This is a genomic window from Bradyrhizobium centrolobii (assembly GCF_001641635.1).
GTDB lineage: Bacteria > Pseudomonadota > Alphaproteobacteria > Rhizobiales > Xanthobacteraceae > Bradyrhizobium > Bradyrhizobium centrolobii.
In genome coordinates this window covers 57,672-114,050 of sequence record NZ_LUUB01000034.1, presented here as the reverse complement: position 1 = coordinate 114,050, position 56,379 = coordinate 57,672, and the positions used below count along the sequence as shown (strand labels likewise).

At 61.3% G+C, this 56,379-nt stretch carries 52 protein-coding genes, 1 tRNA gene and 2 pseudogenes (2 of these 55 running past the window's edge); 29 read left to right on the top strand and 26 right to left on the bottom strand.

The window, feature by feature from the left end; translation table 11 throughout:
• On the top strand, positions 1-520 hold the 3' portion of the coding sequence (locus AYJ54_RS07360; protein WP_063697901.1) for a MotE family protein. Its footprint begins 239 nt before the window's first position; 520 of the gene's 759 nt are visible here — the last part of the coding sequence; its start codon lies off the left edge, out of view; its stop codon occupies positions 518-520.
• 13 nt (positions 521-533) lie between these two features.
• Here AYJ54_RS07360 and AYJ54_RS50575 read toward each other — a convergent pair whose 3' ends face one another.
• Complete coding sequence (locus AYJ54_RS50575; protein WP_161491820.1) at positions 534-707, bottom strand: hypothetical protein; 174 nt, start codon at positions 705-707, stop codon at positions 534-536.
• Positions 708-1,103: 396 nt separating this feature from the next.
• Here AYJ54_RS50575 and AYJ54_RS07355 point away from each other — a divergent pair, with 396 nt between their 5' ends.
• Positions 1,104-1,301, top strand: coding sequence for a hypothetical protein (locus AYJ54_RS07355; protein ID WP_063697899.1), 198 nt, complete (start codon positions 1,104-1,106; stop codon positions 1,299-1,301).
• 28 nt (positions 1,302-1,329) lie between these two features.
• Here AYJ54_RS07355 and AYJ54_RS50570 read toward each other — a convergent pair whose 3' ends face one another.
• Complete coding sequence (locus AYJ54_RS50570) at positions 1,330-4,338, bottom strand: VCBS domain-containing protein (protein ID WP_245328928.1); 3,009 nt, start codon at positions 4,336-4,338, stop codon at positions 1,330-1,332.
• A 732-nt stretch (positions 4,339-5,070) separates the two neighbouring features.
• Between AYJ54_RS50570 and AYJ54_RS07345 the strand changes: the two genes are divergently transcribed.
• The 4 genes from AYJ54_RS07345 to AYJ54_RS07325 all read left to right on the top strand — a co-directional run bounded on the left by AYJ54_RS07345 (position 5,071) and on the right by AYJ54_RS07325 (position 11,315).
• The gene (locus AYJ54_RS07345; protein ID WP_245328927.1) at positions 5,071-5,763 is read left to right on the top strand and encodes a FecR family protein; all 693 of its coding nucleotides are present in this window, start codon (positions 5,071-5,073) and stop codon (positions 5,761-5,763) included.
• Positions 5,764-5,810: 47 nt separating this feature from the next.
• Complete coding sequence (locus tag AYJ54_RS07340) at positions 5,811-6,674, top strand: tetratricopeptide repeat protein (RefSeq protein WP_063697891.1); 864 nt, start codon at positions 5,811-5,813, stop codon at positions 6,672-6,674.
• A gap of 577 nt (positions 6,675-7,251) precedes the next feature.
• A complete protein-coding gene (locus tag AYJ54_RS07330) occupies positions 7,252-10,998 on the top strand; it encodes a tetratricopeptide repeat protein (protein ID WP_063697885.1) in 3,747 nt (1,248 codons plus the stop codon).
• Positions 10,999-11,078: 80 nt separating this feature from the next.
• The gene (locus AYJ54_RS07325) at positions 11,079-11,315 is read left to right on the top strand and encodes a hypothetical protein (protein WP_063697882.1); all 237 of its coding nucleotides are present in this window, start codon (positions 11,079-11,081) and stop codon (positions 11,313-11,315) included.
• A 213-nt stretch (positions 11,316-11,528) separates the two neighbouring features.
• On the opposite strand, the gene fliP is transcribed toward AYJ54_RS07325, so the two are convergent.
• Together fliP and AYJ54_RS07315 are read right to left on the bottom strand one after the other, a co-directional pair.
• A complete protein-coding gene (gene fliP / locus AYJ54_RS07320) occupies positions 11,529-12,281 on the bottom strand; it encodes a flagellar type III secretion system pore protein FliP (RefSeq protein WP_136623514.1) in 753 nt (250 codons plus the stop codon).
• Positions 12,278-13,243, bottom strand: a complete 966-nt coding sequence (locus tag AYJ54_RS07315) for a flagellar biosynthetic protein FliO (RefSeq protein WP_063697877.1) — start codon at positions 13,241-13,243, stop codon at positions 12,278-12,280. Before AYJ54_RS07315 ends, fliP begins: the two co-directional genes overlap by 4 nt.
• A 351-nt stretch (positions 13,244-13,594) precedes the next feature.
• On the opposite strand from AYJ54_RS07315, the gene flgB reads away from it, so the two are divergent.
• The 9 genes from flgB to atzF all read left to right on the top strand — a co-directional run bounded on the left by flgB (position 13,595) and on the right by atzF (position 23,001).
• The gene (flgB, locus tag AYJ54_RS07310) at positions 13,595-13,999 is read left to right on the top strand and encodes a flagellar basal body rod protein FlgB (protein WP_063697990.1); all 405 of its coding nucleotides are present in this window, start codon (positions 13,595-13,597) and stop codon (positions 13,997-13,999) included.
• Between the two features lie 18 nt (positions 14,000-14,017).
• The gene (gene flgC / locus AYJ54_RS07305) at positions 14,018-14,443 is read left to right on the top strand and encodes a flagellar basal body rod protein FlgC (RefSeq protein ID WP_063697875.1); all 426 of its coding nucleotides are present in this window, start codon (positions 14,018-14,020) and stop codon (positions 14,441-14,443) included.
• 16 nt (positions 14,444-14,459) lie between these two features.
• Positions 14,460-14,768 (top strand): flagellar hook-basal body complex protein FliE, encoded by a 309-nt coding sequence (gene fliE / locus AYJ54_RS07300; protein WP_063697873.1) that lies wholly within the window; start codon positions 14,460-14,462, stop codon positions 14,766-14,768.
• Between the two features lie 162 nt (positions 14,769-14,930).
• Positions 14,931-15,194, top strand: a complete 264-nt coding sequence (fliQ, locus tag AYJ54_RS07295; RefSeq protein ID WP_063697870.1) for a flagellar biosynthesis protein FliQ — start codon at positions 14,931-14,933, stop codon at positions 15,192-15,194.
• A 180-nt stretch (positions 15,195-15,374) separates the two neighbouring features.
• The gene (gene fliR, locus AYJ54_RS07290; RefSeq protein ID WP_063697988.1) at positions 15,375-16,145 is read left to right on the top strand and encodes a flagellar biosynthetic protein FliR; all 771 of its coding nucleotides are present in this window, start codon (positions 15,375-15,377) and stop codon (positions 16,143-16,145) included.
• Positions 16,146-16,152: 7 nt separating this feature from the next.
• The gene (gene flhB, locus AYJ54_RS07285; RefSeq protein WP_063697867.1) at positions 16,153-17,232 is read left to right on the top strand and encodes a flagellar biosynthesis protein FlhB; all 1,080 of its coding nucleotides are present in this window, start codon (positions 16,153-16,155) and stop codon (positions 17,230-17,232) included.
• Between the two features lie 155 nt (positions 17,233-17,387).
• Positions 17,388-19,967 (top strand): cell cycle histidine kinase CckA, encoded by a 2,580-nt coding sequence (gene cckA / locus AYJ54_RS07280; RefSeq protein ID WP_063697986.1) that lies wholly within the window; start codon positions 17,388-17,390, stop codon positions 19,965-19,967.
• Between the two features lie 494 nt (positions 19,968-20,461).
• On the top strand, positions 20,462-21,451 hold the full coding sequence (locus AYJ54_RS07275) for a Tim44 domain-containing protein (RefSeq protein ID WP_063697866.1): 990 nt from the start codon (positions 20,462-20,464) through the stop codon (positions 21,449-21,451).
• Between the two features lie 167 nt (positions 21,452-21,618).
• On the top strand, positions 21,619-23,001 hold the full coding sequence (atzF, locus tag AYJ54_RS07270; protein ID WP_063697865.1) for an allophanate hydrolase: 1,383 nt from the start codon (positions 21,619-21,621) through the stop codon (positions 22,999-23,001).
• Between the two features lie 10 nt (positions 23,002-23,011).
• Here the strand turns inward: atzF and AYJ54_RS07265 are convergent, their stop codons facing one another.
• From AYJ54_RS07265 to AYJ54_RS07250, 4 genes are all read right to left on the bottom strand, one after another.
• Positions 23,012-23,737 carry a Crp/Fnr family transcriptional regulator gene (locus AYJ54_RS07265; RefSeq protein ID WP_063697864.1) on the bottom strand — a complete coding sequence of 242 codons (726 nt, stop codon included), beginning with the start codon at positions 23,735-23,737 and terminating at the stop codon, positions 23,012-23,014.
• Positions 23,738-23,827: 90 nt separating this feature from the next.
• Positions 23,828-24,667: an ABC transporter ATP-binding protein gene (locus AYJ54_RS07260; RefSeq protein WP_063697985.1), complete on the bottom strand. Its 840-nt coding sequence runs from the start codon at positions 24,665-24,667 to the stop codon at positions 23,828-23,830.
• Between the two features lie 20 nt (positions 24,668-24,687).
• Positions 24,688-25,392 carry an ABC transporter permease gene (locus AYJ54_RS07255; RefSeq protein WP_245328926.1) on the bottom strand — a complete coding sequence of 235 codons (705 nt, stop codon included), beginning with the start codon at positions 25,390-25,392 and terminating at the stop codon, positions 24,688-24,690.
• A 134-nt stretch (positions 25,393-25,526) separates the two neighbouring features.
• A complete protein-coding gene (locus tag AYJ54_RS07250; RefSeq protein WP_063697860.1) occupies positions 25,527-26,528 on the bottom strand; it encodes an NrtA/SsuA/CpmA family ABC transporter substrate-binding protein in 1,002 nt (333 codons plus the stop codon).
• Positions 26,529-26,805: 277 nt separating this feature from the next.
• Between AYJ54_RS07250 and AYJ54_RS07245 the strand changes: the two genes are divergently transcribed.
• A complete protein-coding gene (locus AYJ54_RS07245; RefSeq protein ID WP_063697858.1) occupies positions 26,806-27,513 on the top strand; it encodes a glutathione S-transferase in 708 nt (235 codons plus the stop codon).
• A 1-nt stretch (position 27,514) separates the two neighbouring features.
• On the opposite strand, the gene AYJ54_RS07240 is transcribed toward AYJ54_RS07245, so the two are convergent.
• From AYJ54_RS07240 to AYJ54_RS07235, 3 genes are all read right to left on the bottom strand, one after another.
• Positions 27,515-28,189: a methyltransferase family protein gene (locus AYJ54_RS07240; RefSeq protein WP_063697856.1), complete on the bottom strand. Its 675-nt coding sequence runs from the start codon at positions 28,187-28,189 to the stop codon at positions 27,515-27,517.
• Positions 28,190-28,306: 117 nt separating this feature from the next.
• Positions 28,307-28,480: a hypothetical protein gene (locus tag AYJ54_RS51200; protein ID WP_201724146.1), complete on the bottom strand. Its 174-nt coding sequence runs from the start codon at positions 28,478-28,480 to the stop codon at positions 28,307-28,309.
• Positions 28,481-28,764: 284 nt separating this feature from the next.
• Positions 28,765-29,244, bottom strand: coding sequence for a hypothetical protein (locus AYJ54_RS07235; RefSeq protein WP_063697854.1), 480 nt, complete (start codon positions 29,242-29,244; stop codon positions 28,765-28,767).
• A gap of 247 nt (positions 29,245-29,491) precedes the next feature.
• Between AYJ54_RS07235 and AYJ54_RS07230 the strand changes: the two genes are divergently transcribed.
• Positions 29,492-31,147 carry a fumarate hydratase gene (locus tag AYJ54_RS07230; protein ID WP_063697852.1) on the top strand — a complete coding sequence of 552 codons (1,656 nt, stop codon included), beginning with the start codon at positions 29,492-29,494 and terminating at the stop codon, positions 31,145-31,147.
• Between the two features lie 176 nt (positions 31,148-31,323).
• Here AYJ54_RS07230 and AYJ54_RS07225 read toward each other — a convergent pair whose 3' ends face one another.
• The 5 genes from AYJ54_RS07225 to AYJ54_RS07205 all read right to left on the bottom strand — a co-directional run bounded on the left by AYJ54_RS07225 (position 31,324) and on the right by AYJ54_RS07205 (position 34,908).
• The gene (locus AYJ54_RS07225) at positions 31,324-31,620 is read right to left on the bottom strand and encodes a hypothetical protein (RefSeq protein WP_063697850.1); all 297 of its coding nucleotides are present in this window, start codon (positions 31,618-31,620) and stop codon (positions 31,324-31,326) included.
• 96 nt (positions 31,621-31,716) lie between these two features.
• The gene (locus tag AYJ54_RS07220; protein ID WP_063697848.1) at positions 31,717-32,271 is read right to left on the bottom strand and encodes an inner membrane-spanning protein YciB; all 555 of its coding nucleotides are present in this window, start codon (positions 32,269-32,271) and stop codon (positions 31,717-31,719) included.
• Positions 32,272-32,283: 12 nt separating this feature from the next.
• On the bottom strand, positions 32,284-32,859 hold the full coding sequence (locus tag AYJ54_RS07215) for a hypothetical protein (RefSeq protein ID WP_063697845.1): 576 nt from the start codon (positions 32,857-32,859) through the stop codon (positions 32,284-32,286).
• 76 nt (positions 32,860-32,935) lie between these two features.
• A complete protein-coding gene (locus tag AYJ54_RS07210) occupies positions 32,936-33,418 on the bottom strand; it encodes an MAPEG family protein (RefSeq protein WP_063697843.1) in 483 nt (160 codons plus the stop codon).
• Between the two features lie 92 nt (positions 33,419-33,510).
• The gene (locus AYJ54_RS07205; protein WP_063697840.1) at positions 33,511-34,908 is read right to left on the bottom strand and encodes a carotenoid oxygenase family protein; all 1,398 of its coding nucleotides are present in this window, start codon (positions 34,906-34,908) and stop codon (positions 33,511-33,513) included.
• 107 nt (positions 34,909-35,015) lie between these two features.
• On the opposite strand from AYJ54_RS07205, the gene AYJ54_RS07200 reads away from it, so the two are divergent.
• Positions 35,016-35,744, top strand: coding sequence for a TetR/AcrR family transcriptional regulator (locus AYJ54_RS07200; protein WP_063697837.1), 729 nt, complete (start codon positions 35,016-35,018; stop codon positions 35,742-35,744).
• On the opposite strand, the pseudogene AYJ54_RS07195 reads toward AYJ54_RS07200, so the two are convergent.
• Positions 35,741-36,345 (bottom strand): annotated as a pseudogene (locus tag AYJ54_RS07195) (hypothetical protein). The gene AYJ54_RS07200 and the pseudogene AYJ54_RS07195 sit on opposite strands and share 4 nt — an antisense overlap.
• A 153-nt stretch (positions 36,346-36,498) precedes the next feature.
• Between AYJ54_RS07195 and AYJ54_RS07190 the strand changes: the two are divergent.
• Positions 36,499-37,056, top strand: coding sequence for an SET domain-containing protein (locus AYJ54_RS07190; RefSeq protein ID WP_063697834.1), 558 nt, complete (start codon positions 36,499-36,501; stop codon positions 37,054-37,056).
• Between the two features lie 142 nt (positions 37,057-37,198).
• Here AYJ54_RS07190 and AYJ54_RS07185 read toward each other — a convergent pair whose 3' ends face one another.
• Both AYJ54_RS07185 and AYJ54_RS52095 read right to left on the bottom strand, forming a co-directional pair.
• Positions 37,199-37,606, bottom strand: coding sequence for a hypothetical protein (locus AYJ54_RS07185; RefSeq protein ID WP_063697831.1), 408 nt, complete (start codon positions 37,604-37,606; stop codon positions 37,199-37,201).
• Positions 37,558-37,782: pseudogene (locus AYJ54_RS52095) on the bottom strand (hypothetical protein); the annotation flags it as partial. The gene AYJ54_RS07185 and the pseudogene AYJ54_RS52095, both read right to left, overlap by 49 nt.
• Before the next feature lie 232 nt (positions 37,783-38,014).
• On the opposite strand from AYJ54_RS52095, the gene AYJ54_RS53910 reads away from it, so the two are divergent.
• The gene (locus tag AYJ54_RS53910) at positions 38,015-38,413 is read left to right on the top strand and encodes an Arm DNA-binding domain-containing protein (RefSeq protein ID WP_430641407.1); all 399 of its coding nucleotides are present in this window, start codon (positions 38,015-38,017) and stop codon (positions 38,411-38,413) included.
• 376 nt (positions 38,414-38,789) lie between these two features.
• Here the strand turns inward: AYJ54_RS53910 and AYJ54_RS07180 are convergent, their stop codons facing one another.
• A complete protein-coding gene (locus AYJ54_RS07180) occupies positions 38,790-39,086 on the bottom strand; it encodes an H-NS histone family protein (RefSeq protein ID WP_063697828.1) in 297 nt (98 codons plus the stop codon).
• Between the two features lie 380 nt (positions 39,087-39,466).
• Between AYJ54_RS07180 and AYJ54_RS07175 the strand changes: the two genes are divergently transcribed.
• Positions 39,467-39,691, top strand: coding sequence for a hypothetical protein (locus tag AYJ54_RS07175; RefSeq protein ID WP_082905533.1), 225 nt, complete (start codon positions 39,467-39,469; stop codon positions 39,689-39,691).
• Positions 39,692-39,901: 210 nt separating this feature from the next.
• Here the strand turns inward: AYJ54_RS07175 and AYJ54_RS07170 are convergent, their stop codons facing one another.
• Together AYJ54_RS07170 and AYJ54_RS07165 are read right to left on the bottom strand one after the other, a co-directional pair.
• A complete protein-coding gene (locus tag AYJ54_RS07170) occupies positions 39,902-41,044 on the bottom strand; it encodes an acyltransferase family protein (RefSeq protein ID WP_063697822.1) in 1,143 nt (380 codons plus the stop codon).
• 670 nt (positions 41,045-41,714) lie between these two features.
• Positions 41,715-42,740: a cupin-like domain-containing protein gene (locus tag AYJ54_RS07165; RefSeq protein ID WP_063697820.1), complete on the bottom strand. Its 1,026-nt coding sequence runs from the start codon at positions 42,738-42,740 to the stop codon at positions 41,715-41,717.
• 1,073 nt (positions 42,741-43,813) lie between these two features.
• On the opposite strand from AYJ54_RS07165, the gene AYJ54_RS52085 reads away from it, so the two are divergent.
• From AYJ54_RS52085 to AYJ54_RS07135, 7 genes are all read left to right on the top strand, one after another.
• Positions 43,814-44,062 (top strand): hypothetical protein, encoded by a 249-nt coding sequence (locus AYJ54_RS52085; protein ID WP_063697814.1) that lies wholly within the window; start codon positions 43,814-43,816, stop codon positions 44,060-44,062.
• A 436-nt stretch (positions 44,063-44,498) separates the two neighbouring features.
• The gene (locus AYJ54_RS51195) at positions 44,499-44,651 is read left to right on the top strand and encodes a hypothetical protein (RefSeq protein WP_201724145.1); all 153 of its coding nucleotides are present in this window, start codon (positions 44,499-44,501) and stop codon (positions 44,649-44,651) included.
• Between the two features lie 335 nt (positions 44,652-44,986).
• Positions 44,987-45,205, top strand: a complete 219-nt coding sequence (locus tag AYJ54_RS07150; protein WP_063697983.1) for a hypothetical protein — start codon at positions 44,987-44,989, stop codon at positions 45,203-45,205.
• An 80-nt stretch (positions 45,206-45,285) separates the two neighbouring features.
• Positions 45,286-45,462, top strand: coding sequence for a hypothetical protein (locus AYJ54_RS50565; RefSeq protein ID WP_161491818.1), 177 nt, complete (start codon positions 45,286-45,288; stop codon positions 45,460-45,462).
• 209 nt (positions 45,463-45,671) lie between these two features.
• Complete coding sequence (locus AYJ54_RS07140; protein ID WP_063697809.1) at positions 45,672-46,259, top strand: LabA-like NYN domain-containing protein; 588 nt, start codon at positions 45,672-45,674, stop codon at positions 46,257-46,259.
• A gap of 1,077 nt (positions 46,260-47,336) precedes the next feature.
• Positions 47,337-47,558 (top strand): hypothetical protein, encoded by a 222-nt coding sequence (locus AYJ54_RS46870; RefSeq protein WP_082905528.1) that lies wholly within the window; start codon positions 47,337-47,339, stop codon positions 47,556-47,558.
• Between the two features lie 130 nt (positions 47,559-47,688).
• Positions 47,689-47,931 (top strand): PilZ domain-containing protein, encoded by a 243-nt coding sequence (locus AYJ54_RS07135; RefSeq protein ID WP_063697807.1) that lies wholly within the window; start codon positions 47,689-47,691, stop codon positions 47,929-47,931.
• A 320-nt stretch (positions 47,932-48,251) separates the two neighbouring features.
• Here the strand turns inward: AYJ54_RS07135 and AYJ54_RS07130 are convergent.
• Positions 48,252-48,327: transfer RNA gene (locus AYJ54_RS07130), tRNA-Thr, on the bottom strand.
• 1,202 nt (positions 48,328-49,529) lie between these two features.
• On the opposite strand from AYJ54_RS07130, the gene AYJ54_RS07125 reads away from it, so the two are divergent.
• Positions 49,530-50,948, top strand: coding sequence for a glycosyltransferase family 4 protein (locus tag AYJ54_RS07125; RefSeq protein WP_063697805.1), 1,419 nt, complete (start codon positions 49,530-49,532; stop codon positions 50,946-50,948).
• A 287-nt stretch (positions 50,949-51,235) separates the two neighbouring features.
• Here AYJ54_RS07125 and AYJ54_RS07120 read toward each other — a convergent pair whose 3' ends face one another.
• The 3 genes from AYJ54_RS07120 to AYJ54_RS07110 form a co-directional block, all read right to left on the bottom strand.
• A complete protein-coding gene (locus AYJ54_RS07120; RefSeq protein WP_063697803.1) occupies positions 51,236-52,162 on the bottom strand; it encodes an alpha/beta fold hydrolase in 927 nt (308 codons plus the stop codon).
• Positions 52,150-52,812, bottom strand: coding sequence for a serine aminopeptidase domain-containing protein (locus AYJ54_RS07115; protein ID WP_063697801.1), 663 nt, complete (start codon positions 52,810-52,812; stop codon positions 52,150-52,152). Before AYJ54_RS07115 ends, AYJ54_RS07120 begins: the two co-directional genes overlap by 13 nt.
• 123 nt (positions 52,813-52,935) lie before the next feature.
• On the bottom strand, positions 52,936-56,379 hold the 3' portion of the coding sequence (locus AYJ54_RS07110; protein WP_063697799.1) for a non-ribosomal peptide synthetase. 2,871 nt of this gene lie beyond the right edge of the window; 3,444 of the gene's 6,315 nt are visible here — the last part of the coding sequence; the start codon falls outside the window, past its right edge; its stop codon occupies positions 52,936-52,938.

Below are 56,379 nucleotides of genomic sequence, written 5' to 3'. Positions count from 1 at the left end.
CGAGACCAAGCCGGAGGGCACGGTGATCAAGCCGGAGGAGGCCCAGCCGCAGGTCTCGGCGTCGGAGCGGGCGATCCTCGAGCGGCTCCAGGCGCGCCGCCAGGAGATCGAGGCCCGCCAGCGGGAAATCGATATCCGCGAGAGCCTGCTGAAATCGGCCGAGAAGCGCATCGAGAATAAGGTCGAGGAGATGAAGGCGGTGGAATCCCGCATCTCCACCACACAGGCCGAGCAGAAGGCCGCCGAAGCCCAGCGCATGAAGGGCCTCGTCACCATGTATGAGGGCATGAAGCCCAAGGACGCCGCGCGGGTGTTTGACCGGCTCGAGATGGGTGTGCTGATCGAGATCGCCTCGCAAATCGCCCCGCGAAAGATGTCCGACATCATGGGCCTGATGTCGCCCGAGGCCGCCGAGCGGCTGACGGTCGAGATGGCGCGCCGTGCCGGCGGCGGCGATCAATCCGCTTCCGCGTCAGATCTTCCCAAGATCGACGGCAAGCCGACGCAAAAGCCGAACTGACCGGTTGCTGTCTCTACCTCGCAGGCCGCGGATGGCCGCTGTGTGCGGCAAGCCTGGCGGTCGTCAAGTCTAGCCACGCCTTGCCGGGAACAGCCGTATCCAATCGTCGGCTGACGGCCGCCGCCTTCGTGACGCGGGTCACGAGGTTGAGCGTGCTGTGGCAATCCGCGCATTCATAGAGCTTCATGGCATATCCTCGAGCAACTGGAACGACGGCCACCAGTGCTCTCGCTCTGCTGCACACAGTGCAATAGGCTTCTCCGCGCATCGATCGACCCCCAAGCTGACCAATCCGAATTTGCGTCGCGGCGACATTATCATCCCAGTCTGAGTCGCTCATTGTCCGCAATGGCTCGAGGGTTGTGCGGGAGCGCGCGGCAACCGACCAAACCTGCTGATCAAGTCTCGGGCGCAGTGCAATCTAAACGTGTGCTCAAAATTCACGTTGCGGCTGCAGTGGACGCGAGCTTCATCCTGTAAGCCTGCGATGAGTTGACGCGTGCAAATGTGACCTGAAATACACTTGCCTTGAACGGATGGTCGTAATCTATGCTATTCGCAATCAGCGGCGCGGGAGGGAGCAATGAACTACTGCTCGTCCGTAGCGGAACGCGCAATCGAGGCCGTCAATCGTCTGCTTATCGCGGCAATGACGTCGGCCTGGACATCCACGTTGAACCATCAGCACGTCGTGACCTTCTCGGAGGAAATCGATGACGCCCGCGAGGTGTGTTCGCGGGAGAATTCCGCCGCGGCGGATTGCGTCCGCAGCCAGAACTAGGGGATCCCGCGCCATTCGGGGCGCATCGTCACACGATCAGATCGTGCGGTACGTGCGAATGTCGTGCCTCGCCGGCGAAGGCCTCGACGACCTCGTGCCAGTGCACTGACGGCTCGGTCGAATGCGTGGTCGCCGACCTGTCGGGTCCTGCGGCGTCCGCACCAAATCGCGTCCAGGCCGGTGTGTGCGTCGGTTCCGGGGCGATGAAATCCGAACCGTGAGAGTCGGAATGCCTGAAGTAGAATCCCTCCTCAGGATGAGCCGAAGCAACATCACGAAGGCCGGCCTCGTCTGTCGGGCCCGCATGGTGATGTCCGAACACGTGATCTTCGTGATGCGACGGCTCGACAGGAGCCGTCGCGGAATGGAGATCCGGGTCGGCCTCAGGCGAAGCGCCCGAACCGCCACCTTTCCCGGAAACCACGCTTTCCCCAGCAGGCGGGATCTCATTACCGCTGCCTAACGGCGATGCCCGGCTGAATACAAATTTTTCCTCCGGGAATGTTGCATGATGAACCTGGTTGACGGGCGGGTCTGTGATTGCCGGAGAGGAGGCCACCACGTGTCCGTCGCTGGATTCGTTCAAATGCGTTTTCGTATCGTCGGAACGAACGAACCGAGCATGCTCGACCGGGACAATTCGTTCGCAATTGGCATCGAGCGTGCAGCCGCTGGCTTTCGTAATTTGCCCGGTTCCGTGCTCATCGATCACCACGGCCCGATCGTGGGCGATCTCGCCTGACGAGACCTCGGTTGTTGTCGTTGTGCCAGAGTTCGCATCGGTGCCCGCGCTCGGTTCCAGATTGGCCGGTTCGGCTCCCATTGCGTGGCCCGACGTCTCCGGCGCGACCGTGAAATCGGACAGCTGAATGGTGGAGAAGCCATCTCGATGGATTTCCACGAGACTGGAATCGCCGATGCTCAGGGTTTGATCCGTCGGATTGACGTAGAGAATGGTTTGGTTTGCCGAGCTGTCGTAGAGCCAGGCGATCGTATGTGCGGGTACCGTCGTGCTGCTGTCGTCGAGCGCCAGAACGACGAATGCGAGTGCACCGAGAGCGGTCAGATCGATCCGATCAGACTCCGGCTTGAAGCTGGAGATGACCGCCGGCCGCGCAGCTCGGGAGTCCGATACCGAGGCAAAGACGAAATTGTCGTCTTGATGGCTGCCTGCAAGAATATCGTGTCCGTATCCGCCGATCTTGCCATGATCCGGACTTTCGCCGGAGACAGCGATAACGTCAGTGCTCTTGTCGGAGGTCTCCTGCAGCGGTGCGCCTCTGCCGAGATCGCTGATCGCACCGTCGCGCGTGCTCGCGTCGGCCGTCTGGCTGGTGGCAGGATCTCCCGTGGCCGTACTGTTGTCAGGGACCGGGGAGGCGTGGGGCGGGTCGACGGTATCGTGCGCTGGCGCTGCCCTGTGACCGAAATCGTCGTGATCGTCGGCGCCGTGGATTGTGATCGTTATCGTCTGTTCCGTGCCATCGATCGTGGTCACCGTGAAGGTGTCGGTCAACGTGTCACAGGAACGAAGCGACTGCACGGCACAGTTTGCAGTGTCGAGCGCGTAGGTCCAGACGCCTGCAGCTGTCATCGTGAAACAGCCGTAGCCGTGATCGCTTACCCTTGGCGAGATCACCGGCGTGAAGGTGTTGGGCGGATTGTCGACGTCGGTGTCGGTCAGCCTGCCGCTCGCCGTCGGCTTGCCGTGGTGCTCGCAGTCCGGCTCGGTCACCGAGCCGGTGGTGCAACCGCTGATGATGGCCGGATCGTTCGTGCCATGAATGGTGATTGTCACCAGCTGCGCGGTTCCGTCGATGGTGGTCACTGTGAAAGTGTCGGTCAGCGTGTCGCCGACATTCAATGCCTGCACGACGCAATTGTGGTTGTCGAGCGTGTAGGTCCAGACACCGCTGGCCGTCATCGTGAAGCAGCCGTAGCCGTGATCGCTCGCCCTTGGTGAGGTCACCGGCGTGAACCTGTTCGGAATATTGTCGACATCCGTATCGGTAAGCTGGCCGGTCGCGGTTGACGGCGCGCAGTTCTCGCGCCCGTCTTCCGTCACCGTGCCGGTTGTTGCGCCGGAAATGATGGCAGCATCGTTGGCGCCATTGATCGTGATGGTGATCACCTGTGGGGTGCCATCGATGCTGGTCACCGTAAAGGTGTCGGTCAGCTTGTCGCCGACGTTCAAAGCCTGCACCGCGCTGTTGGATTGATCGAGCGTGTAAGTCCAGGTGCCATCCGCGGTCATCGTGAAGGTGCCGTAGCCGCGGGCACTCTGCGTCGGCGAATTGACGGCCGTGAAGGTGTTGGCGGGATCGTCGACGTCGGCAGCCGAGAGATGACCGGTCGCGACGGGAACGCCGGGTATTGCATTGGCGATGCCGCCGGCTTCAATCGATGAGCCGGTGGTCGTTCCGGAGATGATCGCCGTGTCCTCGGCTCCGTCGATGGCGATCGTGAAGATCTGGCCGGCCGAGAGCGACCCGTCTGTCACTGTAATCGAAAAATTCTGTGTGGTCGGCGTCTTCAGCGCGTTGATCGCGACATTGTCGGGAACGAAGGTATAGGCGCCAGTCGCGCTGTTCAGATAGAGCGTGCCATAAGAGCCGGTCTGCGATACGTCGTAAGTCACGCCATTCAGGACAGTATTGCCCGCAGTTCCGCCGCTAATGGAAAAAGTCAGCACAGCGTTGAGGCTGGAGCTGCTGGCGCTGAACGTTCCGCTTGTCGCGGCAAAGTTATCAAACACGGCAGTGTCGAGTTCGAGCGGTCCCGCCTGAGCGTTCAGGGTTGGCGGCGTTCGTACGATTATGAACTCGGGCACCTTGATGACGATCGGATCCACGGCCGCTTTTGGCGCCGCGGGTGGGTCAGGTGGTATGAAATTGATCGGCTGCAGCGGCAGCGATTCGACGAACGGAGGGGTGCCGGACCCGTGCGTGCCGTATCCCTTCGCGAGATTGGCGAGCACCTCCTGCTGGGCCGTCCGCAGTTCCTCCATGCGGCTCGTGCTGTTGTCGAGCTGATTCACCGCAACCGAGGAGCCGGTCTTGTGCAGAACGACCGTGTGTCCGGGATCCTCGACAATGATGTGCCGCGGGACAGGCTCCTTGGTCGTGAGCTCGAATGCGCCGTGCGCGAAATCCTTGTATGTAATCCTGTCATCATCGAGGAACGTTGCGTTAGGGTCTGCGGCCTTGGCCTCTTTGATCCCCGAGAACAGCAATGCCGTGAGCGACAGCGTCCAGAAGCCGCCGGCGGAGGCCCGATAACGAACGTCAGCAGTGGGTTCATCGAGAGAGCCGCTTCTCGCCAGCTTCGCTCGGGGATTCCGGACCGCAGCGGCGTCGCACTCATCCCCGTGTCCTGCAGTTGACGTGACGGCCATTGTTCCACCTCGACTGCCAGGCGGTCGGGCTGGGGCGTTGCCGTATCTTTGCTGGCTTGTCGCGTTACGCGATCAGGAGCAAATTTGCGTCGGCAACCTCGGCCAGTTCCGCCGAAGGTCCTGGTTTCCAGGAGTTCCGCTCGAGCGGGTCACGGCAGAATTGCTGTCGTTTCGCCGGCCGGCACGGCTGTTCCAGCGAAAAAACTGTTTGAAATTGCGGGGCTCGGATAGTGGCTCTTTCGGGCCTAGTTATCCCCCATTCGGAGTAGGCCGAGGTACCCAGTTTGGGGGAGGTGGTTTGCGGCGCCTGGTCTGCCATTATGTGCGGCGGCTTTATGTGCGGCGGCTTTCGCCGAAGATGTCGGAGCCGTTCCGGTGCTCAAGGACAATATCTTCAAAAGAGGAAGAGCCATGGGCGGGCATGGGACGAGCATTCTGGTGGCAGGTGTCGTTGCTGCGCTGGCCTGTTCTTCACCCCACCCAACCCGAGCGCAGAGCGATTCTCCGGGGCATGCGGTTCTGGACTCGTCATCAAAGCCGATTGGAAAGGTCGTCACAGCCTCTGGCTCGGTCGCCATCGAGCATGCGGGAGCCGTCATTGTCCAGGCGAACGTCCAGCAAGAGCCTGCCCAGACCAAGATCGGCGACCTCGTCTATTTGGGCGATGTGGTCCGAACCGGCGCCGACGGACGGGTCGGCATCAACTTTGTGGATGGAACCTCGTTTAACTTATCGAGCGATGCTCGCATGAAGTTGGACGAATTCGTCTACGATCCAAATGGGACGGCCAATTCGACGGTCATCAACCTGACCAGGGGGACGTTCGTTTTCGTTGCCGGCAGCGTTGCGAAAACCGGCGACATGAAGATCGAAACTCCGGTGGCCACGATGGGCATTCGAGGCACCACGCCTCACGTCGAAATTTCAGATGACGGCACCACCAGGTTTTCTACCCTCATCGAGGAGGGAAAGAACAAATATACGAAAAAGTCCGGAGCAGCCCCATCGCCGCAACCCGAGCAGAAGGCCGAGCGCAGGCTCAACCTGAACATCTGCCGAGGGTGCTAGGATTGGCATTCTAGCCCGCGCAAACTCGGAAGATCGGGGAGCCTGACATGGAACCAAGATTGTCCGTTACCAGAGGCGTATTGTCTGTTGTTGTCCTGCTGTTGGCTGGATTGCCGGTCGCGGCCGAGAATTCCAATGTGAGGGGCAGCTACCTCAGCAGTATCGAACTGTGCAACGGGACGAATGCCACGCCGCTTGATGCGCGGGTCAGTGCCTGCACGGCCTTCATAGAGTCGCATCAAGGTACGACGACAGCCTTGGCTATCGCCTATAACAATCGTGGCAATGCCTACACCGCAAAGGGCGACTACGACAGAGCCATCCGCGATTTCGATCAGTCGATCGAGCTCAATCCGACATACACAAAGGCCTACAACAACCGTGGTGTGGCTCATTTGAGGAAGGGCGAATATGAACCGGCGATCAAGGCCTTTGATGATGCGATCAGGCTTGACCCCGGTTACGGAGGTGCCTTCGTCAATCGCGCAGCAGCCTATTTGAAGAAAAACGAGTACCAGCGCGCGGCGCACGACTATGACGAGGCCATTCGCCTCCAGCCCGACTCGCAAGCCGCATGGAGCGGACGATGTTGGACCCGGGCGGTTCTCGGTGCCTGGCAGGCAGCGCTGGAGGACTGCGACAGAGTGCTTCAATCGGGTTCGACCAGCGCCGCCGTGTACGACTCGCGCGGGCTGATCCACCTGAAGATGGGAGAGTTCGGTGCGGCGATCGACGACTACAATTCTGCCTTGCGAGCCGCTCCTGAACTGGCGAGTGCGCTTTTTGGACGCGGGCTTGCCAAGCTGAAGCAAGGTGACCGGATTGGCGGCGACTCCGACATTTCATCGGCAAAGACAATTCAGCGTAATATTGGCGACGAGTTTGTGCGGTATGGCCTCGGTTACGACTGAGTTCGCAACTTGGCTCCCGCTTCCGCTCGTCAATTGTCGTGAACGAGTGGTTTGAGGTGGCATCGACGATCCACGCGATGCCGATCCTGCAAGTTGCTTTCTGGTTCGGGGAACCGAACGCAAGCTTTTGATGTGAGGCGGCCTGGTGAGGCTGAGCGAATGGGAGGTGAAGATGGATGCAAGGTTCGCGCTCATCCGGGTTCACGACGAGAGTATTCGCCGCTATCAGCGCTTGCTGAACACGCGGCTAACGGATCTCGAACGTGAGTACATCGAGAGTCGAATCTCGGAAGCACGATCGACCTTGCAGTCAATTCTCGAAGCGCGAGGTGAGACGCGCTTCCGAAAGATTGCGGACCACGGGGCGGGGACGACAGAGTGTTAACAACTCCTTAACGCTTGCTCCTCAGATTCGGTGCGCGAACGCTTCACCTCGCACCGGGCCTCTCGACGCGATGCGCCAGGCCAAGTCTTCAATACAGCATTAACAAGTCCTTAATTGGCAAAACCTACAGTCGACGGCACGGGCCGGCGCCAGTGCCGGCATGGGCCGTCGAAATCGGAAGAAATGCCGCCAATGGCGCGAGAGGCTGCCGCTGGATTGTTGTCGCGAGCCCGCGCCCTGGCGCGTGGGCTGCCGCATCATGTCGGCAAGGCATCCGTATTGGCGGCCTGCCTTCTGATCGGCCTCAGTGCTGCCCGTGCTGCCGACCCGATCCGGGGCGAGGCGACCTTTTCGGCCGCGGGCGGCTTTGCCCGTCTCGTCGTCAAGCTCGGCGAAGATGTTCCCTCCGAGGTGACGACCGCCGGCTCCATCCTCATCATCCGCTTCGACCGGCCCGTCGACATTCCCGTCGACCGTGTCCCGGAAGGCGCGCCGGATTACGTCAACTCCGCCCGCCGCGATCCCGACGGCGGGGCGATCCGGCTGTCACTGGCGCGACGCGTTACCGTCAACACAATGAATGCCGGCGAGCGCACCTTCATCGATCTGTTGCCGGAGGGCTGGAAAGGGCCGCCGCCGCCCCTGCCGATGGACGTGGTCAAGGAACTGGCCGAGCGCGCGCGGGTTGCCGAGCGCGCGCTGCGCGCCCAGCGCGCCGCGGCCGAGACCAAGAAGCGTCCGCCGATCCGCGTACGCGCCTCGGTGCAGCCGACCTTTGTCCGCTTCGTGTTCGAGATGCCCGACGGCGTCGGGGTTTCCTCGGTGCTCAACGAGCAGAAGCTCACGCTCGCCTTCAACGCCAATCTGAATTTCGACTTAGCCGATGCGGTCGTCGCCGCACCACCGAACGTTGCCTCGATCAGGCAGAAGGCTGACATCGACCAGACCACTGTCGACATCGCGCTGATCGGCGATGCCGACGTGCACTCGTTCCGCGACGAGAAGAACTATGTCATCGACGTCGCCTTCCAGCCGGACAAGGGCAAGGCCGCCGCGACGCCCGACGCGATGATTGCGCAGGCAAAGCCTGCCGCTGCGCGTGGAGCGCATCCCGCGGCCGAGAAGCCGAAGGAGACCCATCGCGAGATCACGCCGCCGACCTCCGAGGCGATCGCCCGCGAGGCCAAGATCGAGATCAAGCCCGAAGCCGCAGCCGCTGCGCCGCCTGCCGAGACGCCGAAGCCCGCGCCTGCGCCAGTGGCGGCCGTGACGGAAGCGCCTAAGCCCATGCCGGCAACCGAAGTAGCCGCACCGGTCGTTCCTCCCCAGCCGGTGGCGCCTGCCGCCGTCGAGACGCCCAAGGAGCCGATGAAGGAGGCTGCGAAGGAGCCGATCAAGGACACGCCGAACGAGCCAGCCAAGGAGACTGCCAAGGAAACCGCCAAGGAAACCGCCACGGCAGCTCCGGTCGAGGCGCCGGCCGCGCCGCAGCCCGCCGTGGCCAGCGTCGAGGTGCGCCGCGACAGCGACGGTCTTCGCGTGACGTTCCCGCTTCAGGTCTCTTCTCCCGCGGCAGCGTTCCGCCGCGGCGACACCGTCTGGCTGGTGTTCGACTCGTCGAAGCCGATCGACATCGAGGCGATCCGCGCCAAGGGCGGCGCGATGATCGGCGAGGTCGGCCGCATTCCGCTCGATAAAGGGCAGGCGGTTCGCATTCGTCTCACCCGTCCGCTGGTCTACTCGCTGACGAGCGAGGAGGTCGGCAAGGAGACGAACTGGCTCCTGACACTCGCCGACAAAATCCAGGCGACGCCGCTGCCACTGATGATCTCGCGCAACATCACCGATCCGGCGCTCGCCAACATCGCGATCCCCTTCGCCAGTCCTGGCCTTCTGCACAAGCTCACCGATCCCGATGCCGGCGACACGCTCTACGTCGTAACCGCGCAGCGGCCGATCCGCGGCTTCATCAAGCGTCAGGATCTCGTCGATCTCTCGCTGCTGGAGTCCGCGCACGGCATCGCCGTCCGGCCGAATTCCGACGAGGTTGGCGTCGAGGTCGGGTCCGACAAGGTCATTCTCGGCAAGAAGGGCGGTCTGACGCTGTCGCCGGTCGACATCTCGGCCGAGCGGGCCCCGACCGCGGTGCGGCCGATCTTCAGTCCCGAAGGCTGGCGAAAGGGCCAGTCGGAGAACTTCATGTCGCGCCAGAGCGAGCTCGTCACGGCAATCTCGGCCGTCGAGCCGGCGCAGCGCTCGTTGCCGCGGCTCGATCTTGCGCAGTTCTACATGTCGCGCGGCATGTATCACGAAGCGAAGGCCATCACCGACGTCATGCTCGCCGATCCCCTGAACAAGGAGGAGAGCGGCGCACTGATCATGCATGCGATCGCAAGCATCCTGATCGGCCGTCCGGCGCAGGGCCTGACGGATCTCGCCAATCCCGTGATCGGCAACAGCCACGATTCACAGCTCTGGAAGGCGCTCGCCTTCGCGCGCCAGGGCAAATGGGCGGATGCGCGCGAGAAGTTCAAGAATGTCGAGTTCGCGATCGCGTCGCTGCCGCTGGACATCCAGCGCATCGTGACGATGGACGCGATGCGCGCCGCGCTCGAGGTGAAGGACTATGCCGGCGCCTCCAAGCGCCGCAGCGAGATCGAGGTGGTCGGCGTTCCGCCTGAGGCCGCGCCCGGCTTTGCCGTGCTGCGCGGCCGGCTCGCCGAGGCGCTCGGCCACGACAAGGACGCGCTCGACGACTACAAATTCGCGGTAGCCTCGAACGACAGGCAGGCGGCGGCCGAGGCCAGGCAGCTCGAGATAGCGCTCCGGCAGAAGCGCGACGAGATCACCAGGGAAGACGCGCTGCGCGAGCTTGAGATCCTGGCGATGACCTGGCGGGGCGACGCCATCGAGGTGAAGACGCTCCAGATGCTGGCGCAGATGTATGCCGACATGGGACGCTACCGGGACGCTCTTGCCGCGGCGCGGACCGCGACCAGGCTTCAGCCCAACGCCGAGGCCTCGCGCCAGGCGCAGGACCTCGCGTCCGAACTGTTCACGCAAATATTCCTCGGCCCGAAGGGTGACGAGTTGCCACCGATCGAGGCGCTCGGGATGTTCTACGAGTTCCGCGAGCTGACGCCGATCGGCCGGCGCGGCGACGAACTGATCCGCCGCCTTGCGGATCGTCTTGCCTCGATCGACCTGCTCGATCAGGCCGCCGAGCTCCTGCAATACCAGGTCGATCACCGTCTCGAAGGCGCGGCCCGCGCGCAGGTCGCAGCGCGCCTTGCCATGGTCTATCTTGCCAACCGCAAGCCGGACATGGCGATCTCGGCGCTGCGTGCCAGCCGCATCAGCGATCTCTCCGGCGAGCTGCGCCAGCAGCGCCTGCTGTTGGAAGCGCGCGCGCAGAGCGACGTCGGCCGCCACGATCTCGCGCTCGATATCGTCTCCAACGTCACCGGGCGCGAGGTGATTCGGCTCCGTTCGGACATCTTCTGGGCCGCGCGGCGCTGGCGCGAGTCCGCAGAGCAGATCGAGCTCTACTACGGTGAGCGCTATCGCGACTTCAAGCCGCTCAATGCGGTCGAGAAGAGCGACGTGATCCGCGCTGCGGTCGGCTACGCGCTCGCCGACGACTCGATTGGACTGGCGCGCTTCCGCGAGAAATATGCGCCCTTGATGAGCGAGAGCGCCGACCGGCTCGCCTTCGACATTGCGAGCAAGCCGGCCGCGGCCTCCAGCGCCGAATTCGCCGAGATCGCCAAGCTCGCCGCCGGCGTCGACACGCTCGACGGCTTCCTGCGCGAGATGAAGCTGCGCTTCCCCGACGCCACTGCGCGCGCACCGGCCGCGCCGCAGGCCAGGGACGAGACCGAGCACACCGGCTCGCTGCCGACGATCCCGGTCGTGCGGCAGATCAAGATGACGCGGTAGGATCCGTGCTACCTTCGGCCTCTCGACAGTTGCCCGTTGAAGCGGCAACCTGCGTGTCTTCATGCCGGGAGAGAGTTGATATGAGCAAGCCTGCCAAGACCGAAGCCGAACTCATCGCGATGGCGCGGGCCGAATTGAAGGTCCATGCCGATTGCCCCGACGGCATGACCATCTCGATCATTCGCGACGGCGACAGCTGGGAGTTCCGCGCGGCCGCAGATCAGGCCACCGTCGACAAGCCCGGCTATCCCGAGTGCGTGGCGATGCTGGTGCAGGTCGGAGATCACCTCAGCAAGCAATATGACGTGAAGGGGTAGGCGGTCGTCGCCCGAGCCGCCGCCATGCTCTCCGTCATTGCGAGCGCAGCGAAGCATCTTTCCGCGGAGACGGTCTGGATTGCTTCGTCGCAGGGGCTCATCGCAATGACGGGCAGAGGACTAATGTTCCATGCCTGGTCCACGCGCGCGGCGGCATTCTGGATTGCTGCGCGCTCGCAACAACGACGGGGATAGGGCGTGCCTTCCCGCCCGTCACCCCCCATAGCTTTGCACCAGACTTCCTGCCACCAGCGACCAGCCGTCGACTAGCACGAAGAAGATCAGCTTGAACGGCAGCGAGATCGTAGCCGGCGGCAGCATCATCATGCCCATCGACATCAGCACGGAAGCGACGACGAGGTCGATGATCAGGAAGGGGAGGAATAGCAGGAAGCCGATCTCGAAGGCGCGCTTCAGTTCGGAGATCATGAAGGCAGGGACGAGAATGCGGAGTGCGAGCTCGTCGGGGGTGGCCGGCGGCGGCTCGCCCGAGAGATCCAGGAACAGCTTCAAATCCTTTTCGCGCACGTTCTTTTGCATGAAGCCGCGCAAGGGGACGGAGGCGCGCTGGAGCGCATCCTCGACGCCGATCTGGTTGGCGACAAGCGGGCGGATGCCTTCGTCATAGGATTTTTGTAAGACGGGTCCCATCACAAAGAAGGTGAGGAACATCGCGAGTGCGATGATCACCGTATTGGGCGGCGCGGTCGCCGTGCCCATCGCGGTGCGCAGCAGCGACAAGACGACCACGATGCGCGTAAACGAGGTCATCATGATCAGGATCGACGGTGCGATCGACAGCACCGTGAGCAGCGCGATGAGCTGGATCGCGCGCTCGGTGACGCCGCCACCCTGACCGCCGAGATTGATGCTGATGTCCTGCGCATGCGCAGGCATCGCGAGCGATGCCGCGCCGATCAGGACAGAAAGAAAAAGAACTCTACGCGGGAGGGCCGGCAGCCTCACGAAGACGGCTTCGGACGGCCAAGCAGGGAGGCCATCTCGTCTTCGAGGTTTTCAAAGCTGGTCTTTTCCGGGGCCGGCTTGGCGGGCGGGGCCGGTGGCGCCGGAGGCTCGTTACGCGCCGCGCGCTGAGGAGCCGGCTCGGGCGCAACGGGAGGCGCGACCGTCTCGCCGGCCGGGCGGCGCAGGGCGGCTTCGAGTCGCTGGGCCATTTCGGCGAGATTCTGCTCGGCGCTCGACGGGGCCGGGGCGGGCGCCGGCGGCGGAACAGGCGGAGCTTGCGGCACAGGCGGAGGGGGCGGCGGCGCGGCCGCGCGCTCGGCGCGCACCGGTGGCACTTTCACCGGCTCGCTCTGGCGCGGCGGGCGCGGCATGATCGATTCGCCGCGGGCGACGCGCGGCGGCGGAACGGGTTCGGGCCGCAGCTCGCGCTCGGGGCGCGGCGCGATCTGCTCGGGCGTAAAGCCGGCCAGCGGGTCACTGCGGCGCTCGGCCAGAACGGGGGCGGGCCGGCGCACTTCGTCGGCGAAGGAGGGACGCGCGGGCCGTGGCGGCGGCTCGGGCATCTGCGGCTCGGGATGATCCAGCAGTTCGGGCCGCGGCGCTTCGTCGGCCCAGCCGCTGGTGTCCGGCATCGGGGCGAGGCGCGGCGGCTCACCGGCGTTGGGACGCTGCGGAAGCTGGTCGCGGCCGGGAACTGCGCGCACGATATTCGGCTCCACGACGATGTCGGTGGGGCCGCCGATCATCAGGAGATGCTCGATATTGTCACGCCGGACCAGCACCAGGCGCCGGCGACCGTCGACCGCGGCCGCATCGATCACCGCAAGCCGGGGCATGCGACCGCGCTGGGTGTTGGCGCCGAGCCGGCTGGTGGCGAATCGGCGAACCAGCCACGCAGCGACGCCGATCAACGCCAGAACGACGATGAACGCGACGATGAAGGTTATCGGGCTACCTTGCATACTTGTCCCCGGCAAATGGCGCTTTCACGTGCCACCCATGGTCAGATCCACCGACCACCGGCGTCCGATGCCCCAAAACTGTGATCTCTTAACATCCCACGGCAAGCTTTGCCGTCCCCAACTCTTAATAACCCATGAATCGCCCGATCCAAAACGACTTCTTGGGCTGCACGCGGGCCGCCAAGCGGTTGGGTTAATGCGGCTTTTGGGAGGCGTAGAAACACGGGGGCAAGATGCATGTCCCGGCCGGGAACATCGTGGCACGGCCGCTTTAACCACCCGTTAACCATACACGCGGCAAATTCTGCCTAGCTTCGGACACAGATCCGAATGGCGGAAGGAGCCGCAACGATGTCCATCAACGACCTCCCGGTGCTCTCGGCGCTTCGCACCAAGATGCAGTGGCACCAGGAACGCCAGCGCGTCCTGTCCGAGAACGTCTCCAATTCCGACACGCCCAATTTCCGGCCCCGCGACCTGGTCGAGCCGAAGTTCGACAAGACCGGTGCCGCCACCGGCTCGATGGGGCCCCTGGCGCTCGCCCGCACCAGCCCTTCCCACATGACGCCATCCGGCGCGCAGTCCTCCTTCGACCAGAACAAGAATGCGGGCTTCGAGACCCGTCCCGCGGGCAACACCGTCAACCTCGAGGAGGAGATGATGAAGGCCGCGAGCAACCAGATGGACTACGCGGCGGCGACCTCGCTCTATTCGAAGAGCCTGCATCTGCTCAAGACCGCGATCGGCAAAGGTTAGGACTAGCGGAGGCAGGTCATGGCCAATGACAGCAGCGACTTTGCCCGTTCGATGGCGATTGCGACCTCCGGCCTGCGCGCGCAGGCCGGACGCATGCGGGTGATCTCGGAAAACATCGCCAACGCGGATTCGACCGCGCAGAGCGCCGGCGGTGATCCCTACCGGCGCAAGGTGCCGACCTTCTCCTCCGCGCTCGACCGCACGCTCGACGCGCAGGTCGTCACCCTCGGCAAGATCCGACCCGACCAGTCCAGCTTCCGCGTCAAATACGAGCCGAACAATCCGGCGGCAGATGCGAGCGGCAACGTCAAATATCCCAACGTGAACTCGGTGGTCGAGATGACCGACATGCGCGACGCGCAGCGGTCCTACGAGGCCAATCTCAACATCATCAGTGCGACGCGCCGGATGATCCAGCGCACGCTCGACATCCTCAAGACCTGAGCAGGGATATTTAGCCATGGCTTCACCGACAATCGCCGCCAACGCCTATGCCAACCTTGCCCGCGTGCTGGAGAACAGCGGCGCGGGCAAGGGCAGCGAAGCGAGCGGACAATCCTTCGCCGCGCTGCTCAAGGACGCCGTCGGCAGCGTTATGGAATCAGGTCGCAAATCGGATGCGCAGACCGTGGCGATGGCCGCCGGCAAGGCCAACGTGATGGACGTCGTCACGGCGGTCGCAGACACCGACGTTGCGGTGTCCACGCTGGTCTCGGTCCGCGACCGCGTGATCGCTGCGTATGAAGACATCATGAAGATGCCGATCTGATTTCGGCGCTCGCCCCAATCGTCATTGCGAGCGCAGCGAAGCAATCCAGAACCTTTCCGCGGCGGCAGTCTGGATTGCTTCGCTGCGCTCGCAATGACGAGGAAACGGCGTTCCTCCTTGGTCGCGACGACGGGGAGGCAAGGAATGAAGAGGAAGTTTGCAATGACTGGACCTGAGACCCTCGACGTCGCGCGCGACGCCATCTGGACGATCGTGATCGTGTCATCGCCGTTGATGGTGGTCGGCCTCGTGGTGGGCGTCGTGGTGTCGCTATTCCAGGCGCTGACGCAGATCCAGGAACAGACGCTGATCTACGTGCCGAAGATTTTGGCTATCTTCGCCACGATGCTATTGGCGCTACCTTTCATGGCCGACGCACTCCATGCCCACATGCTGCGGATCTCGTCGCGAATCATCGGCGGCTGAGGCAAGATGCGTCGCGCGGTGGATTTGACATTCGCCCCGGGGCTCCCGGGGGGTGCGATGGCGAATGTCAAATCCAACAGCCGCGCGACTATTGATCTTTGCGAATGCCCCTTTGGCTCCAACATTCGCAAAAATGCCTGCCGCGACGGCATGCGAATGTTGGAGCCGGGGCATTCGGCTATGCGCATCGACATCTCGCTGCTGCCGGCGCTCGCCGCGGCCTTCATGCTCGCCTTCGCCCGGGTCGGCGCGATGGTGATGCTGCTGCCGGGCCTGGGTGAGACCAACATCCCGACGCGGGTGAAGCTGTCGATTGCGCTGTTGCTCACGCTGATCATCCTGCCCCTGCATCGCAACGCCTACCATGTCGACATGGGCTCGATTGCGTCGCTGCTCGTGCTGATGCTGCATGAGATCGTGATCGGCATCGTCTTGGGCGCGACCGCGCGCGTGACGCTCGCGGCGCTGCAAGTCGCAGGCTCGGTGATCGCACAGCAGATGGGACTCGGCTTCGTCACCTCGGTCGATCCGACGCAGGGGCAGCAGGGCGTCCTGGTTGGCAATTTCCTGACCATGCTGGGCGTGACGCTGCTGTTCGCCACTGACAGCCATCACCTGGTGATTGCGGCGTTGAACGACAGCTACGCGATCTTCTCGCCGGGCGAGACGGTGTCGAGCGGCGACGTCGCCTCGCTCGCGACGCGCGCCTTCGCCGCCGCGTTCCGGCTGGGCTTGCAACTCTCCGGGCCATTCCTGGTGTTCGGACTCGTCTTCAACATCGGTCTTGGCGTGCTGGCGCGGCTGATGCCGCAGATGCAGGTCTACTTCGTCGGCGTGCCGCTGTCGATTTTCGCTGGCTTCCTGGTGCTCGGCGTGGTGATCGCGGCGATGATGGGCACATTTCTCGACTACTTCATCGGTGTCATGCACCAGATGATGCCGCTCAGGTGAGGGATCGATGGCGGAAGACAACGATCCCGAGAGTCAAACAGAAGACCCGACGCAAAAACGTCTCGACGAGGCGCTCGAACGCGGCGACGTCGCCAAAAGCCAGGAAATCAACACCTGGTTCGTGATCGCGGGCGGCACGCTCGTGGTCTCGTCCTTCTCGGGTTCGATCGGCGGCGGCCTGGTGACGCCGATGCGCAACCTGCTCGCCAATTCCTGGATGATCAAGACCGACGGCAGGAGCCTGCTCGCGCTGATGCAGCAGCTCGAATTGGTGGTGCTCGCGGCGGTCGGCGTGCCCTTGCTGATGTTGGCGCTGGCGGCGATTGCTGGCAACATGCTTCAGCATCGCCTGGTCTGGTCGGCTGAGTCCCTGAAACCCAAGTTCAGCAAGCTCTCACCCGCCGCCGGCTTCAAGCGCATCTTCGGCAAGCAGGCCGCGGCCAACTTTCTGAAAGGTCTCGGCAAGCTGATCGCACTCGGCGCGGTCATGACCATGATCCTGTGGCCCGAGCGGCACCGGATGGAGGCGATGGTCAAGCTCGATCCGTCCGCCATGCTGGGCGCCACCACCAGCATGACCATCCACCTTCTGGGCGCGGTGGTCGCTGCGCTCGCGATCGTCGCCATCGCGGACTACTTCTTCCAGTATCGAAGCTGGTTCCAGCGGCAGAAAATGTCGCTCCAGGAGATCAAGGAAGAGTTCAAGCAGTCCGAAGGCGACCCGCACATCAAGGGCAAGATCAGGCAGCTCCGGCAGCAGCGCGCCAAGAAGCGCATGATGGCGGCGGTTCCAAAGGCCTCAGTGATTATCACCAACCCGACCCACTATTCGGTGGCGCTGTCCTACGAGCGCGGCATGTCAGCGCCGATCTGCGTCGCCAAGGGTGTCGACAATCTCGCCTTCAAGATCAGGGAGATCGCGCGCGAACACGACATCCCGATCGTCGAGAACGTACCGCTGGCGCGCTCGCTCTACGCGACCGTCGAAATCGATCAGGAAATCCCGGTCGAGTACTACCATGCGGTTGCCGAAGTCATCGGCTACGTCGTCCGGCTGAAGCGCGGGTTTGGCGCCGGACGGGGATAAAAAGCCCCGAAAAGTACCGGAAATGGCTGTAATCTGGGAATCAGCGTACGTTTCGCCGTTGCCGCCCTTGCGCCCGCGGGTCCGATTCAGGCAGGGAGGACCCCGCGTGCCCCGTGGCGCGTTCGTTTTCTGCCGACAGGCTGCGCCCGCTTGAGATGACCGCCGAGACCGACCACGACCTGACACGCGAACCCGTTGCGGCGCACGAGCCGGCGCCACGCTCGGGCAGCATCGCGCTCGTGCTGCTGGTGGCCGCCGGCCTCGTCGCGGTTGCCGTCGGCCTGATGACGCTCGGGCGCGTGCAGGCGCAGCCCTATATCCTTGGCATCCTCGCGGTGCTGGCGATGGTCGGCCTGTTTAGCCTGTTCGCCTTTGCAGCCGGCATCATCCGCTTCGCCGATCGCAATTTCGACGACCCCGTGATCGCTCGCATCTCCGATCATGCCTTTGACGGGCTCGCGGTCACAGATCCGCGCGGCCATGTGGTTTATTCCAACGCCGCCTATCTGACGCTGACCGGCGCCTCCGGTCCGCAGGATGTCCGCCCCGTCGAGCGTGTCTTCATCGGCAACCCCGACGTTTCCGAAGCGGTGTTCCGCCTGCTGAAAGCCGCGCGTGAAGGAAAACGGCAGCAGGAGGAGGTGCGCATCTCCGGCCATGACGGCAGCCAGGGCCGCTGGCTGCGCATGCGCGTGCGCCCGCTCGGCGCCGGAAAACGCGAGGCGAAATACGCGGTGTGGTCGATCGCCGACATCACCCGCGACCGCGAGCGCCAGGAGGACGTGTTCCAGGAGCTCCAGCACGCCATCGAATATCTCGACCATGCGCCGTGCGGCTTCTTCTCGGTCAACCTGGCCGGCGAGCTGGCTTACGTCAACGCAACGCTGGCGAACTGGCTCGATTACGATCTCGCCGAGATCGGCTCCGGCGGATTGAAGCTCACCGACATCGTCTCCGGCGACGGCGCTTCGCTCCTCACCTCGATCGTGGCGGTGCCGGGCGAGGTGAAGACGGAAGTCTTCGACATCGACCTGCGCATGCGCACCGGCAGGACCATGCCGGTCCGGCTCTACCACAAGCTCGCATTCGGCGCCGATGGTGCGCCCGGGCCCTCGCGCACCCTCGTCATCAGCCGCGCCCGCGACGAGCGCAGCGATCCCGATCGTGCCGCCGAAGTGCGCTTCATGCGCTTCTTCGATCATACGCCGATGGCGATCGCGACTGTCGACCGCGGCGGCAATGTCGTGCGCGCGAACGCGCGCTACGCCAAGCTCGGGCAGGCCCTCGGGCTCGACAGCGCCAGCAAGTCGATCTTCCGCGCTGTCAATTCGCGCGACCGACATCTGCTGATCGCGGCCATCAACCAGGCCGCCGAAGGCCAGGCCGACATCGCGCCGGTCGAGGTGGCGCTGGAAGGGTCGAAGGAGCGTTGGGGACAGTTCTTCGTCACGCCGGTCGATGCGGCCGAGAACGACGCTGAAGCTGCGATCGTCCACATGCTCGAGACCACCGAGCGGCGTGCGCTGGAGAACCAGATCAACCAGTCGCAGAAGATGGAAACGGTCGGCCAGCTCGCCGGCGGCATCGCCCACGACTTCAACAACGTGCTCTCTGCCATCATGATGGCGAACGACTTCCTGCTGAACGCGCACAAGCCGACCGATCCGTCGTTTCAGGACATCATGCAGATCAAGCAGAACGCGACGCGCGCCGCGACCCTGGTGCGGCAGCTGCTCGCGTTCTCGCGGCGGCAGACGCTGCGCCCGCAGGTGCTCGATCTCGGCGATGCGCTCTCTGACCTCACCATGCTGCTGCGCCGGCTGATCGGCGAGAAGGTGAAGCTCGATCTGATCCATGGGCGCGACCTCTGGCCGGTCAAGGTCGACGTCTCCCAGTTCGAGCAGGTCATCGTCAATCTCGCGGTGAACGCGCGCGACGCCATGCCCGACGGTGGCAAGCTGATCATCCGCACGGCCAACGTCACCGCGGAGGACGCGGGCAAGCTCGCCTACAAGGGCATGCCGGCGGCGGAGTATGTGCGGATCGAGGTCGCCGATACCGGCACCGGCATCCCCGCCGACATCCGCGACAAGATATTCGAGCCGTTCTTCTCCACGAAGGAAGTCGGCAAGGGCACCGGCCTCGGGCTCTCCACCGTCTACGGCATCGTCAAGCAGACCGGTGGCTTCATCTATGTCGATTCCGAGCCGGGGCAGGGCACCTCGTTCCACATCTTCCTGCCGCGCCACCATGCCGAGCCCGAGGCGCAGGTCGAGCCGCCGGCGGCGACGAATGGCGCGCCGAGCGTTGCCTCGAAGGAAGCTGCGCCTGCGGAGGCCAAGCAGCGCACCGATCTCACCGGGCAGGGCACCATCCTGCTGGTCGAGGACGAAGAGGGCCTGCGCGCCCTGAACGCGCGCGGCCTGCGCTCGCGCGGCTACACCGTGGTCGAGGCCGAGAACGGCGTCGAGGCAATGGAGATGCTCGAGGAGCAGGGCGGCGCAATCGACCTCGTCGTCTCCGACGTCGTGATGCCGGAGATGGACGGCCCGACACTGCTCAAGGCAATGCGCGAGAAGAACCCCGCCATCAAGTTCATCTTCGTCTCCGGCTATGCCGAGGACGCCTTCGAGAAGAGCCTGCCCGAGGGCCAGCAGTTCGACTTCCTGCCAAAGCCGTTCACGCTCAGCCAGCTTGTAGCGGCGGTGAAGGAGACGATGACGAAGTCGGGGTGAGGGCGTGTCTCGTGAGGGAGGATACCGACGCTGGGCAATCTCCGCCGTCGTCCTGGCGAAAGCCAGGACCCATTACACCGAAAGGCTGTCGTGGCGGAAGGTGTTGGCCAAACCAGTGCAAGACAACCACGCCCTGGGGTAATGGGTCCTGGATCAGCGCTCGCTCCGCTCGCTTGTCCAGGACGACGTTTGGGAAGCGGCCTGCCCCGAATGCCGTCATTGCGAAGAGCGGAGCGACGAAGCAATCCAGACTGTCTCCGCGGAAAGGCTCTGGATTGCTTCGCTGCGCTCGCAGCGACGTGTCGAGAGAGCGGAGCCCTTATCTCAAGTTGAAAACGCGCCGGTAACCTTTGACCACGGTTCCACCGCGCGCCCCTCCAAACCCCCGGCAAATATGGGCTTTTGCCACATCCCCGCGACTGAGGGCCGCAGTCGGGGCTTCCGAAACCGGCTTCACTTTTGTAGAAGGCTGCCCATCTTAGGGGCACGTCCCCATGCCGGGGATTTGGGAAACGCACATGAATTTCTCGCAACGTAGCCGCAGTTTCGTGAAGACGATTGCCGTCGTGCTGGCGCTCGCGCTGCCGACTGCGCTGGCGATCTCGTCCGCCGACGCCCGCGTCGGCGGTGGCTTCTCGTCGGGTTCGCGCGGCTCGCGCACTTACTCGGCGCCGCCGTCGACCACGACCGCGCCGGGCTCGGCCTCGCAGTTCAACCGCACCTACACCCAGCCAGGCGCAGGCATGAACTCGCCCGCAACCGCGCCCGCGCGCGGCGGCCTGTTCGGCCGCGGCGGCGGCTTCCTGGGCGGCCTTGCCGCCGGTTTCCTCGGCGCAGGCCTCTTGGGCATGCTGTTCGGTGGCGGTCTGTTCGGTGGTCTCGGCGGCCTCTCGTCGATCCTGGGCCTGATCCTCCAGATCGTGCTCGTGGTGTTCGTGGTGCGGCTGGCGATGTCGTGGTGGCAGCGCCGCCACACGCCGCAGGCCGCCTATGCGGGCGCTGATGGTAATGGCGGTTCGGGACCGCAGACGAACTATCGCAGCGGCCTTGGCGGTTTCGGCTTCGGCTCCAACAATGCGCCGCTCGAAATCCGGCCGGCCGACTATGAGGCGTTCGAGCGTCTGCTCGGCGAGATCCAGACCGCCTGGTCGAACGAGGACGTGGCCAAGCTGCACACGCTCGCGACGCCGGAAATGGTCTCTTATCTCGAGCAGGACCTCGCCCAGAACCGCGCGCGCAACGTCGTCAACAAGACCTCCAACGTCAAGCTGTTGCAGGGCGACCTCGCGGAAGCCTGGCGCGAAGGCGAGACCGACTATGCGACGGTGGCGATGCGCTTCGCGCTGACCGACAAGACGGTCGATCGCAACACCGGCGCGCTCGTCGCCGGCAGCGAACAGCCGGGCGAGGTCACCGAAATCTGGACCTTCGCACGGCGGCCGGGCGGCGGTTGGGAATTGTCGGCGATCCAGCAGACCAACTGATCGCGGACGGATCGAACAACAAGGGCGTCGTGCTTCGGCACGGCGCCTTTTTCTTTGAGCCGCGAGTATCTGATCCGGCCAGCCATCTGGCCGAAGCACTTAATTGCTTGTTGCCCGCGCAGAGCTCCCGCAATTTCGCGCCCGCCGGTTGGAGAAGGAGATATTCGGTGAGTCAGTCTGTCGCGCGCTCCAGGACAAATCACGAAACCGTCGCCAGGAATTCGTCCCTACCGCTGGAGGCGATCGAAACGGCTTATGAACGGATCGAGGCCGAGCGCGACCGCAATTGCTGGATCTATCTTCGCCCGCGGGAGGAGGCGCTCGAAGAATGCCGTAAGCTCGTGGCGCGCGCGCGGACAGGCGAAAATCTCCCGCTGCTCGGCATTCCCTTTGGTGTGAAGGACAATATCGATGTCAAGGGAATGCCGACCACTGCCGCATGCCCGGCGTTCAGCTACACGCCCTGGCAGTCCGCGCACAGCGTCGAACGCCTCACCGCGGCCGGCGCAATTTGCCTTGGAAAGACCAATCTCGATCAGTTCGCCACAGGCCTGTCCGGCGCGCGTTCGCCCTATGGCTCCTGCGCGTCGGTTGGCGACGCGCGCTATATTGCGGGCGGCTCCAGTTCCGGGTCGGCGGTCGCCGTGGCGGCCGGGCACGTCGCGTTCGCGCTCGGCACCGATACCGGCGGGTCCGGCCGCATACCTGCCGGCTTCAACAACATCGTCGGAATCAAGCCGACCGTTGGACTGGTGTCATCACGCGGGCTGGTGCCGAATTGCCCGACGATCGATTGCGTTTCGGTGTTCTGCAATACCGTCAGCGATGGCGAGGCGATCCTCGAAATTATCGAAGGGTTCGATTTCGAAGATCCCTACAGCCGCCTGCCGAGGGCCTTTTTCGCCAGCGGGGCGGGGCCATCGTTCCGGTTCGGCCGCATTGCGTCCGGCGATCTCGAATGCTTCGGCATGCCGGAATGCGGCGAGCTCTATGAGCGCGCCTGCGAGCGTTTTGTGCAGATTGGAGGAACGGCGATTGAGGTGGACTTCGCCCCATTCCGCCAAGCCGGGGAGTTGATGTTCAGCGGACCCTGGGTGGCGGAGCGGCGCTCGGCCATCGCTTCGCTTATGGACATCGATTCCGGCTCCTTGCTTGATGTCACGAGGACCGTGCTGGGCTCAGCCGCCGGCTATTCGGCGATCGACACATTTGGTGCCATTCACCGGCTGCACCGGCTTCGCCGCAACGCCGAGGCGATCTTTGCGGGCATCGATGCGCTGGTGGTCCCGACTGCACCGCGGCCGTTCACGCTGGAGGAGATGCATCGCGATCCGATCACCCTCAACAATCGCCTCGGCTACTACTCGTACTTTGCCAATCTGCTCGATCTCTGCGGCGTGGCCATTCCGAACGCGACACTGCCGAACGGCATGCCCATGGGCGTGACCCTGCTGGCGCCGGCCTGGCATGATCGCGCGCTGATCGGGCTGGCGCGGCGGTTCGAGGCCAGTACGGGCGGAGCGGCGTTCGAATTGAAGTCTGGCGGCTGAAAGGCGGATATTATTCCATCTCCTGCCCGAGTGTCGAAAGATCCAGGATCGAAATCACGGATCTGTCGTACCTGATCACGCCTTGCTCCTGGAGCCGCGCGAGTTGCACTGTCACCCATTGGCGGGTGGATCCGATGAGATTGGCGAGATCGCCGTGGGTAAACGGCATGCCGACGACGATCTCACCGTCGCGCTTCACGCCGTAGACGTGCGACAGGAAGATCAGCAGGCTATGCAGCCGTTCGGTCACCGAGCGCGTTCCGAGCATCTGGGCCATCGCCGAATAGCATCGCGCCTTGAATGCCAGGGCGTCCAGCAAGGCGACAGCGATCGCCGGCGATTCCAGCGCAAGCCGCCGCAACGCCAGTCCGGGCATGAACGTCAACCGGCTGCGCTCGGCCGCAACCGATGACCACATGTGCGGGCCCGTTCCGAATATATCGGGGCCGCCGACGAAGTTGCCGGGAAACCAGTAGGCGAGCGTGACCTCGCGCCCCGACGGTGCCGCATAGTAGCTGCGTATGCGCCCCTCGCTGATCAGGTAGATCCCGGCCTGTGCGTCGCCCTGAGACCAAACCAGCTGGCCGGCTTCCAGGGCCTTCTCGCGTCCGATCGCACGCAAGCGATTGCAATCAGCCCGGTTGAGACCGTCCAGCAAGCCAGGCAGCGGCCTGACGAGATTGCCCGACTCTGCCAGCATCACACCAGCCGCTATCGCGCTGTTCGCCCTGTACATCGCCGGCTCCGCCTGTGAGACCCGGCATCGATTATTCAAGAACCATGCCAGCGCGCTGCGGTCCGCTTCACGTCTGCGAATTCTGGGCGATCAGCTCGCGTCCGACTGATTGAACGCCCGCAACCCTTCTGCGCGGATGACGTCGAGACAATCCTTCTTGAGGGCAAGATAAGTTGGCTCGACCATGATAGAGTTCGACCGCGGGCGCGGCAGCTTGACCGCGACTTCGCGCAGGACGCGGCCGGGTCCCGCGCTCATGATGAGAACGCGGTCGGCCAGCACGATGGCTTCATCGATGTCATGCGTGACGAACACGATTGTCGCCTTGATCCGGTCGCGCAGCTCCAGCAGATTGTCTTGCATCACCGCCCGGGTCTGCGCGTCGAGAGCCCCGAAGGGCTCGTCCATCAGCAGCACGCGGGGCCGGTTGGCCAGCGCTCGCGCAATCGCCACGCGCTGTTGCATGCCGCCGGACAGCGTGTTCGGATAAGCGTCGGCGAAACGCTTGAGACCGACCATCGCGATCAGATCGTCGGCGATGGCATTCGCTTCCGTCGTGGACTTTCCAAGCATTCTGGGGCCGTGGGCGATGTTCCTGCGGACGGACTTCCAGGGGAAAAGATGCGGCTGCTGGAACACCATGCCGACATCGGGTCGCGGGCTGTAGACACGCGAGCCCTCCACCAGGATGTCGCCTTCAAACGGCACTTCCAGTCCGGCGATCGTATTGAGCATCGTCGACTTGCCGCAGCCGGAGGGCCCGGCGATGCAAACGAACTCGCCAGGTGCCACGTCAAAGGAGAGGCGATCCACCGCGATGATCTGCCTGCGGTTGCTGTCGAAAACGATGCTCAGGTTTGAGACTTGAATGGCCGGTTGTTTCCGCGCCGGTTCGACGGAGGCTGGCGAACTTGCCAGAGCCGGTTTCATGATCGATCGAGGTCGCGACATCAGCGCCACCAGACGGTACGTTCCGCAAGAGCCGCAAACAGCCGGTCGGCAAGGAACGAAATCAACCCGAGCGCTGCGAGCCCGCCCATGACCTGGCCCGTTTGCAAATTCTGCTGCGCAATCTCGATCCTGTAGACAATGCCGGCGAAAGTGCCTGCGAGTTCGGCCGCGACAAGCGTGTAAAAGGAGATGCTGACGGCGGTGCGCAACCCGACCACGATGTAGGGAAGCGCGCCCAGCAGCACGATCTCCTGGAGCATCTGCCGCCGGGGCGTGCCGAGCATCAACGCCGCCCGAATCAGGCCGCGGTCGACCTTCTGCACGCCGATGTGGGTCGAAAGCCATACCGTGAAGAACACGCCCCATACGACGAGGAAAAGTTTTCCCGCCTCCGACAGGCCGAACCAGAGGATGACGATCGGCACGAAAGCAATCGGCGGAATGGGCCGCAGGATATGGAATAGCGGGGACAGCAGGCTCGAAATAACAGGGAACTGGCCGGTGAGAATACCGAGCAGGACGCCGAGCGCACCGCCCACGATGAACCCCGCGGTGACGCGAAAGAGGCTGGCCAGCAGATCGCCAAAGAACTGTCCGCTTCGCATCCACTCAAGGACGGCCGCAGCAACCACCGTCGGCGGCGGAAACAGCACCATGTTGACGGCCCCGGAACGGGAGACCAGTTCCCAGAGGCCGACGAACAAGGGAAGCGAAAGCGCCCCGACCAGAATATTGAGGCGGCGAAGACGAACTGAATCCGGCCGCCGACCGCGACCGTCAATGCGGAGAGCAATCTCTTGTCGTGCTGAAGTGCCGTCCTGCATGGCTGTGCGGGCGCCTATTTCCACGAAAGGGTGATGCGTGCGGGGTCGACCTTCTTCAGCGGCTCGGTGACGACGACCTTGCTGAAGTCGGGCATTGCCGCTCCCGGAGGATGGTTGCCGCTCTCGAGGCGCCACGCGGAGTGGGTCTTGAGAATCTCGATCAGCCGGTCGTCGAGACGCACCCGGTAAACATAGTCGGCCCAGATGGGAGCGAGTTCGTCCCGCTTCATGCCGACCGCGTCCGCCACGACCGTGATCGCTTCATCCGGGTGTGCCTTCATCCAGACCTCGGCATCGATCAGTGCGGCGATGAACTTCTCAACCAGCGCGGGGTTGGCATCCAGATAGGGCCTCATGACGACGATGTTGAACGTCTCGGAGTAGGTGCCCTTCGTATCGAGCTCAGCGGCGGCTTCGCCCAGGGCCTTCTTGGCGTTGGCGATGTGGGGTTCCCAAGTGTCGATCGCGTCGATGCTTCCGGCTGCAAGCGCCGGCAGCATCTCCTGCGGCCGCAGATTGACGAGAGTGACATCCTTGGGAGTCAATCCCTCAGACTTCAGCAAAGTCGCCGTGTAAACCTCGCTGCCGGTGCCGGCAGTGAATGCGATTCGCTTGCCGCGAAGATCTGCCTTGGTCTTGACGCCGGCCTTGGCAGCGACGACCGTCTTGAGGTCGGAGTATTCCATGCCGGCGACGAAGGCGATGGGCTGGTTTGCCATCGTCGAAGCGGTGACCGGCGCCTCCGCCGTCGTCGCGATGTCGGCGCCGCCCCCGATCACGGTGTCCAGGCACTGCTTGCCGGACGTGAAGTTCGAGACCGTGATGTCCAGTCCGTGTTTTTCGAAAATGCCCTTTGATTTGGCGACGATCGCAAGGCCGGAGATCGGTGCGAGGTTTTGCGCAAGCCGGGCTTTGAGCAATTCCGCGGCCGAGGCGCAGTGCGGACCGATGGCAAGGCAGCAAAGTGCGGCATAGCCGGCAATTGCCGCGATTGGGCGGACGGTGTTCCTGTGCATGACGATCTCCCCTCGCGCCGCCCGCGGCGGCAGCCCCGATGTGATCGCGGATACCGCCCTGAACGGTTCCACAACTGACTCCCGCGTCCTCCCCTGGACGATCACTTGAGGATCGGCCCACGTTGGTATGCTCGCCCGGCGCTATGGTCGCGGGAAGCAATTAATCGACATGGCCTTCGGGGGGCGCCCTCTGCGGCGGGGGCCCGTCCCGCACTGACGGAACCCAGGGCGGCGTGCTACATTGATCCCGACCCGCTCACGCTGACGGACCTCTCCCATGAAATACGAGCTCTACTACTGGCCCGAGATCCAGGGCCGCGGCGAATATGTGCGGCTGGCGCTGGAGGAAGCGGGCACCGCTTATGTCGATGTGGCGCGCGGGCCGCGCGGCTCGAGTGCAATGATGAAGATGATGGACGCGCATGGCGGCACACCACCTTTCGCGCCGCCGTTCCTTAAAGCGGGCAAGCTCGTCATCGGCCAGACCGCCAACATCCTGCTCTATCTCGGGTCGCGCCATGGGCTCGCGCCAAAGACCGAGGCCGGCAGATTGTGGGTCCACCAGCTCCAGCTCACGATCGCCGATTTCGTGCTGGAGATCCACGACACTCATCATCCGCTCGGGCCCTCGCTCTACTACGAGGATGCGCGGCCGGCCGCGAAGAAACGCACGGAGGAATTCTGGAAGGAACGCGTGCCGAAATATCTCGGCTATTTCGAGGAGCTTCTCGACGGCAATGGCGGGGTCTACGTCACGGGACGGAGGCTGACCTACGTCGATCTCTCGCTGTTCCAGATCGTCGACGGTCTGCGCTACGCATTTCCAAAGCGCATGAAAGCGTTCGAGAAGGAGGTTCCCGGCCTCGTCAACCTGCACGACCGAGTTGCGGCACGGCCGAACATCGCGGCCTATCTCGAAAGCGACCGCCGCATTCCCTTCAACGAGCAGGGCATCTTCCGCCGCTATAAGGAGCTGGATGTGTGAGTCACCAGATGCCCGGCACGAGGCGGTAGCGCACCCGCGCGGCATAGTCGGTGTAGCCGGGCAAGCCTTCTCTCAGCGTGCGCTCCTCGATGCGGATGCGGATCGCAAACAGGACGAGGAAGACCGGCGCGATCGCAAGGCCCCACCATGAGCCGAGCAGCAGCGGCATGCCGGTGAAGAACAGGATCATGCCGCTGTACATGGGATGACGGACATGGGCGTAGGGCCCGGTCGAGATCACGCGCTGCGCGCGCTCCGATTGCAGCTTCACCACAGGCGCGGCGAACGAGTTCTCGCGGAACACCCACAGCGTGAACAGTGTCGAGCCGAGGTACAGCAGGAAGCCGAGGGCTTGCAAGGCGAGGGGCATGTCGGAGGACAGGTGTCGCCGCTCCAGCCCCATCGCAAGCAGCCAGACCAGCAACACCACGACGAACACGGCCATGAAGATCTTGTCGGCGGGCGGCTGGTCCTTCTGGATGACAGGGCGAAGACGCTCGGCGAGCAGCGCCGGATCGAGCCGGTAGAGCCACCAGCCGCAGAGCGGGCCGAGCACCGCGGAGGTGATCAGCATCGCCCAGGCGCCGGGCCAACGCGTCGTGCCGGCGGACGCGAACAGCAGCGCGCCCATCCCGACGACGAAGATCGTGTTCTGCAGCAGCAGCCGTGCGATCATGCGCGGTTCCCGGACAAACCCTGCATGATACTGGTCCCGCTATCCGGCAAAGATGCGGCTTAGTGTGCGACAGGCCCGATCGAGCGGATCGGGCGGCTCACCTCGAAGCGCGCGGGATTAGGCGAGCTGATCGATTCTGGTGCCCTGTCCCGGTGGCAGCGGGGTCGGCAGCGGCGGCTGATAGGTCGGATCGTCGTCCCTGGTCTTGGCCTGATCGTCCTGCTGCTTGGTCGTGTCGTAGCTCGGGACCACGATCGCGATCGGCGGCGGCGCAACGCTGGAAACGCTCATCCACAAATCCTCACAGATAGAAACAAGTTACACTGGCCTGCGAGGGACGAAACTTCCGTCAAGGGAATCGCTAAAATGCGAGGGATTTGGCGCGGTGGAGGTGCGTTGTTCTTCGCGCCCGCAAGTCCGTGATTTCCGGGCACGACGATCCTCTCTCGTCATTGCGAGCCAACGGGCCACGCTCCGCGCGGACCCGTTGGCTCGCAATGGCGGAGTCTGTGGCGTGCGCCGCCGCGACACACGCGGACCGCATCGGCGGCGAGATCAAACGAGGAGTGCCCGACTTATTCGTCCTTCGGACGCGTGATCGCGATCGCCGCTTCCGCTTTCGTGCGCGTGCATTCCATGTTGAGGCGCTTGTAGCGCATCACCACCTTGTCGCCGCGCAACAGGCCCATGCGCTTCAGGCAGCGCGAGGCGCCGGTCGTGGTGTCGTCCTTGGGCAGCGTGAAGATGATAGCGGCCGCGGAGGCGACGAGGTCATAGAACTGCGGCGTCGGCCGGCGGTCGCCCTTGGCGTAGAGCTCGTTGGAATAAGTCTGCCCCTGCGCGCGGCAGCCGAGCGACAGCTCCTTCGCCGCCGGGTGGGTGAGATAGATGATGTTGGCGGCCTTGAAGTTGACCTTCAGCTTGTCGATGCCGCTCGCCAGCTGCTTGGCGATGTCGTCGCACTGGTCCGCCCGCGCCGGCGAGGCGAGGGCGACAAAGCCAGTGATTGCGGCGGCGAGTAGAAGCGCGCCGCGAACGTCCAATTTGAAAATCATGATGAAAAGCCCCTTAGACCACGTATTCAATCGTCGGCGCACGCAGAGCGCAAGGGGGCGGCCAAGCCGTACCCGGCAGGATCGTGACCCCTGTCTCTAGCGGACGGCGACCGGAAAAAGGGCCGCCGTGGCGCCGAATCGGGATGCCCCGACCGCGCCAGAGCGCCTTCCCTTTATGGCAAAAATGCTTAGAACGCTTCTATGCTAGGGGGCCCGCGCGAGGGCTCCAAAACCCGAGATCGACCCCATGAACGCTCCCACCGCCTTTCCCGACCTGTCCAAGTCTGTCCCGCCTTACAAGCACACGCCGCTGTTCCCGCTGGGGAAGGACGAGACGCCCTACAAGAAGGTCACGAGCGAGGGCGTCCGGGTCGAGAAGGTCTTGGGGAAAGACATGCTGGTGGTGTCGCGTGAGGCGCTGCGGGCGCTGTCCGAAGCCGCCTTCGGCGAGATCAACCACTATCTGCGCCCGGGCCATCTGAAGCAGCTCCGCTCGATCCTGGAGGATTCCGAGGCGAGCCCGAACGACAAGTTCGTAGCGCTCGACTTCCTGAAGAACGCCAACATCGCCGCCGGCGGCGTGCTGCCGATGTGCCAGGACACCGGCACCGCGATCATCATGGGCAAGAAGGGCTGCAACGTTATCACCGACGGCGACGATGAGGCCGCGCTGTCGGAAGGCGCGCGCGACGCCTACTTTCGCCGTAACCTGCGCTACTCGCAGGTCGCGCCGCTCTCGATGTACGAGGAGAAGAACACCGCCAACAACATGCCGGCGCAGTGCGAGATCTACGCCGAAGGCGACGACGCCTACAAGTTCATGTTCATGGCGAAAGGCGGCGGCTCCGCGAACAAGAGCTTCCTGTTCCAGGCCACGCCCTCGGTGCTGACCAAGGACCGGCTGCTCGCCTTCCTGAAGGAAAAGATCCTTACGCTCGGCACCGCGGCGTGCCCGCCCTATCACCTCGCGATCGTGATCGGTGGCACCTCGGCCGAGCTCTGCATGAAGACGGTGAAGCTTGCCTCCGCCCGTTATCTCGACGCGCTGCCGACGCACGGCTCACCGGACGGCAACGCCTTCCGCGACGTTGAGATGGAGAAGGAAATCCACAAGATGACGCAGTCGCTTGGCGTCGGTGCGCAGTTCGGCGGCAAGTATTTCTGTCACGACGTGCGCGTGATCCGCATGCCGCGCCACGGCGCCTCGCTGCCGATCGGGCTTGGTGTATCCTGCTCGGCCGATCGCCAGGTGCTCGGCAAGATCACCAAGGACGGCGTCTATCTCGAAGAGCTCGAGCACAACCCGGCGCAATATTTGCCGCAGGTCGAGCAGTCGCTCGGCGGCGAGGTCGTCAAGATCGATCTCAACCAGCCGATGAAGGACATTCTGGCGACCTTCTCGAAATATCCGATCAAGACTCGGGTCTCGATGACCGGCACCATGATTGTTGCGCGCGACTCCGCGCATGCCAAGCTGCGCGAGCGGCTGGAGAAGGGCGAGCCGCTGCCGGACTACTTCAAGAACCATCCGGTCTATTACGCCGGCCCCGCCAAGACGCCCGAGGGCTACGCCTCAGGCGCGTTCGGCCCGACCACCGCGGGCCGCATGGATTCCTTCGTCGACCAGTTCCAGGCCGCCGGCGGCTCAATGGTGATGGTGGCCAAAGGCAACCGCGCCCCGGCCGTGCGTGAGGCCTGCAAGAAATATGGCGGCTTCTATCTCGGCTCGATCGGCGGCGCGGCGGCGAACCTCGCCGAGCACTGCATCAAGAAGGTCGAGGTGCTCGAATATCCCGAGCTTGGCATGGAAGCGATCTGGCGCATCGAGGTCGTCGACTTCCCCGCCTTCATCATCATCGACGACAAGGGCAACGACTTCTTCAAGGAGTTGAACCTAGGCTGAAGAGGACGTCCCCGACGTCGTCATTCCGGGGCGCGCCACTTGGCGCGAGCCCGGAATCCATCGGGCCTCAGTGCAAGCGGTAGAATGGATTCCGGGCCTGCGTGCCTCGCACGCATCCCGGAATGACACCAATTCGGGACAAGCCCGGTGATGATGCCTGAGTGCTTGGAGAGGCCCTACGCTCGGGCGCCCGTGAACGGGAAGCTGCCCATCGGGCCGATGCTCATTTCGCCGTTGATGCTGTCGCCGGAGACGGTGCCGGTGAACTCGAGTGTGAGCGGCATCGGGTTGGTGATCGAGACCTTCCAGGAGACGTTGTCGCCGCTGACGGTGCCGTCGAAGATTTCGGCGGTATTGCCTTCCGCGCCTTGCGTGCCCGTGAGCGTGCCGTCCGCGGCCTTCAGGCTCAGCGTCGCCTGGCGTTCGCCCATCGGGGTCGTCATGGTCAGATTCCAGTTACCGTCTACGGCCATTCCCGTCTCCCAAGATAATCCGGCGAACCGCGACGATCCGCGGCCGGTCCAGCGTCGAGCCTATAACTCAACTTGCCGCGCCTGCCTAACGCTGTGTTAGGCGCGAGCGACGGCGCGCAGGCGGCTTGTGACGATGAGCCGCAGAGCGACGTGCTGCACGGCAAAGGCCAGGATCTTGGCGCCGCCCGCGACAACAAAGATGTAGAACGCCCACAGCTTCAGATCGCCGGTCGACGCGACCGCGATCATGCCGACGCCGATGACGAACATCAGCGCGGCCCAGAGATAGCCCGCAGCGGTCACATATTCCGGAACGGTCTCGGCGACGATCGGCGCCACATAGCGCAGCATCCAGCCCTGCTTGAGCATGATGATGCCGATCGCGAAATGCGCGATCGAGGGCTTTGCCAGCATGAAGCGGGGATCGTTGGTGAATAGCGTGACGGCGCCGAGCACCACGACCAGCGCGAGGCTCGCATAGGTCATAAAATTGAGCTGGCGTCCCCTGATGCGGGCGTAGATCACCTGCGCGATCGCGCCTGCAATCGCCACCGACGTCGCCAGGATGACGTTGTCGGTGACGAGGTAGATGAAGAGGAAGACGATGGCCGAGAGGAAGTCGGAGGCAAGGCGGGCGAATACGTCCTTCATCGTCGATCCTGTTCATCGGGAATTGGGCAGCGCGCCGGTTGGCGCACCGTACTTGATCCTGCGATACTCAGGATACCACTTTGTGAAATAGATCGCGCTGTTGCGGGCGGCGAAGGCAACCGCCAGGCTCGACCAGATCGGCAGGCCCGGGACATAGAGCAGCACGATGTTGGAGGCCATCATCAGCAGCGCGGCCGCGGTCCATGCGCCGGTGATGATGTAGTTGGCGCGCAGGAAGCCGGGCATCGCCGCGGTCTCGGCCGGGACGGCTTCGAGCGCATATTGCAGGGTGAAGGGGCGGCGGAGCAGCATCGAGCCGAGCGAGATGGCAAAGATGCCGACATCGACCGACAGCTTGACGGCGAGCGTCCCCACCGCCGGGTTGAGCACGGCGAGATAAAGGCCGATCCCCGCGAACACGATGGCCGAGCCGGCGGTCAGGATCTTCACCGAGCGGCCGCGGGCGACATCGATTGCGATGGTACCGAGGCAGATCGCGGTCGCCGCAAACATGCTGATGGTGGCGGAAGTCAGCAGCATGAGGAAGGCATAGACGCCGTAGGGGGCGAGGATCAGGAAAATCGCCATGGTCGCCTCGGTCAGGCCCGATCTTTACATTGTCAAGATCAATAGTCGAGCCAGAGGGTAGGATCAAGCGAAATCTTTACAATGTCAAAATGATGTGAATGACCTGCAAAAGGTGGATTGTTGCAATGGCTTGCTCGGAAAGCTCGTCGGCCGCTTCTGCCCACGGCAGGCGCGACAGGATCGTCAGCGCGCAGGCGATCAAAAGGCCGATGGTGAGGAAGATGCCGCCGCCACGGCAGACCAGAAATCGGAACGAGCCCGGCGTCGCGTACATGCCAAGCGGATGCAAGAGCCGCGACAGCAGAAGCGCACCCATCAGCAGGTGAATGCGCAGAGGCGATGCGCCGGACATTTCAAGCAGCGCGACCATCAGCGTGATGACCGGGACGTATTCCATGAAGTTGCCATGGGCGCGGATCGCGCTGCGCAGGCTCGCATTGCCACCGTCGTTGAACGCGGCCTGGCTGCTCCGCCGCAGCCGGATCACCTGGAGCGCGAGCGCGGCGTAGATCAGGGCGAGGATGGCGAGATAGTCGGCGGTGATTGTGGGGGCGTGCATGCGGGGCCTCCCTGGTGACACATCCGCAATGTCATTCCGCGGCACGCGACGCGTAAACGTGGTGCGCCCCGGAATGACGGAGGGAGAGGCGGCTAAGCCGCCTCCACCCAATTGCCGTGAAAGCCGTCGGGGACCCGGTGGCCGAGCTGCACCAGCGCGACCGGGCCGGCCTCGACATCGGTGGCGTTGAACACGGCGAGATCGCTGCGGTTCTCCCGCGCGCGCCAGACCACCGCGAGCAGCCAGCCATCGCCCTCAGTGGCGTCCTTCGATCGCTCGACAAAGACCGGCTCGGAGATGGTGTCGCCGGCCGGCAGCAGATAATGCCCGAGCCGTCTCCCTACGCCGTCGACATGGACGATGCCAGACAACGCGCCGAACATCGGCAGCCTCGGATTGGCGCAGGCGTACCAGCCGTGATGGCTCTTCAGCCCGGCACGGCGATCATCGACGCGCGGGAATTCTCCCGTGAGGTCGTCGAGATAGGTCTGCTGGAAGCGATCGGTGTTGCCGTCGAGATCGAAGGTCCAGCGGCAGTGGCGCGCGAACGATTTTTCGGGATTCGTCGGCCGTCCGTCGGGATGCGGAAACAGCGGCGCCTCCTCGAACTGCATGACGTCGGCGATGACGCGGTTGCCGTCCTCCCACGCATTCATGACGTGAAAGACGTAGCAGGCTTCGGCGCGGAACCAGACGATGTCCTTTGCCGTGCCCTTGCGCTTCATGACACCGACATAGGCGCCTTTGTCCGGCTCCCAGGCATAGGGTGGCCGGCCCGTCGTCGCGCGCTCCATGCTGCCGGTGAGTGGCAGGATCGGAAACAGCACGTGGTTTGCGGTGACGATGAAGTCGTGCACCATGCTGGCATAGGGCGCCTCGAAGCGCTCGAAACACGTCGCCCGGCCTGATGTATCGATCGATCCGTAGGAGAGGGCGGGCGTCAGCGGGCCCGCGGCGTTGTAGCCGAAGAACACCAGCTCGCCGGTCACCGGATCGATCTTCGGATGCGCCGTGAAGGTGCCGGCAACGCGGCCCTGATAGTTGCAGTAGCCGCGGGTTGCGAGGGTGCCCGGCTCGATCTCGGTCGGCAGATGCGCCTCTTCCAGCGCCAGCAGCTTGCCGGCGTGGAAAATGATGTTGGTGTTGGCGACGCCGCCGTCGGTCAGGTGCGCCGGTGCATCCGGCAGTTTGCGGCCGAAGCCGCCAAACAGGGCGCGGCCGGCGTCGTGCTCCGCGAGCCATTTCGGCGTGCGGACCCAGCGGTTACGATAGCTGGCGCGGCCGTTCTCGAGGTGAAAGGCGTGCAGCATGCCGTCGCCCACGAACCAGTGCGCGCCGGGCGATTCGAACTGCGGGTTGGGGCCGTTGCGATAGAGCGTGCCGTTCAAGTCGCGCGGTAATTCGCCGACGATCTTGAGGAAAGGTGCGTCGGCCTCGAACGGGATCGGCGCGAGATTGGTCCGGCGCGCTGCGAAGGCGTCCTGCTGCACGGCGTGGTCCCTCTCTATCTTTACATCGTAAAGATCAGATAATCGCGGAAGCGCCGTCAGTCAAGCGAAATCTTTACACTGTCAATATTGCGTCATATAGCTTGGCCATGGCCAAAACCGGGACCAGGACCAAAACCGAAACAGCTCGCGGCGCCCGCAGGACGTCATCCGCCGGTGGACGATCTCGCCCTGCACCGCGTGCCCCAAGCGCGAAGGCCGAGACGCCCTATCACCACGGCGCGCTGCGCGAGGCCCTGCTCGAGGCTGCCGAACGGGTGTTGGAGCGCGACGGGCTCGGCGGCCTCACGCTACGTGCGGTGGCTCGCGAGGCGGGCGTGTCGCACGCCGCGCCCACGCATCATTTCGGTGACCTGACCGGGCTCGTCAGCGAGCTCGCAGCGATCGGCTTTCGCCAGTTCAACGCGGCGATGGCGTCGGCCTGCAACGCCGCCACCACGCCGCTCGAACGCATGCTCGCGCGGCCCAAAGCCTATGTCGGCTACGCGCAAGCCCATCCCGGCATGTATGGGCTGATGTTCCGCACCGAGCGGCTCGACTATTCCAGGCCCTCACTGCACGAGGCTGCCGAGGCCTCCTTCGCCGGGCTCGCCAATGCCATCGGCGCGATGCGACAGGAGCAGATCAGCGGCAATGCGCTGACGCTGGATCAGGGTGCCGCGATCGCACGGGCCTGGTCGATGGTGCACGGCTTCACCACGCTGCTGCTCGATGGCCGGCTCAAGGACATTTTGGAGCGGCTGCCCAGGGGCACGACGGCCGAAGAGTTGCTGGAAGCGATACTGAAGTCGACGGTGGTTGGGAAGCTGCCGGGCTAGCGCATCGTCGCGAGCTCGATCGCGCGACCGCTCCCGCCGATGATCTTCACCTTGTCCTTGCCGCATCGGAAGTTGCGGGCAAAGTCGTCCGCGGCCTGCCGTGCCAGCGCGCGTTGGCGTCCGGATTGGCAACCGCATCGACATAGGCGACGTGGCAGACCGGTCCCGGCGGCAGCCGCGTCACCGAAGCAGGGCCTTGGTCTTCGGCCGTCCCGGCTTGTCGAGGTCGGTGCCGTCGGCGATGCGCCAGCGCTGGATGATCGCGAAGGGCGTTGCGCCATCGGCGCCATTCAAATGGTGGGCTCGGACGAATTGAATGGATGGAACCAGAGCTTTGCGGCCGGCTCCTCGGCGGCGGCGCGTCGGTTGCGCCCGACCGAGACGACTTCTCGCAAATCGTCCTCGGTGATCAGCACCACGAATCCGGCCTTGCCCGGACAGACACGCGTGGCGCTGCCGTCGAGCGCGCTCGGCTTGCCGACCTGACGGCAGTCTTTGGCGCGGTGGAGGTATAATCACTGCCCGGAGATTGGGCGCCGGTGCGATCGAGACCGGTGCAAACGACCAGCAAGGCCAAGCAACCCAATGTGACCCGCCTCATGACGAGCCTGTGCCTCTTGGAACTCCATCCGTCAGACGTCTTCATTGTGGGGAAGGTTCAAACAGGCCCTGACAGCGGCGCTGAATCGTTCTAGAAGAGCGCCTTCGCTTGGGCTTGTCCACGTCTCCTTCGCGTCGTCGTTATCTCTCGATCATGCCAGTCATCTCGTCGAACAAACCTTATCGCGTCGGCCGCTCCAAGACCGGACTCGGCCTTTTTGCCACCAAACCGATCAAGAAAGGGACCCGGATCATCCGTTATTTCGGACCGATCCTGGACTCGCGCATTCCGGAACAGGACGACATCGAGAACAAATATCTGTTCGAGCTCAACGGCCGCTGGACCATCGATGGCTCGGTGCGCAAGAATCTGGCGCGCTACATCAACCATTCCTGCCGGCCCAACGCTGAATCCGACGTCCGCCCGCGCGAGCGCAAGGTCTATATCCGCGCCATCAAGAACATCGAGCCGGGCGACGAGATTAACTACGACTACGGGACCGACTATTTCAAAGCCTATCTGAAGCCGATCGGCTGCAAGTGCGCCTCATGCGAGAAGAAGCGCAAAAAGCTGCGCGCCGAGGCGCGGACCGAGCGAGCCAAGGTGAAGGCGCGCGCGGAGCGCAAAGCCAAGAAGGCGGGAGCCAAGAATGGCGCCAAGAAGCTCAACGGCCACGCCAACGGCAAGGCGAACGGCCGCGCGCGGGCGTAAGTAACTATCACCTCCGTGTCATGCCCCGCGAAGGCGGGGCATCCAGTATGCCGCGGCTTATCCGTATCCTCTCGCTGTCTCTGGAATGCTGGGTCGCCCGGTCGAGCCGGGCGACGCGGTAGTGAGGCGGTCAGACCTTGCGTCACGCCACTACTTCACTCCCGCTCTTCCGCAAGCCCACATATTGCAGCTCGGCGAACACGCCGGTCGCAATCGCCTGTGCAACCACCATGAGTTCGCCGGCGAGGTTGGGCGACACCGCGCCGGAGAGCAACAGCGTGATGCTCGCGACGGTCCAGGCGGCGTTGCCGATCACGACCAGGAGGACGAGCGCCTTCGGGACGAGCACGCGTGAGGCGAGCCAGCCGACGAGCGCGGCGTAGGCGATCAGGAACAGGCCGGTTTCGCGCAGCAGCACTTCCGGCAGGTTGAACAGCGTTGCGAGCGTGCCGGCGCCGAAGGTGAAGCCGATCGCGGCGACACCGCTGAAGACGGCGTCGGCCAAGAGCGCGCGGCGCAGGAAAGCAGGCGGGCGAGGCGGAACGGGCAAAGGCTCCTGCCGACGCTGTGCTCGAACGCCAGAACCTGCGCTACCACGTAGTCGCCGGTCGAATGCACCAGCGGCTCCGGCATGTTGAGGCCGCGCGCGAGCATCCGGGTTGCGAACGTCAAGGCCCAAGGGAGGAGGTGGTCTGCGAGGGTGCGGTAGAGCAGCAGCGCGATCATGGTCATCTCCTGTTGCGGTGGAAGATGCGCTCGCCCAAGGCCCAATTCGATTACCTTCGGGGTAAGAAAGGGCACCTATTCAAGACAGTTCTAAAATGTTCGACGCTGTTCGCGAGGTTCCAAAAACTTCCTGAAAAACAAGCGCTTCCGCGTACATCGGACCGACGTCGACTGCCGCGCCGCCTGACCGAGGCGTGAAAACGGCACGTGGAGCGCCACCAAGATTTCCGACGTGCCCGGCGGCGGTCTCCATCTCTCTATCACGCCGGGCCCGAACGGATCGGGCAAGGCCGGCTCCAAACTCTGGCGGATGGCCTATCGCTTTCGCGGCAGGCAGAAGACCGCCTCCATCGGGCCTTACGGCAACGACAACGACGGCACCGTCTCGCTCGCCGCGGCCCGCCAGAAACGTGACGCCGCTGACGTCATCTGGCGTGGCCAATTTTGTCGAACGCGCATCAAGCCGTCCTTTGTTGTTTTAAGTCGCTCAAGCTTGACCAACGATGGATTGGAGCAAGAGTTCAAGCGTTTCCGTTGGTTAGAAGGCGGTGTGTGCACGACATGTGCACCGGGAAATCAAGGAAGACCCTTGGAAGGCAAGTGTAGGCGGTCGTTCCCTGAAGTGATGTGACGTCTGCAGCAGCTTGCGCAGCTTGAGAATGCCCCGCGATCGCAAGGCAGAGGCACTCGCGCGAGATTTGCGCGTTCCTTGGTAAGTTGCAGTTGTGGCGTCTTTCGAGGGCCCCGCCAGCGATGGATCAATTGTAATTTGAAAATTCAGTTTTTAATGGCTATTATTTAGTTTTTTGGCGTTGGGGCTTGGGGCATGAGTATTTCAAAAGAGATTTCTATGCGGGTTTTTCTGCGAAGGGCTCGATCGATAGCGAAACAAATTGACGAATTGCGAGAACTTCGAATGCGGGTGTGCGAAGCCGAGGCAAAAGTCATGACTGCGCGCCTGCCAAGATCCCCGCGTCTTCGAAAAAGGCATAACCCCGTAGTCGCTCTCAGCGCTGCTGAATTTTAAAGTCGCTGAGCCGTCGCCCGGACTTTAACTTGGCCACAAGCCACCGTGGCTGCTTTCCGCGACCCGCCCAAGTTTCGACTGGGCGGTCGGGATTCTGATACTTTGGAAGAACGGGTGGATAAGGCCGACGGTCCGAGTTTGTTGCGTTCAACATTCTCAAGCGGTTGTCCAAATGCAATCTTTCGCGTTCGATCTTTTGCTCCAGCACCTTCGCGATCTCAAGGTGCAATGTCCACAACTTACTAGTGCTCAAGTGTTTCAATGCGATCTGTTTCATAAGCTCTCTCCGGCATTAAAGCTCTGCGTCTATTTGACAAAATTCGGATAACCGAGACACTAAATCAATTTCGGGCTTTTTGTGTGCGACATTTTCGCTTGGGCAAACTGCGATTCGCCAGCACTCCTGACGTATTCAAGTTAAGCCTTGGCAGTGCGCGCCGAATGTCGCTTAACCTCAAGAAGTGAGGTTAATCCGAAGATCGGATTGAGGCCGACGGCGTCTGGCGTTATCGATGATCGCGCCGGCAGAGTTGGTCTTACCCCACCCAAACCCCAAAGACCACGATTTCAATTTGTCGGTCCACCGCCAGCCTTCCCCAGGGCTGGCGGCCAGCTCTTCACCAGCAGCCACCGAGCGACGAGCGCGGGACACACATGATGTTGGAAAATCTTTCCGACCATCACATCGTCCGGATGTATGAGAATATCCGCGACCAAGTGCAAGCCGACGCCATAGCCGGCATCCGCCTCGTCGGTGAGCCTGCGCGGCAGCGTGCCGAAGAATTGCGCCGAGAGATTGAGCGTCGTGGTTTGTTCTGCACCCCAATTGATTGGATCTCTATGCGCCAGAGACAGCTCACGGCCGATCTCCCAAAGCCTTAAGGCAATAGAGAGACCGACTCTGGTTTACCTTTAGAAGTGACGCCAATCCGAAGACCGCGTTGCTGTAAGTGGTTCGACCGCTTAAAGGCATGCGCACCAGGACTGGTGGCATACTTCACTGAAAACAAGACGCTCCAAACCTAAACGGCCACGGGACAACGATTGTTGTGTGGCGCGCTTTGATCCTGCAAGAACTAGTGTGAGCGCCTTTCAAGCGCGGCGAGAATCTGCGGCGTGGGGGCCGGAAGCGGCGCTGTATCCGCGCTTGATCCTGGCCTTCAGTTTCGATGCCGGCTGCTCGACGAATTTCCAGGAAAATACGGCAAACGCCAGGGTAAGTGGCAGGCCAACCAGCAGAATAGCCAGCCCGTGCCTGTACTCGGGTGGCAGGAAGTAGACCAGCGTCTGCTGTAACGGGAATCCAAACAAATAAATTCCATAGGAATAGTCTCCATCCCGCAAAAGGCTCGGGAGCCAGATTCTGCGCGTGCCGATGTAGATGACGATATACGTCAACGCCAGCAGGCCGAGGACAATGAGGGACGGATACATGATGGCGGCGCCAGCGACAAGGAAAGCTATCATGGCGCGCCCGCCTGACATGACAAGCCGGTCGTTCCAATGAAAAGCCCAACACCCAACGACGAATGCAACGATCAGTATCTTCCAGTCTGCGACGGCGACGAAATTGTAGAGTTGCCCGCCCTGGAGTATGTACAGAACAGTCAAAGAAATCGTCAGTAGTGCGACCAGTGTGCAAAGATTCCTGCTGAATATCGCCTTCGTAACGATCATGCATGAGATAAAGAGGTAACAGAAGAACTCTGGCTTTAGCGTCCAAAGATTGAGGTTGACGGTGCCAGGCACCGGATTCTGAACAAACAATCCAGGCAGAAGAAACTGAACGTTGCCGACGATGTTCAGGAAGTACCTAGAAAATTGCGGGTCAGAGAAATACTCAGACAAAGTCCTTTCTGTCAGCCACGGGCCGAGAATTAATGCACTGAGTGAAATTTCGACGATGAGCGCGGGCGCGATCCTCAACACGCGGAACAAGAGGAAGATCGAAACGCTTTTCGTGCGGATGGCGCTTCCTGTGACGAGATAGCCGCTGACTATGAAGAACATCGGCAGAACGGGCTTGATAAGGAGTCCGTGAATCGGATTAGTCGCGAATGCCTCCGCAGCATCCGTTCCGTCGCAAATGAACATCGCGTGTATGGTGAAAACCCACACCGAGAGCAAGAGACGGAGCGCGTCGAAGCCGGGGCCCGCCCCTCTGTTGATTTTCGGAATGTCGGCGGCAGTTGAAGCGTGCTGTCGGGTTGCCAATTCATTGGGAGCTCGGAACATCTCGGGCTACATTTGATAAATAAAAGTAGGAAACTAGCTCAGATCATCCAGATGGTGAAATAATACATTGGTGCAACGTGAGCTTTCCTGGGGTCAATATTAAATAATCTCACCCTGTTCATTAAAGGGGCGAGGCTGGGGTGAGCGCGGCCGGATTCTTCCCGGTTTCGCTCAGGCCTTGGTCGGAGCGCTTAATGATGCTGGTCTAATGTATTCGACGGCCCGCGAGTTTTGTTGTTAAATGGGAGCGTAACCGGCTTGCTGGAACCAATTTCGTATAACGTGGACGAATGGTACTTCCGATAAACGGGCAGACGTTTTACTGAGTGGCGCGGCTAGAGTCGCGTCGGCCGAAATCGATGCTCGGTTCCAATATGTGTCGGCTGGCCGTTATAGCGAGAACTGTACGCGTCTTTGAACCGACTGTCCGGACAGGTGACTAACTGGAAGGGCGGATAAACAGCGTAACGAGTAGTATGTCCCAAGTTGCACAGGAATACGGGCGCCGTAAACTCGCATTCACCGTGAAGATTGCTTGGATCGTGCTGTGCTCGATCTCCATGGTTGGATGGATGATCGCCCTCGTATGGGGCGTGGTGCGCCTCACGCAGTGGCTAATGGCCTAAAGGAATGGCTGCATAGGCCGCGGTTCGGGCAGTCCGCTGCGCGATCACCGAGCGGATCGCTGCAGGAGTTTTCTTGTTAGCTTGTAGGGCGCACGTAACCTGTCAAGGCCGGAGAAGACCGCGTCTCGATAGTTCTTCGGACGGGAAGAGCCGAGGAGTTTCATGCCGCCAGCTTTGACCGTATCGCCCGTGACCGATCGACCGGGGGGCGAGGGATGCAGTCCCATCCTCCTTAAGAGCGCGTTGACCTGATAGATGTGAGCCCGCCTGTCCAGCTCTCGCATGCAAAAGTTTATGCTGGCGCTGATCGAAACATTAGGTCCATTCTTTACCCAGTGCGGAGCCAACGGAGGATGGTGTACGGCTATCCCTGGGACTAGGCGGAAATGCTTTCCGCGACCTTGTAAATGTTCCCGGTATTGCGCTCCGTTCAGATCGCCAAGGTAGAATCGCTCGATTTCAGGATCTGGAAGCAGCTCCCGATCGTTCGGGTCGAAAAGCCAGACGTCTTTCTCTCCCGCGATCTGACAGAGGAAGTTCGCTTCATGATCGATATGGTAGGGTGTCACAATATTGGGGGATGAGAGAAAAACCGTCATCTGGGCCCACGTGATGCGCGGGACAATTGGCTGACCAAGGAGTCTCTCGACGTCCAGCAACGCTTGTTGCATGACCCTTTCATAATTCGCGTCGAGAGCATTGATGTTGCTGATCTTGACGTAACTACAAGAATGGGGCAGGGCGCGAATAGCGCTGCAAATTCGATCTTTGTCGACCATTTCCGAGAACTTTGCATCCGTTCTGGTCTGGCCGCCCGATACGACGAAGCGGTCCGTATTACCGAGCTTTGTCCAGGAGGCCGCAGCGTCCTCCATTGCTTCGAGCGAGAAGAGTGGATTCTCCGCAAGACTATGCCTGAGCGAGAAGGCTGCAGCGCCAAAATGCCGCTGAAATTCCAATGTGTTTGCTTGCAAAGTGTGCTCGCGCACACCGGCATCGCGAGAACAGGATTCTGAGGCTACCATTGGCAAGACCTCGACTGAGTTGATCAATATCGACCCGGCGGGCATGAAAAAAACTCCGCCGGTGCTTGCTGCAGTCCAATTAAAATGGCAGTCAGTAAAAATGATTGATTAAATATATTGTATCAGATAGCTTGGCTTGATGAACTAGTTAATTTGTTTCTAGATATTTCTGGAGCGGTGCATGGCGAGCTCCGAACTGCTTACAGAGTTGGTCTGTTTCGTTGGGCTCGTGCGCTGTCCGGCAGGAGAGCGTGGACTGAAGTTTCTGAGATTTCCCAAAGTCCAATCGAACTGGACCGACAAGCATCTGCTTGCCTGCGTTAACGATGAGGCGTCAGTGAGGGAGAGTATGAAATTCCGCAACATGTCGATATTATTCGTCGAGCTTAATAGCGTGCGCGCCTCTCCTGTATAAATTTCAACAAGCCAATATGCCTAAACTTCCAGGTGCGATGTGCGCCTTGGAGATACTGAAACGCGATTTGAGCAGCTGAAGTTTCATGTCTGGAGACCTGGGGCGTCTATATCTTGAGTTGAAGCGCTTGCGAAAGGTGGTCGCCGATCTCGAACTCCGGCTTTCCTTGCGACGCCGTCACGATTCTGAGGGTGAGAGCGAGGGCCAGCCCCGGGAATCGGATGCGTCGACCGAGGACCGAAAAGAGTAGGGCGTTGGCTAAAGCGCGCAATTTCGATCGAGCCGCATCATCCGATTGCAACTAACCGGCCGGATTGTTCGGCCCTGGCTTGGCGCTGTGACCGACCGGGCAATGCGAAGTTCAAAGCCGCATTTCCGGGAGCGGCGCAAGCCGGCTGCCCAGTTTGCCTGAGCGAGCGACCCGGCAACCAGGAACATCGCGAACGACGGGCTGGTCAAAATAAGGCGTCCGCGAAGGCGATCCGAGCGTTACGCGTGTCGCCAGACAGTTGCATCGTTTCATAAGCGATCTAACCGGCGCCAGGCGCGGATCAGCGATCACCGACGGCTGCGCCGCCGCGGAGGAGCGCGTCAAGCCTCGATCGGTGGACCGGCGCAACGGTCAATCTGCCTGGCATTCCCTTTGCTGTATCGCGATCAAATAGAAGCCCCAATAGAGGAGCGTTTCAGGTTGAGACGAACAATGGAAGAAATGTGCCATGCTGGCACGAGCAGTGATCTCCAGTTGCAAGCGTTGATTGCGGATCTATGGTGGCGCGTTCAACTTATGAACTCCGACATACTCGAGGAGGAGGCCAGGGCGGGCGTGTTCGACGTGCGGCAGCCGACGTATCCAACCCTTGCGCTAAACTTGCGCGCGCGTCGCGACAAGCTTGTCTCGACCATCAACACATTAGAGGAACGCGCGAGATGGACCCCGCGCGCAGTGTGATGGTTCGCTTGTCGAGACAAGCGTCGAGGAGACGTCTACGTGATTAACCGCTCCCGCGTTTCGGAAAGCTGCCCCCGAGTCAAAGCGGTGTCCCAATACAGGCGTGCGTCTGGTAATTGATCGCGTTGGCGGCGCCTGGTAACCCGATCGGGTTTCAGGACGTTGAATGAGATCGCAAAGTGGCGTTGCGATCTGGCCGACTTCTGACCCTGCCGTTTCGGCCGGAGCAGTCCTGAAGTTATGAACAAAACCCTCGGCCCCCGGGCAGAAGCGGCCGGGCTTTGGCATAGGGGCAATTCGAGCACTCGGCCCGAATGGTAGTGGCCGGCCGGCGACGCCTTAACCTTGCGATCGGCTCCGAGTTTCCATTTAATGGGAAACGTTGCATAATTTTATCTATTTATACTTGCGCCGTTTTTTTTCAACGAGGCGTCCCGTGTCAAACAGTGTTGAAGATCTGGAGATGCTGCGCCTGATCAAGGCCTTTCAGAAAGTCAGAGACAAAGACGCGCGTCGCATGATCCTCCGCTACCTCGAGGATCAGGTACGGAAGGAGGAAACCAAGAACGAGCCCAAGATCTCGTCATAGGTGGTGCTCACAAATCTGCTGCAACGCGGGCCCCATGTCCGCGCAGTGCAGGATGCCCGGACTTCAAAGCACAAGAGGCGATTGATCGAGCGCGAGAAGCAGCCAAACCGATTACATGGCTTGAACCGGACTGACGAGATCGTGGCTATTGTTGCTGAAGTCCATGGCTCTGTATGAGAGACGTGAGGGCTCACGCACTTTCTTGCCTGCTCCGTTCTCATCCCGTGCATGCTTTGGCAGTGAGCAACTGCAGAAGCGATGCCCGCTTGATTTATCGTGCATGCGGCGTAGTCTTCTCCTATTGCGCATTTAGTTTGAGTAGTTTGGTGATTGCTGTGACGAACGATACCGCCGTGTATGACGCCGTGCGTCTGAACGTGGACACTGGACAGCGAGAGTGGATCGACCGCATGGGAAGGCGCGATGCGATCGCCAGAGACGGCCTTGAGATCGATCTCGCATCGCTCGCTTACTGCCCGCACGAGTGGATTGGCTCGGATGGCTACGTCGACGTCAATCTAGCGAAACAGCATCCGTACCACCTAGCCCTATGATAGCCGTGCCGCGCCCAGGAGTGCGCGAGCCTGTTCAATCTGTGCAGCTGTTTTGGGCCGATTTCACTAGGACGTTTTTCATGCACGAGATTGGCGTTGCCCTTCTTGTCGGAGGAATGGCTCTTGTCTGCGCTGGCGCAATCTTCTTAATTCCGGAGCCTCCGGGGGCACGAGCCGAGAACTCCCTCGATAGAAGTCAGGCAGAAATCGAGCTCCATTTGCGCGAGATAGAAAAGCTGTGGCGCGACAACAAGTAGGTACGGAATTCGCCCACTTCTTCGCGAGGGCTCAACGAGGTGCGCGTAGGCGCCGGCGGTCAACGCATTATGGTCTTGGATCGAAGATTCGTTTGAGCGCTAAAGGGCTTCGCGGTATCGATTGGCGTTCGGCAGAGCGCGCTCGCGAAGCCCACGTAGCGAAGTTTATTGCGTAAATCGGAGCGGGAAGCTCGCAAGAGGTTACGAGGATGCCGTGTCCGTCAGACAAGATCGCGGTTTTTATTGACGGGCCCAATCTTTACGCCACTGCGAAGACGCTGAACTTTGATATCGATTACATGTGCCTGCTGAAGGAATTTCAGAATCGAGGAAAGCTTCTGCGCGCCTTTTATTATACCGCCCTCATTGAGGATCACGAATACTCGTCGATGCGTCCCCTGATCGATTGGCTCGAATATAACGGTTATACGGTCGTCACCAAAACAACGAAAGAGTTCATCGACGCCACAGGCCGCCGCAAGGTTAAGGGCAACATGGGCGTAGAGCTTGCGGTAGGTGCCATGGAGATCGCCGAGCACATCGATCAGATGGTGCTGTTCTCCGGTGATGGTGACTTCCGGTCCCTCGTCGAAGCCGTGCAGCGTCGCGGCGTGCGGGTCACTGTTGTTTCGACAGTTGCAAGCGAGCCATCGATGATCGCCGATGAATTGCGCCGGCAGGCTGACGTCTTTACCGACCTCGTCGAACTGCGATCCAAGCTCAGTCGCGATCCGTCTGAACGCATGGTTGCGCGGGGGCTGCTGCGACGACCGTCGCCTACCGGTTCGAAGGAATGATTTGGCCATGGTCCTTGGACGAAGCGCAAGTTCTGTTCATACTTCTTCGCGAAGGAGCTTCAGCTGGCGAAATAGGCCAACCGCCAGGTCGAAGTCGGCAAGCAATCTACGGGCGCGTGCAGCGTTTTCATAAGCAACGCGGCCGAACCAGTCGCAAGTCTGGCGCGACCTTCACGCCGTGGCCGGATGAGTGAATTCCCACGAGACCGATAGTTCATTGCTATTCGTCCCGCAGTTGTGATCCGGCGAGCACGGTCCCGTCCCGGTATCGGAACTCTGGTGGCTGGCACGCCGGGCTGGCGGCCGACGCTGTTTGCGTCCTCATTTCACTCTCGGCCTGTCCATAGCTATTACGGCGGCCGTAGACCGGGAAATTCAGCCTCCTGTCCCGATCGGCCTCAAGAGCGAGCCAGTTGGTGGGCAGGGGTCAAGATCCAATGAAGCAGATTTTCCCGGAATTCCGAGCCCACGCGTACGAGGTCGTCGAAATCTGAATCGAGAATATCCGCACCATCCCCGGTCAGTGTGCCGCCGGATTGGCGTCGGCGGGATGCCAAAGGGGTAGAGTGCAGAGGGAACGCGGCAGAGGTACGCAAATGTGCCGCCGTCCGCCACCCAATTTTGGGCCGTCCGTACAGGCTCCCTTTCACGGAGGGCACCCAATATGGAGCATCGCCAAGCCGCTTACCGAGCCCGCTGGTGAGCTTCTCCGAGCGGGTGGGGCCCGTGCCTGTCGAGGCCGGCAACTTACGTAGAGCCCTGCCTCGCGCCGCGGAGGAGGTCTCCGATCGGGTGGCAGGCACCTTTCCGCCGCGGTGAGACCATTAAGATCTGAACCCAGCCCTATGGCATCGAATTAGAATAGCGCCAATCGGCATTCCTTTCCTTAAACACACAATAGAGGAGGCGCTCCTGGATAGCTTTAATAGCCGGTAATAATTTACCTCATCGGCGATAGCGTAACATTTAATTTTGGCATCAGATTTATTGTCGGGTTTAAACAGGTAAGATTTGTGCAGGCATTTCGGGGCATGCTTTCGCTCTTTAACGGCAACGGTGCCGGACGGGAGCATTGCAATGACGTCGGCTATTGATCAGGAGCTGTCTGAGTTAAGAGGCGAAATAGCACAGCGCCAGCGACATATAGAGGATCGGCTGGCCTTGATAGAAGTGCTTGAGCATGATGGCCACGACGTGTTCGAGCAGCAAACCGCTCTGAAGGAATCCCGCTCCAGGCTCGCGACACAGATTGCTCGACAATTCGAACTGTTACGGAAGCAGTCGCGCACGGCAGGTTGACAGGATCGGGCTTCATACAGGCGACAAGAATTGTGAAGACCGAAAAGCGACGGGCTCCCTATCGCCTGCACGAGTTGGCTTGGGTCAGATCGGCGCTCGTTTTCTGGGTGGCATGCGGAAGAAGTGACAAATGCACGAGCGCCGAAGACAGCAGCGAACCGATGTCGATGAGATCGGCTACATTTCAGGGGATGGATCCAGCCTACGTTGTCGCGTGCTCAACATCTCTGTCTTTGGAGCTGCGATCGAGTTGCCAGAGAAGCGCTATATGAAGTCCCATTTCAAATTGATGCTGGAGAAGGATCGGATCGTCAGAACGTGCCGTCTGATCTGGTCCACCGACAACCGCATCGGCGTTGAATTTTTGGAGTAGGTGTCGCGCGATCGAACCTTCTTCTTTCCGTCATCCAGCATTCGCCTCCGCAAACCCCGCACTGCTGGAGAGCAGGAAGCCTTCGCTTCGTGGACTCTGGTCAGAGTGAGCGAGTGGTCCTGGGGTGAATGGTGGGTCCATTGGGAGCCGGTCACACGGTCAAATCGTATTGCGACCGCATCCGTTGAGCGATTTCCTCAAACTCCCGGGGAGATTGGACGAATATGAAACTGAAGTGAAGGACACCGACGCAACGTCCGGCAACCTGGTCGGTTGCCGATCCAGCCGCGCCGATTTGAAAAGAGCATCAGGATCAACATTGGTGCCGGTTGAAGAGACTTGAACTCCCGACCTCCGCCATACGATGGCGGCGCTCTAACCCTGAGCTAAACCGGCGATTAATGAAAAGAGATTAGCGTCACCTAATGGGTTGCGGCTACCGGTACGCGGAAAGACGGTTAATCCAAACACATAACCAATTTAACGTGTTCCAGCTGGAGGTCAATCGAGGATCGTCATATTGTGCGCCGTCATCTTTGAGGATGTCCGGTGCGCTAATTGCCACTTCTCTTATTGCCACGCGCGAACTGCACTTCATTGAAGAAGTCGGTCTTCTTGCCGGTAAGGTTCACTCTAGGCGAAAAAATTAAGTCGTGAACGCGCTTGACACTACGCCTGTTGCGAATGCCTTTGGATGTCGAACTGCGCGCGCCCCCGGGCCACCATTTGGGAAAGTGCTATCAGTGGAAAACAGATGGGACAACAAGGCCGCCAAGGCCTTACCAAAACGACAGAATGGAGCGAGACGAAATAGAGGATTTGAACCCAGCTATCTAATCGTTGGTATCTTGGTCTCGATCGTAATCGTCGCGCTTTACTTTCATTGAAGTCGTGCCCTCAAACTAACGCCGGCTCAACAATGGGTATCTAGGCGGCGCACTTCATCTGCCCTTGGCAGAGCACCGGCACCGGGGCGGTCGAAAGTGCCGGTTCGCAGGATACCGCGCAGGCGGCGTGCCGGGAGGATTGGTAGGCACTCCGGGCCGCCATCACGCTCCATGAACGAAGCAGCAGGCGCCTCCTATCTCACATGCATCTTCTCGCATATCGCATAAAGCAGCATGAAGATCGGGAGGAAGACGAAAAGCCAAACCCGTTGGCTTTCGGTCCGGCTCGCGGACTCGCGATTTGGATCAGCATCGCTTGCGAATGGCGTGTGCAGCTCGGGCAGGGGCGGGCGCGCCTCGCTTGGCGGCGCCGCTTAAAAGTCGTCTGACAGCTGCTTCGTTGGAAGGCCGGGTCACTTGCTGGCCTTTTTACTATGAACTTCAAAGTATGAGCATCAAAGGGAATTTGAGCGCTAACCCCAAATCACGCCGGTGGTCCATTCGTGCGCGCGGTACGCTACGGTGTGATCGATCAGGTCGGTGGCAGGTTTTGACGGCCGCTAGAGCTTGAGCTCTCCGGTAAGGATCCGCCCGCGTGCGACGTTGTGATCCGTCATTTGCGCCATAACGTCGCAGCGACCTGTGCGGTCGATGGTTTAGGATTTAAATCTAAATTATTTCCAGCTCGAAGGTGTTGTTCATTTGAAAGTCATGCGATCGGCTGTATTTGCGGCCTGCATCCTTCCGATTCTGATAGCATTTGGGTCGTTTTTTGCGGATTTGACGAGTCTCTTTGCATTCCTCGAGATCGATGCCGCAAACCCGCCATTTCTTGCAATCGCCGACGCCGCTTCGCGCTGCCAATCGCTTGCCTCGGTTGGACTACCCGCATTGCAGCTGAAGTGCACCGCCCAGCTGGAGCGTCGCCAAGCACTGCGCGTTCTGCACTACATGGGCACAAATTTTGGCATGACGGGCGTCGAGACGTTCATTTTGCAACTCACCGCCGCTCAGAAGCGCCACGGGCTTATTCCAGCCGTTGTGATGGAGCTCAGCAATCGGCAGGATGTTCGGAAAATTGCCGGCGAGCGCGGCATATCGGTGCATGATCTTCCTAACCGAAAAGCCTTGGCAAGCCATCTACCGCGGAAGCTCGGAACTGCGGTACTGCGCGCACAACGAATCCGATTACTCTACGAGCTGCTTAAGGAGAATGACATACTGCATATCCAGGCCGTTGGACTTTCCTGCTTCGACGGCTTTATCGCAGCGGCACTAGCAGGTATTCCCGTTATCGTCACTCATCACGGCACGTTGAGTTGGTTCGCGCCGCAGCGCGATCTGCTTGCCGAGGTCACTTTCTGGATAGAGAAGAAAATCGCGTCGACAATTGTAATGCCTTACGAAGCTGCCCTTGCTGAGCTGATCTCCGAGGGTGTGTCCGCCGATCAGTCCAGGGTCATTCCGTTCTGCGTCGACGAACAGCTATTCGGCGACGCTTCGATGCCTCCGGCCGCGAGCGAGTTCACACTCGTGCTAGTCGCCCGTATGGTCGTGGGCAAAGGGCATGTCGAACTCTTGGGGGCACTGTCCGAGCTTTCGCCGCGTTATCCCAAACTCCGTGCCGTGTTCATCGGTGATGGACCGACACGCGGACAGATCGAAGAGGAGATCGACCGCCGGGGTCTGCGGCAGATCGTTGAATGTAAAGGCAAGGTCGATCACCGTGAGGTGCCGGCGCTGATACGCAGTGCTCAAGTGATAGTGCTGCCGACCTACGAGCCCGGGGAAATGTATCCCCTTTGTCTCCTCGAAGGTATGGCGCTTGGCTTACCTGCGATTGGCACGCGATGGTCCGGTATCCCGGACATCATCGAGGACGGAGTGACGGGCATCATAATAGAACCGAAAGATGAGGCGAGCCTGGTGCGAGCAATCGAACGCTTCGTTGCGGACCCTGGCTTTCTTGCCAAAGCCCGTGAATGCGCCTTGGCTCGAATACGCTCACGTTTTACGGCCACCGTCGTGGCCGACTGCTATACGGATTTATATCGCGACGCGATGTCGGATAGCACGAACCACCCAACGTCGCATCAGATAAGAATTCGGCCGCCGCGAAAGCTTGCCTAAAAGAAACGTCCTTCGCCGGCTCCAGCTCTTGCTTGAGGCAGAGGAGCCGCCTTGGAACGCAAGGAACGCGCTCAACGCATCTTGTGACCGGACCGCGCTTCGGTGACGGTTATTCAGGGCTCTCAGGTCGCTGCTTCACGACTTGGCGACCCGCGCCGATCATCGGGTGCGTAGTTCCGCAGGCGGCGTCGGGATTAGGCTACGCGGCCACGCCATTTTGAGTTCCCGCGTGATCGGTTAGACAGCGGCTCTGTCGCTGACCGGTAGAAGCTTTGAATTCCTTCGGCTTATGCGGTCCAAAGAGCTGCGATATCGGTTGTGGGCGGCAACTGTAATGTTGAGCGTTCGAATGTCGTGGTCTTGCACCAACTTGTCACCAACTCGTCGAGTTCGCTTCTAGACTTTACGGAACTGAATGTGTGATCAGCGTCCTGAAAAAACTCCAAGTGCAGGGATGCGCCAAATGAAACCTTGGAAAAGGCGCTGATGAATTGTTCGCGGTAGGTCTGGCGAGGCGCGTGATGTCGGCCCGTGCAAATGACGAGCAACTTTACCCCCGCCTGCGCACTGGCCTCATAGGCTTTCTCGAGCGAGTCCCGCGCATCCACTCCCTGATATACAAGGTGTTGTGGCCCACCTTCCCTGTGCAGGACCTGCGACAAATGTTCGTAGAGGCGCCGCACGAGCTTACTCTTGTGCAGACGAAAATTTCTCCAGCTCCTGACGTCGCGCAAACGGCGGGAAAGATAATCGAGGAAATAGCGGGCGGTTGGCGGAATATAGGGATCAATCAATACCAAGCCGACAATGCGCGGGTCCGAGAATCCGTACAGGATTGCGTGATCGGCACCGGAGCACAAGCCGACCAAAATGACTCGGGAAACCCCACGCGTTGTCTGCAGCCACTCGAGAGCAGTTCCAATATCCGCCAAATTGGATTGGAGGAGTGGCTGATCCGATAAATGGGGTGAACTGTCGCCAAGACCCGAAAAGTCGAACCGCAGCACCGTACAGCCGGTCCGCGCGAGCTTCCGGGACATCGAAACATACATTCGATGATGGCCGACGCGATGAATTGTCCCTGTGTTCAGTATGACGACAGCCAGTTTGTTCTCGTTGGGCTGTTCTGCAGGTTCTGCAACGATTCCCACCAGCGCTTTCTCGGGGCCGAAGTGGGCCACGCGTTCGACGAATTTGTGTCCTATCCCAGCCACTTGAGGATCCGTTCAAATACTTCGACAGGCAATCCCTCTTCCTGTTCGGCAGAATCTTTCCACGGTGAGGGCGCCTTTAGGATTGCGATTTCGCTACGGTCAAGGCCGACCATCTCGCCACTGCGGTGCTGATTGTCGGTGAGGATCGTCAACACTTTCGGAGGTAGCCTCACTTTGCGCGAACGCAAATCAATGGACTTTAGGCCGTCAAAGAAAGACGATGAAACGAGGAGGCCTCCTAGCTCTAAAGCAACCGCAGCATCTGACGGACCAGACGCGGCAGAATCGATGGACCTTTCGCTATGGTGTGCTTGCCGATCCAGCAGTGTTTTGACGTAATCCGATCCGCATAGGATCGGATCCCATAGGACAATGCTGTCAGGCTCGACGGATAGCCGGGGCGCCAATTCGGCCACGAGAGTGGCGCCAAGTCGCATGCCGACGATGACGACACGTGACCTCCCACTCATTTCCTTCAGTTCCCTCAACGCAGTCGAAATGTCGTCCTTCCAGCCGTCGAGTTCCGCGTCGACCGTCTCTCCGCCGGAATCGCCTGCGCCAAAATAGTCAAACCGCAGCGTGTCAAATCCAATGGCGCAGAGCCGCTTCGAGAGAATCCGCATCGCTCGGTGCGCGTTGGTATATTCCATTCCCCACGAACCGCAGAGCAAAGCCGCGCCTGCAGCTGCGCAGTGTGCTCCCGGCTCGTAAGACCCGTAGAGGCGCCGCTGCTTTGATCCGAAGAAAAACGGCAACATGGTCAGAACTATTACTCAGCTTTCACGGCCGACGACCTCGGCGATCTGTCGCAGAGTCTTGAAGTATAGGGCTCGCGGATCCAGCGCTCGTCCTGTGCGCTGCTTGATGAGGCCTGCCATTCTCACCGCCAGAAGCGAGTGACCGCCCAGTTCGAAAAAATTGTCGTCAGCGCCGATGGTTCTTACCTGGAGTAAATCGCGCCAGATCTCGGCAACCAGCTTCTCCGTCGCTGAAGCGGGCGCGACATGCTCCGAGGCTACGCGCGCCTGTGCGGTGAATGGGTCTGGCAGAGCCTTACGATCGATCTTCTTGTTCGGCGTCATGGGAATACTATCGATCGCCACAATAAGGGCCGGGACCATGTAGTCAGGAAGGTGATTTCGGAGGTGATTTCGCAATTCGCTGACAGTTGCCTCTTCGTGTTCGTAGACGACATAAGCAATCAGGCGGCTATCCGCCGCACTCAGCTCTCGGGCGACAACAACCGCCTCCGCCACGGCAGGGTGCTGTCGCAACATGAATTCGATCTCGCCGATTTCGATCCGAAAGCCACGAACCTTGATCTGGCTATCAATACGGCCAAGGTGATAAAGTTGGCCGTCGGAGCTCCATTTTCCAAGATCACCCGTTCTGTAGACCCTTTCATCGGATCGATCTGCAAAGCGATCGGTCACGAATCGCTCGGCTGTCATTTCCGGCCGATGGTGGTAGCCGTTCGCTAGGCCGTCGCCCCCAATTAGGATCTCGCCCGGAATGCCGATCGGTGTCAGTTGGCCCTCGCGATCAACAATGTAGACACGTGTATTCTCGATTGGGTGCCCAATCGAAATAGGTACATCGCCGGGCTGGATCTTCGCCACGGTCGACCAGATTGTGGTCTCGGTCGGACCATAGAGATTCCAGAGCTCGCCCACACGGGAAAGCAGCGCGTTGGCGAGATCGCGAGAGAGCGCTTCCCCTCCGCAAAGGGCCCGCAACTTGCTGCTTCCTTCCCAACCGCTCTCTATCAACATACGCCAAGTTGCGGGCGTTGCCTGCAGCACTGTGGCTCCGCTTTCGGCGATTGTGCGTGAGAGCGCGGCTCCGTTGGAAGCTGTTTCCGCGGACGCCAGCTCGATCCGAGCACCAACGCTCAATGGCAAGTAGAGCTCAAGGCCCGCAATATCGAATGAAATAGTCGTCACGGCAACCAGGACGTCTTGCCGGGTCAAGCCAGGAACGCGCGACATCGAGACCAGAAAGTTTGATAGGGCGCGATGTCCGACGGCGACACCTTTCGGCTGCCCCGTGGAACCGGACGTGTAGATTACATAGGCAGCATCTGCCAGGGATGGGACGTGATCAGGTTCGGTGCCAGGCTCTTTGCCGTTCGCCATCAGATCATCGTATCCGACGATGCAAGCGCTGATAGCAGTGGTCACGCGTTCCCTTGAATATGCATCGACCACAATCGTGCCAGCGCCGCTATCGTCCAACATGTATACGAGACGCTGGGCGGGGAGGGACGCGTCCAGAGGGATGTAATAGGCGCCGGCCTTCTGTATTCCGAGCAGCACTACGACGAGTTCGATCGATCGTGTCATGCAGAGCGCAACGCCGGCTCCTGGCCCAACGCCCAGCTTGCGAAGAGATCGCGCTACAGTGCTGGCACGTTCATCGAGCGTTGCATAGCTGATCGTCTGCCCCTCGAAAGAGATGGCTTTCGCGTTTGGCTGCCGGACGACCTGTTGTCCAAACATGGTCAGGAAGTGCGGTCGGTCTTGAGGCGGCATCTGTGAAGCGTTCCTGTTGCGCAGGAGCAGGCGTCGCTCGCTCTCCGGCAACATCGGGACTGAAGTGACTTTGACCCCTGGGTTCTCGGCAACGCTTCTGAGTATCTGAAGATACTGCGCGGCGAAACGGCTGATTGTCGCCGGTTCGAACAGATCCGTGTTATATTCGAAGGTCAGCGATTGCGATACCTGCGTGTCGACCGACACGCTCAACTCAAACTGAGCGCCTCCTCTCTCTATTTGAACAGGCTCCCACTTCAACTGGTCGAAGGCAACGCCGTAGAACGGCGCGTTCAACATGTTGAACATGACCTGTACAAGCGGCGCTCTGCTATTGTCTCTCGTTTGTTGGATGTCCTGCACAAGTCGGTCGAAAGGAGCGTCCTGGTGCGCATAGGCATCGAGGGCGGATGCACGGACACTCTTCAGAAAATCACGAAAGCTCGGGGCATTCGCAAGGTTGACGCGCAACGCCAGAGTGTTGACGAAAGTACCGACCATGTTTTCCATGTCGGTTTGCGTGCGATTGGCAATAGGTACGCCGATCGCAAAATCAGTCTGTCCCGTCAAACGGAATAACTGGATCGCAAATGCTGCAAGCATGGTCATGAATAGGGTGCTGCCCTCGCATCTGCTCAAGTGCTCGAGCCTTGAAAGAAGTGATGGCTCAATCGGGCACGCGTAACTTGAACCGTTCAGTCCACGCACTTTAGGCCGGGCGAAATCCACAGGTAGTTCGAGCGCAGGAAGTCCCTTCAGTTTTTCCAACCAGTGCAGAAGCTGGCCATGCATATGGCCTTCATTTTGGTGCCGGCGCTGCCAAAAGGCATAGTCCCGGTACCGGAGCTTGATCGGCTGCAGATCGATTGGTCGCCCCGAGCGTAGAGCATTATAGGCCGCGGCCAATTCGCGACCGATAATCCCCATGGACCATTGGTCACCCGAAATGTGATGAAGAGTCAGCTGCAACAGGTACTCGTCATCTGCAACTCGAAAGAGTGCCACACGCAGAACCGGTCCGCGGGCTAGGTCGATCGGGGATCTCGCGTCAGCCTGAGCTCTCTGCCTCGCCTCAAACAAGGCCCGGCTTCCGAAGGATCGAAGATCGGTGACGGCAAGTTTCTGAGGCTGCCAAGGCTGAATCTGTTGGCGCACTTCGCCGTCCTCTTCAAAGAAGATACTCCGAAGATTTTCATGACGTCGACGCAGTTCGTCCAGCGCTCCGGCGAAGGCGCCCGAGTCGAGTCGACCGAGCAGATGGATGGCGCCACTCAGATTGTATGCGGTGTTGCTCGGATCCAGCGACTGGATGACCCACATCCGCTGCTGCGAGTAGGACAACGTCATGGTGTCATCCACCGCAGGCTCGATCTGCGACGTGGTTATGGACCTATCGTCCTCTTGAAGTGCCTCGTCGAGCTGTCGCCCCAGAGCGGCGAGGGTTCGTGCCTCAAAGAAAGTCTGCAACGGCAGTTCGATGCCGAAAACGTGAGCTACTCGCGATGCGACCTGCGTGGCCAGCAGCGAATGTCCGCCCAGATTGAAGAAGTCATCCAGTCTGCCGAACTGATCTGTTTGGAGAACTTCACGCCAAATGGCATGTAGAGCTTCTTCGGTGGCACCTTGAGGCGGTGCGTTTGTGTCGGAAGAACGCGTGCCTTCCGGCCATCCCCTGATTGCAAGCGA

Coding starts and splice junctions, on each gene's coding strand:
- AYJ54_RS50575 (WP_161491820.1), bottom strand. CDS start 707: ATGAAGCTCTATGAATGCGCGGATTGCCACAGCACGCTCAACCTCGTG.
- AYJ54_RS07355 (WP_063697899.1), top strand. CDS start 1,104: ATGAACTACTGCTCGTCCGTAGCGGAACGCGCAATCGAGGCCGTCAAT.
- AYJ54_RS07340 (WP_063697891.1), top strand. CDS start 5,811: ATGGAACCAAGATTGTCCGTTACCAGAGGCGTATTGTCTGTTGTTGTC.
- AYJ54_RS07330 (WP_063697885.1), top strand. CDS start 7,252: ATGGCGCGAGAGGCTGCCGCTGGATTGTTGTCGCGAGCCCGCGCCCTG.
- AYJ54_RS07325 (WP_063697882.1), top strand. CDS start 11,079: ATGAGCAAGCCTGCCAAGACCGAAGCCGAACTCATCGCGATGGCGCGG.
- AYJ54_RS07315 (WP_063697877.1), bottom strand. CDS start 13,243: ATGCAAGGTAGCCCGATAACCTTCATCGTCGCGTTCATCGTCGTTCTG.
- flgB (WP_063697990.1), top strand. CDS start 13,595: ATGTCCATCAACGACCTCCCGGTGCTCTCGGCGCTTCGCACCAAGATG.
- flgC (WP_063697875.1), top strand. CDS start 14,018: ATGGCCAATGACAGCAGCGACTTTGCCCGTTCGATGGCGATTGCGACC.
- fliE (WP_063697873.1), top strand. CDS start 14,460: ATGGCTTCACCGACAATCGCCGCCAACGCCTATGCCAACCTTGCCCGC.
- fliQ (WP_063697870.1), top strand. CDS start 14,931: ATGACTGGACCTGAGACCCTCGACGTCGCGCGCGACGCCATCTGGACG.
- fliR (WP_063697988.1), top strand. CDS start 15,375: ATGCGCATCGACATCTCGCTGCTGCCGGCGCTCGCCGCGGCCTTCATG.
- flhB (WP_063697867.1), top strand. CDS start 16,153: ATGGCGGAAGACAACGATCCCGAGAGTCAAACAGAAGACCCGACGCAA.
- cckA (WP_063697986.1), top strand. CDS start 17,388: ATGACCGCCGAGACCGACCACGACCTGACACGCGAACCCGTTGCGGCG.
- AYJ54_RS07275 (WP_063697866.1), top strand. CDS start 20,462: ATGCCGGGGATTTGGGAAACGCACATGAATTTCTCGCAACGTAGCCGC.
- AYJ54_RS07265 (WP_063697864.1), bottom strand. CDS start 23,737: ATGTACAGGGCGAACAGCGCGATAGCGGCTGGTGTGATGCTGGCAGAG.
- AYJ54_RS07260 (WP_063697985.1), bottom strand. CDS start 24,667: ATGAAACCGGCTCTGGCAAGTTCGCCAGCCTCCGTCGAACCGGCGCGG.
- AYJ54_RS07250 (WP_063697860.1), bottom strand. CDS start 26,528: ATGCACAGGAACACCGTCCGCCCAATCGCGGCAATTGCCGGCTATGCC.
- AYJ54_RS07245 (WP_063697858.1), top strand. CDS start 26,806: ATGAAATACGAGCTCTACTACTGGCCCGAGATCCAGGGCCGCGGCGAA.
- AYJ54_RS07240 (WP_063697856.1), bottom strand. CDS start 28,189: ATGATCGCACGGCTGCTGCTGCAGAACACGATCTTCGTCGTCGGGATG.
- AYJ54_RS51200 (WP_201724146.1), bottom strand. CDS start 28,480: ATGAGCGTTTCCAGCGTTGCGCCGCCGCCGATCGCGATCGTGGTCCCG.
- AYJ54_RS07235 (WP_063697854.1), bottom strand. CDS start 29,244: ATGATTTTCAAATTGGACGTTCGCGGCGCGCTTCTACTCGCCGCCGCA.
- AYJ54_RS07230 (WP_063697852.1), top strand. CDS start 29,492: ATGAACGCTCCCACCGCCTTTCCCGACCTGTCCAAGTCTGTCCCGCCT.
- AYJ54_RS07225 (WP_063697850.1), bottom strand. CDS start 31,620: ATGGCCGTAGACGGTAACTGGAATCTGACCATGACGACCCCGATGGGC.
- AYJ54_RS07220 (WP_063697848.1), bottom strand. CDS start 32,271: ATGAAGGACGTATTCGCCCGCCTTGCCTCCGACTTCCTCTCGGCCATC.
- AYJ54_RS07215 (WP_063697845.1), bottom strand. CDS start 32,859: ATGGCGATTTTCCTGATCCTCGCCCCCTACGGCGTCTATGCCTTCCTC.
- AYJ54_RS07210 (WP_063697843.1), bottom strand. CDS start 33,418: ATGCACGCCCCCACAATCACCGCCGACTATCTCGCCATCCTCGCCCTG.
- AYJ54_RS07200 (WP_063697837.1), top strand. CDS start 35,016: ATGGCCAAAACCGGGACCAGGACCAAAACCGAAACAGCTCGCGGCGCC.
- AYJ54_RS07190 (WP_063697834.1), top strand. CDS start 36,499: ATGCCAGTCATCTCGTCGAACAAACCTTATCGCGTCGGCCGCTCCAAG.
- AYJ54_RS07180 (WP_063697828.1), bottom strand. CDS start 39,086: ATGAAACAGATCGCATTGAAACACTTGAGCACTAGTAAGTTGTGGACA.
- AYJ54_RS07175 (WP_082905533.1), top strand. CDS start 39,467: ATGTTGGAAAATCTTTCCGACCATCACATCGTCCGGATGTATGAGAAT.
- AYJ54_RS07170 (WP_063697822.1), bottom strand. CDS start 41,044: ATGTTCCGAGCTCCCAATGAATTGGCAACCCGACAGCACGCTTCAACT.
- AYJ54_RS07165 (WP_063697820.1), bottom strand. CDS start 42,740: ATGCCCGCCGGGTCGATATTGATCAACTCAGTCGAGGTCTTGCCAATG.
- AYJ54_RS52085 (WP_063697814.1), top strand. CDS start 43,814: ATGGAAGAAATGTGCCATGCTGGCACGAGCAGTGATCTCCAGTTGCAA.
- AYJ54_RS50565 (WP_161491818.1), top strand. CDS start 45,286: ATGCACGAGATTGGCGTTGCCCTTCTTGTCGGAGGAATGGCTCTTGTC.
- AYJ54_RS07140 (WP_063697809.1), top strand. CDS start 45,672: ATGCCGTGTCCGTCAGACAAGATCGCGGTTTTTATTGACGGGCCCAAT.
- AYJ54_RS46870 (WP_082905528.1), top strand. CDS start 47,337: ATGACGTCGGCTATTGATCAGGAGCTGTCTGAGTTAAGAGGCGAAATA.
- AYJ54_RS07135 (WP_063697807.1), top strand. CDS start 47,689: ATGCACGAGCGCCGAAGACAGCAGCGAACCGATGTCGATGAGATCGGC.
- AYJ54_RS07125 (WP_063697805.1), top strand. CDS start 49,530: ATGCGATCGGCTGTATTTGCGGCCTGCATCCTTCCGATTCTGATAGCA.
- AYJ54_RS07115 (WP_063697801.1), bottom strand. CDS start 52,812: ATGGAATATACCAACGCGCACCGAGCGATGCGGATTCTCTCGAAGCGG.